Below are 44,395 nucleotides of genomic sequence, written 5' to 3'. Positions count from 1 at the left end.
GGCGACGTGTACCCCGAAAGGCCTTACCGCTCGACTTGCATGTGTTAAGCACGCCGCCAGCGTTCGTCCTGAGCCAGGATCAAACTCTCCGTAAAAGACTCTCGATCAACAGTCGAAACTGCAAATCAGTCATAAACATAAAGAGTCAAATCACTAGCAAATAAACTCAACTAGCATTTTCAAAACAACACCCGACAACAACCACCACAAGCGGATGGCTGATACATCGAATGCTTTCACCAAATAAAATTCGGCACTGACATTCATCGACACACTGTTGAGTTCTCAAAGAACACGCACACACTCGAACCCCACGAACACACGATCCGTAGGCCTCAAGGGCAACTGTTCCAGCCTATCCCAGCTTGGTCTCGGACACAAGGCCCGACTCTTGGGGGATAAAACCTGCCGAGCCACACGTCCAACCTCGTTCACCCAGTCCGTGAAGACCGGGTCGGTGTCCGTCGCTCTGACTCGACAAAAGTTACGCCACCAACCCCACACACGCAAATCGGCTGGTCAGGGCTCTGGAGACGCGTCGAGTCGGCCGAGACGGCACCGAACCCTCGGAATCGGCGGTCAACTGGACAAAGCGTCGCGTGCAAATCGACGGGACCAACTCGGTGAGTCCGACACGGCTTCCCGAAAGTAGAAGCTCGGGCCATGGGCACCGATGAGGTCGAGAAAGCTCATGGTCGTCTGAGCAGCGAACTTGGCGTCGAACACACCGGAATCCTCACTGGCCCAGCCTAATTCGGAGACCGTCTCGATCAGCATCTCGTTACGGTGGGCCGCTGAGGCCGATGCGGCCAGGGAGATCAGGAACAGCGTCGCGGCATCGGTCTCGTATGTCTCCCTCCCCAGCGGAAGCCGCGAGGCCGCATGCCGCCACATGCCGATCGGGTCGTCGGCCAGTGATTCGCCGAGCTTCGTGCGCAGCAGCCGCCCCTTCGCGATGCGGGTCAACCCGAGGTGTCGGACCGCCTCGCGCAAGTCGGTGACCTGATGGTGGTCGATCTCGCGGCTGCTCGACCCCACCCACCCCAGACCCCAATCGAGCTCGTCGCGGATCGCTGCCACGAAAGCGGGCTTGAGGTAGCCGGCATCGGTGAGGACAGCCCCGCCGTCGCCGACCTTTCGGAGGAACCAGGTGAGCTTGGCCATCGCGATCTCGGCAACCGGCAGGTCCACCGAACTTTCGACGGTGAGCTCGCACCGGGGCAGCAACGCCATCAGTGACGGCACGTGGGTGGGTCGTACTCGGTCGAACAGTCGCCCGATGGCCGGTGCGGCCGCGACAGCTTCGGCGAGCGTCGACCTACCGACATCTGCGGATTGCAGCACGCGGTTGACTGCATCGACCTCGAAACGGGCCGGGTCGAACGTCGGACCCCACTGCGAGAGAAGTTCGGAGTGTTCGGGGTCGGACGAGTCTGCCGCGATGTCCAGCGCCTGGGTATACCGCGACGGACCACCCGAGGACTCGGGAGGACACGCGCGGGCACCGTCGAGACAGATCGAACGAAGGTCGTCGATATCGGAGTCCTCGTGTTCCAGCTCGACTGTGTGGGTCCACCCGTCACCGAAATCGTATTCGTACGTCATGACGGATCCCGGGTGCGTCAACACCTCGTCGACGCGTACCCGCTCCTCGCTGGAGGCGTCGTCGTCCGGTTCGTCGTCGAGGGTCTCCTGCATCTCGAACCGTCGGGTCGCCCCCGCGGTTCTGACGCTGAATGCGTGCAGGTGTCGGTCTTCCCAGCCCACGGCGATCTGCAGTACCGAATGCAACTCGGACAACAACAGATCCGATCGCACGCGCACTCGTCGCCAGATCGACGGCCGCGTGTGATCGATACTCACCCTCAGCACCAGATTCGCCAGGCCACGCGCGGCACCCTCCGTTGCGCTGTGCTCGGTCGACTCGTCGGCTTCGGGGATATCCGGCACCACCGACAGGTGCCGAACGCGGCCGGTTCTGATCGACATGCGAACGACCCTAGCCGGATCGGTGCGGCATACCCAGGTGTCGCTGCCCGGCGCACTCGGACGCCGTCTGCGGCGATAGAGCGGACAGGCATCGCCTACTCTCGCGCGGAGCAGACTCCGTGCGCCCTGGACTGCTGCGGCTCGGTCGCCGGGGCGTCCGCCCGACTGCATCTTTCCCGGCCCGACAGCACGGGGTTGGCATAAAAAATCCGAGTGCCTCTACGCCGCGGGAAGCGTCAGTCCGTCGTTGATCGCGGACACGTCGAATGCGAGCGCTTCCAGCTGAGACTCGAGCGTCGTCACGGTCAATTGGACCAAGTACTGAGCTTCCTCGCCGACCACTGCGTAGCGCGTCGTCACCGCAGCCGCGAGCCCTTGGGCGACGTAGGTGCCCCGAATGAACCGTGACGGCCAACCGACCCACGACGCCGTACTCGCCTCCCGCTCGACCCACCCGGGCATCGCGCGCCCGTCACCGAAACCCAACGCCATCAACGCTTCCGGGTCGATGGAGTGAGAGAGCTTCCCGACCAGCAAGACAGCATTCGGCGCGAAACCGTTCTCCACCAGGTTCGGCTCGACCGTCACTTGGGTCGCACCGGGAAACTGTGCCGGATCGAGCGTCTGCCACCCCGCGGGAACCGGCACCGTGATGCCGAGATCGGCCGCCGCAGCGCCGTCCAGCGGCAACACCTGCAGTGCATGAGCGTCGAGATACTCGGCGATCGTGGTGGGTTCGGACGGTCGGGTCGTGGGAGAGTCGTTCACTGCAGGCCCTTCGTGGTGGTCGATTCGGCACGACCGAGGCTACCGGCGTCCGCCGAACCTACCTCGACGACTCCACACAGCAGGTCACTGTTGTTCGGAGACAAAGCGATCTGTTACGAGACAACGCCATCCGTGATGTCGGACCCAGATGGGTCGAAGGCCGGTCGACCGAGAACAGTATCGCGAACGACTACCGCTGCAACCGACGCTCGGTGAGTTCTTCGAGATAGCGGGCAACCGCATCGTCGTCGTGCGAATGCAGTACACGATCGGCCACAGCGCGCACCGGCTCCGCAGCATTCGATGGACACAGCGCGGTACCGGCCCACGCCAGCATGGGAAGGTCGTTGCGCGCATCTCCCACCGCTGCCACGTCGTCCTGAGCTACGCCCCACTGTTCGCACAACTCCGCCAGAGCAGTGGCCTTGGATACCCCGGCGGCGGACATCTCGATGTACGGTGCCCCGGAGTGCGTCAGCTCCACACCGACGAGACCTGCCTCGGCCACCAACGCGTACAACTCCTCGCTCGGCGTATCACTGTGTCGTGCAACAATTTTGACTGTCGGCTCGATGTCGGCCGACAGACCGTCCTCCGACAGCTCCATCTCGTGCGGGTGGCGGTGATGGTCGGCGAAGACACACAGCTCCGCGTATCGCGACTCGGCGACGAAACGAGTGGCACCCACAGTTGCGAACGCCACGCCGGGAACCAGAGATCGAACGGCGGAGGTGACAGCCGCGACCGTCTCCGTCGGCACCGACCTGGTCGCGACGATGACCGGGCTGCCATCGGCAAGGTCCAGCACCACCGCACCGTTCGCTCCCACTGCCGTACCGGTGAACCCACACGACGCCGCAAGCTCGGCGATGGAGTGCCGCGCCCGCGCCGTCGCCCACACCACCCGGATGCCGGCGGCTTCGGCCGCGGCCATCGCATCTGCCGTCCGCGCCGACACCGTTCGATCCGAACGAAGTAGCGTGCCGTCGAGATCGGTTGCGACTACCTGGATCTCTCCCGTGTGCCTCACCCGTCCGATACTGCCAGGTGCCGACGCGTCAGCCTGCCACCAACGTCAGGACCGAGATCTCACTCGGTGCGAACACCCGGAACGGCGGCCCCCAGAATCCCGACCCCCGACTGGTGTAGAGCTGCGTACGCGCTCCATGCCTGCTCAATCCGTGCACCACCGGCTGGTCCAGTCGAACCAATGCCGCGAACGGCCAGATCTGACCGCCGTGGGTGTGGCCGGAAACCTGCAGATCGACGCCCGCTCGGACGGCGTCGCCGATCTGTTTCGGCTGGTGGGCCAGCAGCAACACCGGGATCGACGGATCGGCCCCGGCCAGTGCCCCAGCCAGATCGGCACCGTGACCGGGGGCACCCGACCCTGCTGCCGTGGCGTCGTCCACACCGGCGATGACCAAGGCATCGTCACCTCGATGCAGCACGACATGACGATTGTGCAGCGCGTTCCACCCGATGCTCTGCATGTGGTCCAGCCACTCCTGCGCCTCACCGAAATACTCGTGATTACCGGTGACGTAGACGCGGGCGGCGGACGCGCGCATCGATTCCAGCGGCGCAGCCTGTTGCCTGCGCGTGGACACGGAACCGTCGGCAATGTCGCCGACGTGCGCGAGCACGTCCGGTTCGAGCGCGTTGACGGCGTCGGTCAGTCGCCTCGACCACACGGTTCGGTTCACCGGACCGAAGTGGGTGTCGGTGACCAGGACGACTCGCAGGCCGTCGAATCGGGCACCGAGCCGGGCGATGCTGATGCTCGTGTGCCGAACGCGCGGAGTGCGCATGGCCTCGTAATGGCCCCAGAGGGCAAGGCCGACGATTACTGTCACCGTCGCCGCCGCCGTGATTCGCGACCGCAATGGATCGTCGACACCGGCCGCCCACAGCCCGAGCCTGAGCAACAGTGAGAGCGCCGACCATACGAACGCGATCCAGGCGAGACCCAGCAGGACGTCGCCGAGACGCGCCCAGGCGTCCTTCCTGTCCCCCTCGCTGCCGGGCCGGTGACCGAGATACATCGCGGTGGGCAAGGCGAGCGCGGCAGCGATCACCAGTGCCGCGCCGAGCAGCCGAACCACCGGCGGCCACTGCGCACCCGCGAACAGCACGGTCCACATGGGCAGCCCGAACAGCACCGCACACAATGCAACGACCGTGGCCGGCAGCATGATTCGCCGACGAAGTGTTCGGTCGGGCCGTTCGGGCACCGCCCTGTCGGCGTGCAGCCCCTGCGTCTGTCGATCTGCCATCGGCGGAGACCCTCTTTGCTCGAACGTGCGCGAATACCGCGAACCAGACTACGACGGTAACGAGCTGCACGCTGACGGGCCGCGACTCCCGCGGACTACACCTACGGGCTGCGGCGCGTGGTGTATCCCCGCAGTCCGTTGAGAGGCAGTTGGTGCTCGGCGACCACCTCGTCGACCGAGCTCTCGGACTCCTCGACGCCACCACTCGATTCGACTCCGTCGACCGCGCCCCGTACTTCTTCGGAGCTGTCGACCGAATCGGATGCACCCGGTCCGTCCGAGTCCGCATCTGCGGCAGGCTCTTTCGGTGCTGTCGGGGGTGTGGACGCGCGCGGAGCTCCGGTCGCGTCGATCGTGCTCGAACCGTTCGCAGCACTAGTTCCGTTGGTCGACCCCGACCGTCTGGATGTGCCGGTTCCGTTCGTGGTGTCGGTGTCGGCGGTGTTGTCAGTAGGTATGTCGAGGCGGGGCATCGTCCACAGAGACAGCACCGAATCATGCCGAACGGGTGCGTTCGTTCGTGTCGCAGCCTCGAAAGCCCCGGAATCGTCGAACTGCGAGGACTCGAGCGGTACCGGTGTCCAGTTCTCCTCGGACGCCGTTCCGCCTTCCGCACCAACGGCACCGGGCTTGATTCCCAATCGCGCGAGGGTGAACCACAGACTGTCGAGAGCACCGTCACGATCGAGGTGGTATTCCGATTCCCGCACGCGCCAGAACGTCCACCCGCATCGCTTGAGTTCCTGCTCGCGTTGCAGATCCGCCGATCGTTGCGCGGGGGTGGTCGAGAACGAATCGACGTCGCATTCGACGGCGAGGCGAGAGGACTCCCCCGTGACGACGAGCGCGATACGCCGATTGTTCACTTCGACACCGGGATTGACGTGGAAGCCACGCTCGACGAGGTCGTTGAACAGCTGCTGTTCCAGCAGCGTCTCGAACGGGGCTTTCCTGATCTCGCGCGAGACGTTCTGGGGCATCGGATCGGCGGGAGCGGGTGAGACCGACGTGACGTAGCCGAGCAGAGAGTTACGCAGGTCTGCTCGTTTGAGGCGGTCGACGGTGACCGAATGGAACAGCCACAATTGATCCTGCGCCCGCGACGCGGCCACGTTGAACCGACGCTTGTACTGGTTCGAGGTCAGGGTGGCGAAGTTCTGATCCGGTGCCACCACCATCGACAGGAACACGACGTTGCGCTCGTCGCCCTGGAAGTCCGGTGGGGTGCCCACTCGCAAGCGGCGTTGTTCCCACTGTTCGATGCCGATACGTTTGATCAGCTCGTTGCGAATCTCGTCGACCTGCGACTGCCCCTGAAGCACAACGACTCCGAAGGTCGAGTCGTCGTACGCCGTATCGGCGAGGCACTCGGATATCTGCTCGGCGATGGCGATGGCCTCGGTACGGTTGACGAGCGAGGCGTTCTTTCCGGTGACCGTTGCCCCGCGAACGTACGTGTGCCGAAGCGGCGGCAGTCGATCGGAACCGAACTGCCGCACCGGCACCAGTGGCGAGTCTCCGTAGAACTGCTGACTCGACCAATTGATGATCTCCGGCATCGAACGGAAGTGCTCTCGTAGTCGCACCACCTGACCGAACCGGGTGCGCAGCATGGAGAACAGACTCGACCGCGGTGTCAGCGTCGCCCGCACGTGCTCCGGTAGATCCGGGAGATATACATCGAGGCGGTCGAACACGTCCTCGAGGGTGCCGGCCTGAGGGACATCGGCGGGCGCGCACTGCCGGTCGTCTCCCACCACGATCACCCGAGGCGCGAGGTACAGCAGGAACAGGCTCGTGATGTCGGCCTGGCTGGCCTCGTCGACGATGACGACGTCGAAGCTACCCGGCACCGGCGGAATCGACGCGAGCACCTGGGAGAGCGGCATGACCCAGGCGGGCACCGCGCTCTGTGCCTCTCGCATCGCCGATCGTGCTGCGCTGCGGTAGGTTTCGGCGTACTTGCCGGCACCCGAACCGATACTGGAAATGTGCTCGCGGTAAGTCTGCAGTGCGCGAACCTCGACGGCCGTCATCCGCTGCAGGCTGTTGAGCCAGGCACTCGCGGCAGCGAGACGAGTCGTGAGATAGGCGATGTCGACATCCGCGGCGGCCAACTCCGCTTCCAGCTGCTGCTCGAGACCCCCGTGGTGCTGCTCACCGACCCACTCGCGCGCGCGACGCCACGCCCACGCCTTGGACAGCTGCCAACTGAGCTCGTCCCATTCCGGGTCTGCCGCGGTGTCCTTGACCAACTCGAACAGGGCCGGCGCGACTGCCGACAGTGTGGCCGACATCGACTCGAGCAGCAGCTGATTCTCCTGCTCCGCGCAGGCCTGAGCGTAGGCGGAGACCGCGCCCGCCAATTCCGCAGGATCGGCAGCGCCGAGGGCCGTCACCAGATTCAGACCTTCGGGCGACGGTCCCGCGTCGATACGAGTGGCCACCGCGAACTGCAGAGCGTCCAGCTCGGCGCGGGCGATGTCGATGTCGACGCGCGCGGAGATGGCCGCCGCGGCTCCGGCTATCTCCTGAGCTTCGGCGAGGCTTCGAATCCACGGCGCAGCAGGCGACACCGTGTAGAGCCGATGTACCAGTGCGTCACGAGCGGCAACCACTGCCGCTACGGAACGGAGTCGATCGGCGATCTGCGCAACGGTGTTGACGCGAATCGATCGCGGGCCGTCGAGCGGGACGACGATCGCCAGGTCGGCCAGCAACACCGCCGCCGTCTGCACGGTGTCGAGAGCCCGAATATGTTCCGCGACAAGCCGAGCGGCCATCGCACTCGTCGCCGGTTGCCCGTCGACGGTGGCGACGATGCCGAGAGCTTCGACGGTCTTCTGCTCCTCGCTACGCCGAAATCGCGGCTTCCATTCGATTCCCGATTCCAGCGCAGCTGCGAGCGCATCCATAGCCTGCAGAGTCGCAGCAGACGTAGACGAGCACTGCACGTCGTGCGCGCCGATGTACCGGTCGGACGCTGCGGCAGTGGCAACGAGGTCGTCGATTCCGCTGACCCGCGACCACAGGTGAGACGCTTCTCCGGACAGCACCGAGTCGGTCACCCGCGCATACGTGGCATCGAGCTCCGCGACCACTCGCACGCGAGCCGCCAATTCCTCGCAAAGAGAACGGATGTCGGACGAGACGGCAGGTTCGACGCCGCCCAGCAACGTGATGAGGTCGGCAGCCAGCGGCGGGACGGCGTCTATCGGCGTATGCACACGCCGGCACAGCGCTGCGAGTTCGGCCGAATTCGGCAGCATCGTTTCGGGACGCGGCAGCACCTGGCGCGATCGTTGCTCGCGGGCACCGTCGGAGGTCGCAATCAGCGCTCGGAGTTGGTCGACCTGGGCACCGTCGAACGGTGGCCGGTCGGCGAGCAACGGCCCGGGCAGCCACTCGTGGGCGCCTTCGGCTGCTTTGACCTTACGTACGATCGACGCCACCGTGCCGTCGTACCCATCCGAAACATATTCGTGCACAACGGTTTCGGATTCGCGAAGGGCGCTGACACGGTTCAGCAGTTCCGTCCGACGAGCGAGCGCGGCCGCGCGGCGGGTGGTGAGCGCGTCGATCTTCTGCTGCTCACTGGCTTCGTCGAACGAGGTCTTACGCTCAGCGATCTTGGCGACGCTGCGATTCAACTCGTCCGAACCACCACGGGAGAGGTCGGTGATCGAGACGCAGAGCTCCTGCAACTCGGGTGGCAGCTTGTCGCGCAGGACTCGCAAAGCTTGTGACTTTTCACTAGTGACCAGAACCCGCTGACCTCGCGCCAGCAGCCCGGACATCAGGTTCGCGATGGTGTGGGTCTTCCCCGTCCCGGGCGGCCCTTCGACGACCACACCGCTGTCGCGTCCGAGTCGTTCGATGATCTGCGACTGCTCGGCGTTGGCCGGCAGCGGAAACAGAGGATCTTCGGCCAGCGCCGCCGACGCGCCGGCTCCGGTCCGTTCGAGCCATGCCATCCGATCGGCCGGCTCGATCGCGTCGACCAGTTGCGCGAGGCCCAGCGGAACCGGTGAGTCGGCGGCGTCGAGATCGGCGATCATCTGCTCGTAGTACTCGACCAGCGCGAACGAGTCGCGGGTTCGGAGCACGAGTGCGGGCGAGACCGTCAGCGTTCGATCGTCGTCGATGTATGCGAGAGCTCCCGGGGGCCCGAGGCGATCGAGCACCTCGATCTCGTGACGGGGAACTCGCGTCGCCCATTCACGCAAGAATTCTTCGACGCCCTCACCGAGCGGCGAGTCGACGTTGCCGTGCAGCTTCTCGGCGAGGGCCACCGAGCCGGAGGTATCGAAGTCCTTCGATCCGGTGAGCAGCTGGCCGTCCTCGAGACGCGGGGTACTACCGGCGACCAGTCGCACCAACAGGTCGCCGGTCCGCACATCACGTTCGATTCCGGCCGACTGGGTGAGGAGGTGAGTACGCACGCTGCGCTGGGGGTCGGGGTTGCTCGACGTCAGCAGACCCGATGCCACCACCAGTTCGATCGACTCGGGGCGCGAGGCGAGCTCTTGCATCATCAGTTGCAATGCTTGGTACAGCGCTGCCTTGGGCCGCCGGTCTCGATCTTCCTGAGCCCACTGCTTCCAGGACTCCGAGTACTGCTCGAAAGCCTTCTTGATCTCGTAGGCCTTGCGAATATCGAAATCGGCGTCGGACTCCTGCGCCTCGCCGCGACGACGTGATGCCGCCGTCGACGCGTCGGCGAGCTCGATCTCGCGGTAGCGACTGTCTCCGACGACCTGGGGATCGAGCCAACCCGTCAGAAGCGCCGGTGGCTCGGGCGGGTCGTCGACGGCAATGCGCGGCGCCCGAAGTACGACCCCGCCCTGGCCGGCCTTCGGGTCGAGACGAACCGGAATCTCACTGGAGTACAGCCACTCGACCTGGACATGATCGTCGAACCTCAGGACCGGATTCGACCGCGCCTCGACTATCTCGCGCAGGAAGCGCAACAGGCGCGCAACCCTGCTCTTGAGCTCGTCGTCGTATTCACGACCGGTAGCCGCTGCAGCCGTCACAGTTTCCCCACAAATGCTCGAATGGCCGTCCCGCCAGGGGACAGTGCTTACGCACCCGCGTCACAGTAGCCGTTGAAAAGCAGTTGTTCACCGGGGTCCGAGCACACAGAATGCGTTCTAGTGCTCGGTCACAAAGACCGACTCGGTTGCTTGGAACAACAACAGAAAACGCGGCCCGTCCGGACACGCACCGGCCGCCGATCGCAGGAGCGTCGCATGCGCAAGCTGGTCTACTACATCGCCGTCACACTCGACGGATTCATCGCCGCGCCCGACGGCACCTACGACTGCTTCGCGACCGAGGGTGATCACCTCGAGGCCATCGTGACCGAGCTGCCCGAGACGCTGCCGGTGCACGTCCGCACCGCACTCGGCGTCGATGCCCCGCCGGCGCGGTTCGACACCGTGGTGATGGGCCGGGCGACCCTGCAACCCGCGCTCGGCATCGGCATCACCAGCCCGTACCCCCATCTGCGGCAGTACGTGCTCTCCCATACGTTGCCTGCCGCGACGGACGCCACCGAGCCGATCGTCGGCCGGAACCCGATCGACCTGGTTCGAGAACTCAAAGCCGAGGACAGCGACGCCGACGTGTGGCTCTGCGGCGGCGGCCACCTCGCGGGGCAGCTCGTCGACGAGATCGACGAGCTGTTTCTCAAGGTCTATCCCGTCGTGCTCGGCCGAGGCATCGGGCTGTTCGCACCCGAGACCGGACCCGAGCCGCCGATCGCAGGAAGGTTCGAGCATCTGCACTCACGCCAGTTCGACAGCGGCGTGCGGTTCACCCGGCTGGTTCGCCCCGACGGCGGTGAGCGATGACGTATAAAGACTGAATGCCTGCCGCACCGGTGTCCGAAGGGGAGCAGCCGACTCGCCGGCCGACGACCCAGCGCGGACTACGGACCCGATCCGCACTGGTGGCAGCCGCCCGACGCGTGTTCGAGGACAGCGGCTACCTCGACTCCCGGCTGATCGACATCACCAGAGCCGCGCACTGCTCGGCTGGGACCTTCTACACGTATTTCACCAGCAAGGAAGAGATTCTGGCCGCGGTGCTCGAACAGGCCAGGGACGACATGCTGCACCCCGGCACGGAACGGGTGGACCCGCACGACGATCCCGCTGCCGTGATCGCAGCCAGCAATCGGGCGTACTTCGAGGCATATCGGCGCAACGCCAAGCTGATGGCACTGCTCGAGCAGGTCTCCAACATCGATCCCGACTTTCGCCGCCTGCGCCGCGAACGCGCCGACGCGTTCGTACGACGCAATGCACGCAGTATCGAGAGCCTGCAGAAACGCGGCGTGGCGGATACCGACCTCGATCCCCTGCTCGCCTCCCGCGCGTTGTCGTCGATGATCAGTCGTCTCGCGTTCAACCACTTCGTCGTCGACGCCGAGGACGACAATCCCGACGCCGACTACGAGGCGCTGCTCGCCACTGCGACAAGGCTGTGGGTCAACGCGTTGCGGATACCGGACAAGAGCGTCGGACACACCGGATGAACGCCTCCTCGGCAACCTGCTGCTCGTCCGAAACCGCCTTCGTCGACCTGTACCCGTCGGTAATGTACTCGCCGGTAGCCAGAGATGGTGAGGAATCACGAATTATGCTTCCCGACAACGCTACTCGTGAGTACGAATCTGTCGTGAGGCAGAGGAAAGAAAATGTCCAATACGGAATGCGTTGTCACAGAATTGAATTGGCTCGTTCGTGATCAATCACACTCACCCCGAACGCCGTTGGCACGGCACAGGGCCCGGTTGCCGCTAGAATAAGTCGACCGGAGTGCTGCATGGGCGCAGGACCGGAGCCTGCGGAACGACCCGACAACCATCAAACGGACATGCCCAGCCGGACCCACCTCCCATCGAGTGCACCGACGCGATGTGCGCCTACACCGAGCGAAGAGAGATACGTTGTTCAAGCGGATTGCAGTAGTCAACCGAGGCGAGGCAGCAGTACGGCTGATCCGAGCCGTCCGAGAGCTCAACGCCGAACACGATTACGGCATCCGCACCGTAGCGCTGCACACCGAGGCCGAGAAGCGGGCCATGTTCGTCCGCCTGGCCGACGAAGCGGTCACGCTGCGTAAGCCGGCGAGCGGTTCGGCCTACCTCGATTACGGCGTGCTGGAAGCGGCACTGGTGGAATCCGGGGCCGACGCCGTATGGGTCGGCTGGGGCTTCGTCGCCGAGGACCCGACGTTCGCCGATCTGGTCGCCCGCTTGAACATCACCTTCATCGGCCCGTCCGCGGACGCGATGCGCCTGCTGGGCGACAAGGTCGAGGCCAAGATTCTCGCCGAGAAAGTCGGCGTTCCCGTCGCACCGTGGTCCGGCGGCCCCGTCGAGACCCGCGCCGACGCCCGTCGGCACGCCGCGGCGATCGGCTACCCGTTGATCATCAAGGCCCGCTCGGGCGGCGGTGGCCGCGGTATCCGCAAGGTCTTCCACGAGGACGAACTCGAACTGTCCCTCGAACGCACCCAGGGTGAGGCCGAGCGCTCGTTCGGCGACCCCGTCGTGTTCCTCGAGCGTCTGGTCACCGATGCCCGGCACGTCGAGGTCCAGGTCATTGCCGACAGTCACGGCAACGTGTGGGCCCCCGGTGTGCGCGACTGCTCGATTCAGCGTCGCAACCAGAAAGTCATCGAGGAGTCCAGCTCCCCGCTGCTGACCAAGGAACAGTCCGATCAGCTGCGCACGGCCTCGGCCGAGCTGGTCAAGGCCGCCGGATATCAGGGCGCGGGCACCGTGGAGTACCTCTACCAGCCCGAGCAGAAGATCTTCACGTTCCTCGAGGTCAACACCCGCCTGCAGGTCGAGCACCCGATCACCGAATACACCACCGGCATCGATTTGGTGAAGCTGCAGATCCTCGTCGCCGACGGTCAGGCACTGCCCGGCGACTGCCCGCCCGAGTTCGGTCACGCCGTCGAGGCCCGCCTCAACGCCGAGGACGCCGACAACGGCTTCGCACCGGCCCCCGGCACCGTCGAGCTGCTCAAGTTCCCCCTCGGCACCGGCATCCGCGTCGACACCGGCATCGCCCAGGGCGACGTCATCCCACCCGACTACGACTCCATGGTCGCCAAGGTCATCGCCTGGGGCCGCGACCGCAGCGAAGCGCTGGCGAGACTGCGTAACGCACTGCGCGAGACCACGGTCGTCATCGACGGCGGCACCACCACCAAGTCGTTCCTGCTCAGCCTGCTCGACCGCGAGGAAGTCATCTCCGCCTCCGCCGACACCGGCTGGCTCGACCGCACCGAAGCCGGTTCCCAGGTGGGGCCGACCGCCGTCGCCGACATCGCCATCATCGCCGCAGCGATCGATGCCTACGACGCCGAGGAAGGCCGCGAGCGCACCTCGTTCCTCAACTCCGCTCGCGGCGGGCGCCCACGCGCGACACACGCCATCGGCCGCACCGTCGAGCTGAACTACCAGGGCCAGGCCTACAAGCTCGAGGTCGGCCAGACCGGTACTCACCGCTACAGCATCGAAAGCGACGGCATCGGCGAACTGCAGGTCGATGTCGAGCGCCTCGGCACCTACGAGAGCCGCCTCGTCATCGGTGACCGCCGCTACCAGGTGGTCACCGTCGCCGGAGCCGCCCACTTCCTCGTCGAGGTCGACGGCATCAGCCATCAGATCTCCCAGGACGAGGCCGGGTTGGTCCGCGCGCCTGCACCCGCTGTCGTCGTCGCCGTCCCGGTCGCCGTCGGCGACGAGGTCGAAGCAGGACAGACCCTCGTCGTCCTCGAATCGATGAAGATGGAAACTGCCGTCCGGTCCCCGTACGCGGGCACCGTGCGTGAGGTCCTGGCCTCGGTCAACGGACAGGTCGACGCGGGAGCTGCACTGCTGCGCGTCGATCAGGCCGGAGAACAGAAAGTCTCCGAGCAGGCACCTCGGGTGCAGTTCCGTGGCGTCGACGACGCCGCGCAGCGCTCGCCGCAGCGTCGCGCACTGGACCGGCTCGACGAACTCGCTGCCCTCATCACCGGCTTCGACGTCAGCGGTGCCCGGGCTCGAAACCTGTTGTCCACCTACGAGACTCTGCGTGCCGAGGTGCCACGCGACGATTCGGAGCTGGTCACCGCCGAACTGGCGTTGCTGAACACCTTCGCCGACATCTGCGAGCTCTCCCGCAACCGTCCGACGATGGACGAGGAGAACAACGACGAGCGAGTCCACTCCCCCCGCGAGCACTTCCACTCGTTCCTGCACTCGCTCGACGCGGACGTCCAGGGTCTGCCGGAATCGTTCCGCGCCAAGCTCACTCGCGCGCTTGCGCACTACGACGCTGCCATCGACGAGGGCCGAACCCCGGCTCTCGAAGAGGCCGTCTACCGCGTCTTCCTCGCCCTGCAGCGCATGGAGAACCAGGTTCCGGTGATCGCGGCCCTCCTTGGCCACTGGCTCAGCGACTCCTCCGCCCAGCCCGAGGCCACCCCGGCCATGGCCGAGGTACTCGAGCGCCTCATCGGTGCCACTCAGGCTCGCTACCCCGTCATCGGCGACGTCGCCCGCAACCTGCGCTTCCGGTTGTTCGACGAACCACAGATCCGGATCGCCCGCGAGAAGGTCTACGACGGCGTCCGTGGCAGCCTGCAGTACCTGGCCGAGAACCCCGACGCAGCCGACTACTCTGCTCGTGTAGCCGCTCTCGTGGCGACACCGGAACCACTGATCGAGCTTCTGGCACAACGGATCACCGATCCCGGTGCCCTGCTCGAGGTGATCACCCGTCAGTACTACGAAATTCGCACCCTCGAGGATGTCAAGGCCTTCGACCGCGACGGTAAGCACTTCGTCACCGGCAACTTCGAGCTCTCGGGCGAACGACTGCATCTGATCTCGACCGCGACGGACTTCGATTCACTCGCAACGACTCTCGACGCCGTCGAGGACATCGCCGGCCCGTCGCCCGAAAACTTGGCCGTCGATCTGTACCTGTCGTGGCCGGACGCCCCCGCCGACGGCGACGTGCTCTCGGCCCGACTGCAGGAAGTTCTGGCCGCCCACTCCGGGTCCGGCCGCTGGCGCCGGGTCACGGTCACCGTGTTCGGCGCGGTCACGCGAAAGATGACGTACCGCCGCACCACGGTCGAGGGATCCGAGCCCCTCGCCGAGGACACCATCATCCGGGACATGCACCCGCTCACCGGTCAACGACTCGACCTGTGGCGACTGAAGAACTTCGACGGCGTTCGCCTGCCCGCCAGCGCCGGAACCTACTTGTTCCACCTGACGTCCAAGGCCAACCCGTCCGACGAGCGACTCGTCGCCCTCGCCGAGATCCGCGGCATCACAACACAATTGGACGACGCCGGAAACATCGTCGCCGTGCCGGAGATCGAACGCACCGTCGCAGCCTGCCTCGACGGCATCCGCCGCGCCCAGGCCGGACGCGGCAAGAAGCGTCTCGACGCCAACCGCGTCGTGCTCTACGTCTGGCCGGTACTGAACGTGCCCGCCGACCGCATCGCCACCATCGCCCGGCACATCGCACCGCTGACCATCGGAGCCGGACTCGAAGAGATCACTCTGATCGCACGTCTGGCCGAAACACCGGGCGCGACGCCGCGCGAGGTGGCTCTGCGCCTGTCGTACCGGTCCGGTGCCGGCATCGTCGCCAAGGTGACCCCGCCGCCGACCGAGCCGATGCGCCCACTCGACGAGTACACCCAGAAGGTGCAGCGGTCCCAGGCCCGCGGCACCGTGTACCCGTACGAGCTGATTCCGTTGCTCAGCAGCAACGGTGGCACGTTCACCGAGTACGACTTCGACGCCGACGGCGTGCTCGCCCCGGTCGATCGTCCCTACGGCCGCAACTCCGCGGGCGTCATCGTCGGTGTGGCCACCACCCCGACCGCCAAGTACCCCGAGGGCATCACCCGCGTCGCACTCTTCGGTGACCCCACCAAGGCGCTCGGCACCGTCGCCGAGGCGGAATGCTCGCGGATCGTCGCGGCCATCGACCTCGCCGAACAACTCGGTGCCCCCGTCGAATGGTTCGCATTGTCCTCCGGCGCAACGATTTCCATGGAATCGGGCACCGAGAACATGGACTGGGTCTCGCGCGGTCTGCGTCGCATCATCACCTTCACCCAGGCCGGCGGAGAGATCAACATCGTCGTCGCGGGCATCAACGTCGGCGCGCAGCCGTACTGGAACGCCGAAGCCACGATGCTCACCCACACCAAGGGCATCCTGGTGATGACCCCCGACAGTGCGATGGTGCTCACCGGAAAGCAGTCCCTCGACTACTCCGGCGGCGTTTCGGCCGAGGACAACTTCGGTATCGGTGGCTACGACCGCGTCATGGGCCCCAACGGCCAGGCGCAGTACTGGGCACCGAACCTGCGGGCCGCATGCGACATCCTGTTCGCTCACTACGATCACGCGTATGCCGCACCGGGAGAACGCTTCCCACGCCGTGCAGCCACGGCCGACCCGACCGAGCGCGACGTGCGCACCTACCCGCACGTCCACCCGTCGAGCGACTTCACCACCGTCGGCGACATCTTCTCCTCGGTGACCAACCCGGACCGCAAGAAGCCGTTCGACATTCGCACCGTGATGCGCGCCGTGGTCGACCAGGACCACTCGGTGCTCGAGCGGTGGGCCGACATGGCCGACGCCGACACCTCGGTGGTGTTCGACGCCCACCTCGCCGGAATCCCGGTGAGTGTGATCGGTATCGAATCGCGAGCCATCCCCCGCAAGGGCTGGTTCCCGTCCGACGGCCCCGATCAGTGGACCTCGGGAACCCTGTTCCCGAACTCGTCGAAGAAGACGGCCCGCGCCATCAACGCCGCCAGCGGAAGCCGGCCGATCGTGGTGCTGGCCAACCTCTCCGGCTTCGACGGATCACCGGAATCGCTGCGCAACATCCAGCTCGAATACGGCGCCGAAATCGGCCGCGCCATCGTCAACTTCGACGGACCGGTCGTGTTCTGTGTCGTCTCGCGCTACCACGGCGGCGCGTTCGTGGTGTTCTCCGGAGCACTCAACGACAACATGGAGGTCCTCGCAGTGGAGGGCTCCTTCGCCTCCGTACTCGGCGGTGCCCCGGCAGCCGCAGTGGTGTTCACCCGCGACGTCAACGCCCGCACCGCAGCGGACGCCGACGTCAAGGAGCTCGAAGCACGACTGAACACAGCCGAGGACGACGCCACCCGCTCGGCACTGCGCGTCGAGCTGGCAACCGTGCGAGCGAACGCCCGCAACGCCAAACTGGGTGAGGTGGCCGCCGAATTCGAGGCCATCCACAACATCCAGCGCGCACAGAGCGTCGGATCGGTGCACCACATCGTCCCCGCCGCCGAACTACGCCCGCAGCTGGTTGCCGCCGTCGAACGCGGAATGGCTCGGTCGCTGGCCAAGTAGGGCTCAGACTCCACGCACACGCGCGCGCGTTTGCTGGATGCGAGCGGAATGGTCACCTGTTCCGCGAGCGTCCGGCGAACGCGCGCGCGTTTGTCGGTTGGGGGTTCAGTACAGAGCGTGCGCTACCAGTAGGTCACGTCTGTGGCGACGATTCCGGTGCACTGTCCGGTGAAGATGGTCACCGAGCAGGCCTCCCACAACCTGGACAGATCCGAGAACAAGCTCGACACTCCGTTCGCGCTACCGGTGCTCGCGCTTCCGGTATCGGCCACCGCGACCGCTGGCGACGCTATGGCGATGACGGCAGCTCCCAACACAACAGCAATACGACGCTTCACGCAGTTCTCCTCTGTGCTTCCATCGGACATGTCTGCTCGTCACGCTAACCTCGCGCCCGAATTGTCACCATCGTCCGAACGAACGATTCCTGGGCGTCAGAGCTGGAGTTCTCGGGCGCTGGCGAATCGCCGCTGTTCGCCGGTGAGCGGGTCGGTGAAGTCCAGTGCCCGGGCCAGGAGTTGCAACGGCCGAGTGAAGTCGTCGGCGGGAGTCGATGTGTACACCGGATAGTAGGGGTCGTTCACGATGGGAATCCCCAACGACGACAGATGGATTCGCAGCTGATGGGTCTTACCCGTCTTGGGAAAGAGCCGATAGCGGGCGAGGTCGCCGAGAGTGTCGATGAGCTCGATTCTGGTTTCACTGTTCGGCTCCCCCGGCTCCTCGTACGCCGTCATGACACCGTGTTCCTTGAGGATTCGGCTCTGCACGACGCGCGGAAACCGCAGTGCTGCATCGAATCCTGCGACGGCCTCGTATTCCTTGGTGACGTTGCGTGAGGAGAAGAGTTCCTGGTACGGCCGTCGGGCATGCTTGGTTTTGGTGAAGAGCAACACCCCGGCGGTGGCGCGATCGAGTCGGTGCGCGGGCGTGAGGTCGGGGCAGTCGAACTGCCTGCGTAGGCGCACGGTCGCGGTTTCGGTGACGTGCCGACCACGCGGGATGGTGGCGAGGAAATGTGGCTTGTCGACCACCAGCAGATTTTCGTCCTCGTGCAGGATGCCGATCTCGAACGGCACCGGAACCTCGTGCGCTGGAACACGATAGAAGTACACCAGACTGCCGGCGCGGTAGCGAGTGTCCAAAGTTATGGGCCGACTCTTCTCGTCCACCAGTTCGGCGTCGCCGATTGCCCGACGCCAATCGTCGTCGGGCATCTCACGTTCGAGATATTCGACGATGGTGGTGGCCGGATCACCATGCGGCAGAAGCAGTCTCAGAGGCGCAAGACCGTCTCGAAAGGGCAGCATCACTCAGGCGCAGTCGAGACAGATCAACCGCAAACCACGGCCGGCATCACCGTCGAAGTCCTGGTACCGGGACGTCGGGTTGCCGCAGGCACTGCAGCGACCGATGACGGCGGTGTGGTCGGAGAAGTTCTGTGCCATCCGTTTGTCGAACACGAACAGCGAGCCCTCCCAGAGCGCGTCGTCGCCGAAAGTTTCTGCGTACCGGACGATTCCGCCGTCGAGCTGATAGACCTCCTCGAAACCGCGAGCCACCATCAACGAAGACAGCACCTCACACCGCACTCCCCCGGTGCAGTACGTGACCACCGGCGACTTCTTCAGATGGTCGTAGGCACCGGAATCGAGCTGGGACACGAAGTCCTTCGTCGTCTCGACGTCGGGCACCACCGCGTTCTTGAACTTGCCGATCTGCGCCTCGAACGCGTTGCGGCCGTCGAAGAAAACCACGTCGTCACCGCGGGAATCGACGAGCTCGTGCACCTGCTGCGGGCTCAGATGAGCGCCACCGCCGACCACGCCATTGGCGTCGACCTTCAGTTCCCCTGGGGCTCCGAACGTGACGATCTCGTCGCGCACTCGCACGCTCAATCGCGGAAAGTCGTTGCCGAGGCCGTCGGACCACTTGATGTCGGCCGACTTGAAGGCCGGGTAGCTGCGCGTGCCGCGGACGTACCTCTTGACGTCGTCGACGTCGCCGCCCACCGTCGCGTTGATGCCGTGATCGGAGATGAGGATGCGTCCGGTCAGGTTGTTGGACGCGGCCAGCGTCTGCTGCCACAGCCGGATCGCCTCGGGATCTGGCAATGGAGTGAACACGTAGAACAGGACGATTTTCGGTACAGCCACGCTGTCCAGTATGGCGGGTCAGCCCAGTGGCGGTGCCGCCGCCCGAAGCCGCTGGGTGCCGGAGTCGACGGTGAAGCCCGCTCCCCAGTACACGCCGGTCCGCGGATCCTCCTTGGCGGTGAGGAACCAGTGGTCCATCCGAGCCGCCGTCTTGGTGACCTCGAAGACGCCGAAACCGTGACTGTCGAGGTCGACGAACTTCACGTGCTGGTTGAGCGCCTTGAACGCTTCCTCGGCGACCCGGCCCAGCGTGTGCGGCGGAGTGTGCGTCAGATCGTCGATGTTGGCCGAGCTCACCGAGGTGACGACGAGCTCGGTGGCAGCCGGTTTCGTCGTTGCGTAGTGCGCTGCGTCGAGGGGTACCTCGCAGGCCCAAGCGGAGTGGATGTCGCCGGTGATGAAGACGGTGTTGTCGACGCCTGCGTCCACGATGGCACCGAGCAGCTTGCGGCGGTCGGCCGTGTATCCGTCCCAAGGATCTGCGTTGTAGGGCAAGCCGCCCTCCGGGATTCCGAGGAGCGAGGTGACGGCCCTGGCTGCGTCTCGATCGAGCGGTGGGATCAGAGTGGGCGTGATCATCACCGGATTGCCGACGATCTTCCACTGCGTCGGCGACGAGACGATGCCGTCGGTGAGCCACTGCATCTGCTCGGCACCGGCGATGGTGCGGTTCGGTGAATCGACCTCGGGGCCGTTGAACGGCAACACCTGCTGCGAGCGGTAGGTGCGCAGGTCCAACATCGAGAGTTCGAGCAAGTTGCCGAACCGCAGCCTGCGGTACAGGTGACGGTTGGTGGCAGTGCCTGCTGCGCGGACCGGCATCCACTCGTAGTAGGCCTTCTCGGAGTTGGCCTTACGCGTGTACCAATCGCCCTCGGTGGCCGGCGTGTGGTTCTCGGCGCCGCCGTCGTACGCGTCGTTGGCCGACTCGTGGTCGTCCCACGTGCAGATCCACGGAACGTCGACGTGCGCTGCTTGCAGATCCGGGTCGGACTTGTACTGACCGTGCCGCTGGCGGTAGTCGGCGAGGGTGACGATCTCGTGGGTGGGCGAATGCTGCCGGACGACGCCGTCGCGCCCCGGAAATCCGCCCGTCTCGTACTCGTAGATGTAGTCGCCGAGGTGCACGATGGCGTCCAAGTCCGTCCTGGCCGCCAAATGTCGGTAGGCACCGAAGTAGCCCGATTCCCAGTTGGAGCACGAGACGACGCCGAAACGCATCGCATCGACGTCGGCATCGTTGGCCGGGGCGGTGTGCGTGGTCCCGACGGCCGACGCCGCGTCGTTCGTGCGGAAATCGTAGAAGTACGTGGTGTCTGCACTGAGGCCGTCGACGTCGACTTTCACGGTGTGATCGGTATCGGGGCCGGTGGAGACGGTTCCGGAGGCGACGACGCCACTCATGTCTACGTTCCGGGCGATGCGCCAGGCCACCGATACCTGCGGGCCGACGCCGGAGCCCGGGGTGGCGTCGGGCGTGGGGGTGATGCGGGTCCACAGAATGATCGCGTCGGGCAACGGATCTCCCGATGCCACCCCGTGCAGAAAGCCTCGGTCGCTGCCTTGGGCGTGGGCGACCGCGGGCAGTGTCGTGACGACTCCGGCCACGGCAACGGCCACCGACGACGAGCGAAGAAACGTTCTTCTGGACAGCGCAGAATCAGCGGGCATCGGGTCAGTCCATGCGATGGATCGTCGGTGGTCAAGTAAGGCGCGCCTGGGTCGGCCACAGTGTTCACCAGCCGGCCATGCTGCGGACGCTGGTTTGCCGTCGTCGTTGCGGGAGAACACTCCGAGAATGGACGCTCTGTGGTTGTTCGGTGATCAGCTCGGCCCGCATTTTCACTCCGTGGACGAGCATGCCGAGCGAGACGTGCTGATGATCGAGTCCCGGCGCGTGTTTCGACGCCGGCGATACCACCGACAGAAGCTCCATTTGGTGTTGTCCGGGATGCGTCATCTGGCCGACGAGCTGGGTGATCGCGTCACCTACCTGCAGACCGAGACGTATCGCGAAGCCCTGGCCGAGTACGGCAAGCCCGTGGTGGTGTTCGAGCCCACCTCGCATGCGGCGGAGAAGTTCGTCGCTGCCTTGCACGAGGAGGGTCTGGTCTCGGAAATTCTGCCGACGCCGATGTTCGCGCTCCCCCGGGCCGAGTTCGCCGACTGGGCGGCCGAGCGCGGAACCTTTCGCATGGAGACGTTCTACCGCGAGCAGCGCAAAAGATTCGATGTGCTGATGGACGGTGCCGACCCGGTCTCTGGCAAATGGAACCTCGACGCCGAGAATCAGTCGCCACCCCCGAAGGGTCGGCTGACCCTGGGCGTGGAAGAACCGTGGTGGCCGACCGAGGATGCCATCGACGACGAGGTGCGTGCCGATCTCGATTCGTGGGAGCTGGACACAGTCGGAGTCGACGGGCCACGAGTGTTCGCGGTGACTGCCTCCGAGGCCTCGGAAGCGTTGTCGCACTTCATCGATTACCGCTTGGACGACTTCGGCAAATACGAGGACGCAGTGATGGCCGACGACTGGACGATGTCGCACTCGCTGTTGTCGGTCCCGCTCAACCTCGGTCTGCTGCAACCGTTGGACGTGGCGCACGCCGCCGAGGACGCCCATCGCGACGGCACCCCGCTGGCGAGCGTGGAAGGTTTCGTTCGGCAGATCCTCGGCTGGCGCGAATACGTGTGGCACCTCTACTGGCATATGGGGCCGGAGTACCTCGAACGGAACAAACTCGAAGCCCATGAGCCGCTGCCGGATTGGCTTCTCGAATTGGACGGCGACGCGGTGGTAGCGAAGTGCCTCTCCAGTACCGTCGACGGCGTACGCGACCGCGGCTGGGTGCACCACATTCCGCGGCTGATGATCCTGGGAAACTTTGCGCTGCAACATGCCTGGGACCCACGAGCGTTGACCGAGTGGTTCGCCACCGCTTTCGTCGACGGATTTGCCTGGGTGATGCCGGTGAATGTTATCGGCATGAGCCAGCACGCGGACGGTGGAGTGATCGCCACCAAGCCCTACGCTTCGGGTGGGGCCTACCTGAACCGCATGACCGACTACTGCGGCACATGCGAATTCAATCCGAAAAAGAGGCTGGGTGACGACGCCTGCCCCTTCACCGCGGGCTACTGGGCCTTCGTCCACCGACACCGCGAGATGCTGGCACTGAACCACCGCACCGCGCGACAGGTGTCGTCGATGAACCGATTGAACGACCTCGAGCAGGTGCTGGAACAGGAACGTCAACGCGAGGTGTACTGACGCGCCCTCGACTATCGCGAGTATCGACTCGGGATGAGGCTCGGCGGCAGTGAGATCAGCCCTGCCTTGCGCGGCGTCGTGGGCACCGACTGCGCGACGCCCACCACGCCGGCTGAGACGCTGCCACGAGGACCGAGCGTGTTCCACCTGTCGCAGCCGACAGTGCATTCAGTCCGCCGCGCACAGAGGATCTCCGAACAACTGAGTAAAGCAGCAGAATTGGCAGATCGCTCGAGCGCAGGTTCGGGCGTCGCCGTCGGCGATACCGAGCGGACTCTTGGGGGCATTGCGCTCTGCACCGAATCGTCATCGCGAGATCACACCGCCGCAGAATTTGACGTCTCACCCCGGCTCGGTACTCGGGCAACGTTCGGGGTCGATGGGTCCGGTCCACATGCACCGATGCTCGGGTGTACTTCTCGTCGAAGTATCGCGGTCTTGTGCGGTCGCCGGAGAGATCGAGCCTTTACCATGCGCCACCGACAGGTTCGGATTATCGAATCCTTATGCACAGCAATAGTTTTCGATTGCACCATCATTGCGTATCGAACGCACGTTCGATACACTTCTTCCTATGACCACGGAGATCTGGCAACTGAGCGAAGCAGAACTGCTCGCCGACGCTGCCGCGGTCTCCCACGACATCCAATTGCTGGAAGCCCGGCGGATCGCATTGGTCGCCGAGATCGACACCCGCGTCTCGCGGGAGAAACTCGGCTTCCCCGGGCCCGCCGGTTGGCTCACCTCCACCACCCTCCTCACCCCGAGCAAAGCGAACAAGATCGTTGCCCTCGCCCGCGGACTGAAGAACTTCCCCGACATCGCCGACGCAGTGGACACCGGCGTCATGACCGTCGACCACGCCGCCCTGATCCTCACCTTCGCCGAAACACCACCGAAGAACCTCCCGCAAGAGGGTCGCGATATCGCCCGCACCGCGATGATCACCGCCGCCACCGGGCCCGGGGCACGCACCGACAAGATCCGTGAAGCGATCACCAAACTCGAAGACACCTACGGCAGCGACAAGCCGCCCCCTGAGGACACCGACCGCAACGAACTGTTCGCATCGAAGATGCTCAACCAACGCCTGTGCCTCAAGGCCGACTTCGATGCCGTCACCGCGGAAAAGCTCTTCACCGCACTCTCACCGCTGACCGAACCTCGGCCCGCAGCCGACGGCACCCCCGACGAACGCAGTCCTGCGAGGCGACGCGCCGACGCATTCGGGCAGATCCTCGACCACTACCTCGCCTCGAAGGATCGCCCCACCGAAGGCGGAGAGAGACCCCACATCAACCTCCACATCCGGTTGCAGGACCTCCAGAGCCTGAGCGGTCAGAACAGCGACGACATCACCGACGACGAAACCACCCGCGCTGCAGCAGAATCCGACAACGCCGATCCAGCCAACCCGGTGGACATCGACGCCGGCAACCCGATCCACTCCGACCCAATACGATCCGACCCGACCGAGTCGGACGCGGCGAATGAACTCCAGACCGGCAGCGCTGCCGGACCGAGCCAGGATCGCAGCGCGTATCGGGACCTGTTCGGCGATGGCACCACCGTCGGGTGGCTGCCCTGGATGGGACCACTCTCGCGCAACACCTCCCGCCAACTCGCCTGCGACTGTGTTCTCACCGCGATCGTCATGGACGAGAACGGCAACCCACTCAACCTCGCCCGCACCGCCCGCACCGTCACCGCGAAACAGAAACGCGCATTGACAGCCCGCGATCACGGTTGCGCGTTCCCCGGCTGCGGAAAACCCGCCGCCTGGACCGAAGGTCACCACATCTGGCACTGGGCCGACGGTGGACCCACCGACATGGACAACCTCGTCCTCCTCTGCGGATTCCACCACCGACTCATCCACCACAGTGACTGGGAAGTCTTCATCGGCACCGATCAGCACCCCTGGTTCGTACCCCCGGCAACCGTCGACCCCTACCGACAACCCAGACCATCCCACGCCCGAGCAGGCCCCCATATCGCCTGACCCCTCGAAACATACAGCCCACACAAACACTCCAGCCCCGCATCGAGAACACGGTGCGGGGCTGGAAGAGGTTGTCGAGCTGGGTGTTTCGATCAGACACTGCATGCTTCCTGCGCATGTACACGACCTGCGTGAAGCCGATCCTGCTCGTCTCCGCTCCGATCGACCGAACGGTGACCTACTTCGCGTCGAGCTTCGCGACAGCCTCGTCGATCATCGGCACGTATCGCTCGAGTGCCCACGGAACTGTCAGCGGGTTGATGATCGACGACCCAGTGACGAAGGACTGATCCGTCGGCGCAACGACCGACCCACGGGACACGGCCGGAATCTGCTTGTACGCAGGCTGATTCTCGGTGTCGGTGCGGTTCTGCGGATCGGAGTAGAAGGTGAAGATCAAGTCGGAATCGTTCAACAGATTCGCGTTCTCCAAGCCGATCACCGATGAGTCGGTGCCCTCGGTCTCGTCGAGCGTGTTCACCACCGGATCGACCTGCAGCCCGAGTCCGCGGACCATCGCGACGCGCTGCTCGTCGGCGAGGAACACTCCGAGTGTCCCGGGACCGGTGTTGTAGATGTAAGAGAAACTCACGTCCGAATACTCGGGGTGCTGGGCCGCGGCGTCGGCGAAGCGGTTTTCGATCTTGTCGATCTCCTCGGCCGCCTTTTGCTCCTCGCCCATGGCCTTGCCGATGACGGTGATCTGGTCCTGCCACGTCGTGGTCCACGGCTTCTCCTCGTAGGCGACCACCGGGGCGAAGGCACTGAGCTTGTCGAACTGATCCTGCGTGACGCCGGACCACGGTGCCAGAATCAGATCCGGTTCGAGAGCCGCGACGGCCTCGATGTTCAATTCGGTTCCGCCCGTGAACTGCTGAGGAAGCTCGGCACCCAATTCGGTGACCGCGTCGTGCACCCACGGGAGGTAGCCGGTGTCGTCGGCACCCCAGGAATACTCCTCGACGCCCACCGGGACGGTACCCAACGCGATCGCCGTTTCGGCCGAGCCCTGGCCGAGCGTCACGATGCGCTCCGGCTTCTCGGTGATGACGGCCTGACCCAGCGCCGAATCGATGGTGACGGCCGCGAAGTCGCTGCCCGCCTGTGGTTCCTCAGCGGTATCGGTACTCGAACACGCGCCGACCACAAGGGCCGACACCGTGAGCGCGGACAGCAGGGTTGCGCGGCGCGCAGTCCGTCGACCGGTCGGTGAAACAGAGAACATGGTTACCTTTCGACAAGCAAAGGGACGTTAAAGTAACCCTAGGCTAACCTCTCATCCGGATTCAAATGCGCTGCACAGCGGGCGTTCGCTACGGTGGGGGCATGAGCCTTCCTCGCCCCGCACCCGACCGGACTGCCGTCGTGACCGGAGCGTCTTCCGGAATCGGTGCCGCCATCGCTCGCGAACTCGCCTCCCGAGGTCACGGGGTCACCCTCGTCGCCCGCCGCGCCGACAAGCTCGACGAGCTTGCGGCCGAGCTCCGCTCGCGGGGAGTTCGCGCAGAGGTGCTCGCAGCAGACCTGTCCGATCGCAGCGCCCGCGCCGAATTGCTCGGGCGCATCACCGAACTCGGACTGACACCGGACATCCTGGTGAACAACGCCGGGTTGTCGACGCTCGGCCCGGTCGTCGAATCCGACCCCGAAGCTGAGATGAACATGATCGAGGTCGACGTGGTTGCCGTCGCCGATCTCTGCACTCGCTTCCTCCCCGGTATGACCGAGCGACGACGCGGAGCTCTGCTGAACGTTGCCTCCACCGCCGCGTTCCAGCCGCTACCCGGCCAAGCGGGCTACGGCGCATGCAAGGCGTTCGTTCTCTCCTACACCCAGTCTCTGACCGGAGAACTGCGCGGAACCGGCGTGACCGCCACCGCGCTGTGCCCCGGACCGGTGCAGACCGGTTTCGGCGAGGCCGCGGGCTTCGCGAAAGACGACGCCGAGAAGGCACTGCCATCGATCATGTGGGTGTCGGCAGAAACGGTGGCCAAGACCGCCGTCGACGACATGACCAAGGGACGGATGGTGTCGATCCCCGGGCCCGCCAACCGCATCGGATCGATCTTTGCCCAGATCACCCCGCGAACTTTGTTGGTGCCCATGCTCACTCGTATTCATCCAGGCCTGAAGAACGGCGCATCATCATGAGCCGCCAGTTCACGGTGTCCGACAGCGTCGTTGTCAACGCCGACGCCGACACCCTCTACGCTGCGATCAGCGACCCCACCAAGATGGGCCAGTGGAGTCCCGAGAATACCGGTGCCACCGTGCACGATCCTCGCGAGAGCGCCTACGTGGGAATGGTATTCGACGGAACCAACAAGCGCGGCAGGGCGAAGTGGATCACCCGCTGCACCGTGACCGCAGCCGACCCGGGCAAGACCTTCGAGTTCCGCGTCCACGCCATCGGCAAGAGCGCTCCGAAGATCAAGGGCGCGAACGCAACCTGGCGATACGACTTCGAGACGGTCGCGGGCGGCACAAAGGTCACCGAAACCTGGACCGACGACAGAACGAAATGGCCCGATGCCCTGGCGCTCGTGTTCGACAAGATCGTCACCAGCGGCAAGACGTTCCCGCAGTTCCAACGTCGCAACATCCGAAAGACGCTGGAGAACCTGCAGAAGCGTTACGCCTGACGGCTAGGCCTGCCGGGTGTACAGGCCGAGAACGTACGACGCCTGCCCGGCATGCTGAAGGTCGTCGGAGACCACGGACACCAGGCGCGCACCCAACGTGACCGGCGGATCCCAGTTCTCGTCGACGATTCGGTCCAGATCGTCGGTCGAGATACCGCTCAGGTACGCAACGGTTTTCGAGTGCACGGCGTCGTGGTATTCGCGCAACAACTCGGCGCTCGAGGTGACCCGAGCGACGTCGGAGGACGATTGGCCGTACCCGATGTCGGACTTGTCGAACGGCAATCCGAAACGCTCGAACCACGAGTCCGACGTCCAGACCTGTTCGCTCCCGGCCACACCCGCGATGTGGTCGTCTTGCACACGCGTCAGGTGCCACAGCAACCACGCGATGCTGTTGGCATCGGCGTCGGGCCGATAGGTCAACGCGGCAGCGGGGATGTCGTCCAACACCGAGTGAACGAGTTCCTTGATTCGACCGAATGCGTCGGTCAGCAGGTCGTTGTGGTTCATCGAGTACGCCTCTTTCGTCGAGCACTGATAGCCAGTCATGCATACCCCGATTGCTTCGAAGGGAACATCGGGGCCCTCCAGGCGCGTTGAACCCGGTATGACTTCTCCAGCAATTGTGTACACCCGCACCGGCGATTCGTCCGTCCTCGAACCGAAAGATCGCGAGGTGACCGAGCCGGCCGCAGGCGAAGTGCGCGTGCGCATCGTGGTCTCGGGCGTCAATCCGACGGACTGGAAGAACAGGACCGGTTCCGGACCGGGCGAGAAGCTGGCGTTCGACGAGGTGGTTCCGAACCAGGACGGTGCCGGAGTGATCGACGCCGTGGGCCCTGACGTCGAGGGGCTGGCCGTAGGAGATCGCGTCTGGGTGTACCTGGCCCAGCATCAGCGTCCGACCGGAACGGCGCAGAAGTTCACCAACCTTCCCGCATCACGTGTGGTTGCTCTGCCCGACGGCGTCAGCTTCGACGTCGGCGCGAGCCTCGGCGTACCCGCGATGACGGCACACCGCGCACTGACGGTGTCGGAGGACGGCCCGTCTCGCTTGCATCCCGGCGCGTTGGAAGGCAAGTCGGTACTCGTCGCCGGTGGCGCCGGTGCTGTCGGCCATGCCGCGATCCAATTGGCCCGCTGGGCAGGCGCGACCGTGGTGACGACCGTCAGCGGACCGGAGAAGGGCGCACTGGCCACCGCTGCCGGCGCGCACCACGTGGTGAACTACAAGACCGGAGACGCCGCCGCTGACATCCGCGAATTGGTGCCCGGCGGAATCGATCTGGTGGTCGAGGTCGCTCCCGCACAGAACGCCGCACTCAACGCGGCCGTGGGAGCGAACCGAGCCTCCGTAGCCGTCTACGCCAACAACGGCGGCGACACCATCACCCTCGACGTCCGGCCTAACATGGTGCTCAACACTCGCTACCAGTTCGTGCTGCTCTACACCGTGGGCGACGAGGCTCTGCGTAACGCCGAGGCGGACGTCAGCGCAGCGGCGGCAGCAGGCGTGCTGGAGGTGGGCGAAGCCACCGGCCTGCCACTGCACCGCTTCCCGCTGAGCGAGACCGCGGCCGCACACGACGCCGTGGAGAACGGAACCGTCGGCAAGGTGCTGATCGACGTCTCCAGCGAATAATTCAGGTGATGACCGGCAATGTGGACCACGGGAAATTGATCCACTTGTCGGTCTCTCGCCACGAGTAGTCCGGCTGCACAATGGTTCTGGGCTTGGTGTACATCACGGCCGACCGCACGTCGGCCGTGTGCGCCTTCAGTAGATCGATCACCAGCGCCAGGGTGCGGCCGGAATCGGCGACATCGTCGACGACGAGCAGCTTCTTGCCGACGATCGCGTCGGTATCCAGAAGTGGTTCGAGGACAACAGGATCGGGCAAAGTCTCTTCGATATCGGAGTAGAACTCGACATTGAGGGTGCCGGCAGCCTTGACGCCCATGGCGTAGGAAATGGCACCGGCAGGGATGAGTCCGCCGCGGGCGATTGCGATGACGATGTCCGGAACGAACCCGTCGCCCACGATCTTCTTCGTCAGATCGCGCGAGGCGTCTCCGAAGGTCTCCCACGTCAGTACTTCGCGTTCCGGTTCGGTCATGACGGATTACTTTACCCAAGGCCCATTTTTGCCGAATAAGCAAATTCGTTTGCGCTCGGGCACGACGGCGGGCAGTCTCGAACCATGGCCGACCACACACCTGCGCACACTCATCCAGCCGACCCGACCCACCCGGAACCGGATTTCGAGAACGGCACCTTCGACGAATCGTTCTGGGACAACCTCTACAACCAACGCACCGCCATCTGGAGCGGAAATCCCAACGCCGTGTTGGTACAGGAAGCGTCCGCGCTGACTCCGGGCCGCGCTCTGGACATCGGCTGCGGTGAAGGTGCCGACTCACTCTGGCTGGCCGGCGAAGGATGGACCGTGACCGGCGTCGACATCTCCGATGTGGCTCTCGGCCGCGCTCGCGCCGCACAGCAGGCACTCGGGTCACAGACGCTCGCGGTTGATTGGCGTCAGGAAGACGTACTGGACTGGACTCCCCCGGCCGCGGCGTTCGATCTGGTGTCGGTGCACTTCTTGCAGGTGCCGCCGGACGAATTGGAACTGACCACCCGCAGGTTCGCCGCGGCGGTCGCGCCGAAGGGCCGTCTACTGATCGTCGGGCACAGTCCCAGCGACAGCCACGCCTCGCAGCACCCGGCCAAGCACCGACTGTTTGCACCGGAGCCGGTCGTCGCTGCGGCGGGCGACGGGTTCGAGGTGATTCACGCCGAACACCGCACCCGGACGACGCCGGACGGCGACGAGCGAATCGACACAGTGGTGGTGCTGCAGCGCCGGTAAACTCTTCGCAGTGATCTCGCAGTCGACGTACCGAATTCCCCTGGCCGTCACGTTCGTCGTCGCGCTGATCGTTCTCTTCACCCCCGCGTCCGGGGTGCCGTCCGGCTTTCAGCACAGCGACAAGATCATTCATTGCATCCTGTTCGCTGCTCTCGCCTACACCTCCCGACTCGCCGGCATCGGCTGGGTGAAGACCGCACTGTGGGTGTCGGCGTTCGCAGTGGTATCGGAGTTCCTGCAGGCGATCCTGCCGCTCGGTCGCTCCGGATCGGCCGCCGACGCACTCGCCGACGTCGTCGGTATCGCACTGGGCCTGGTCGCAGCGAGCAGGGTTCTACCGCAGCGCGTCCGAAAGGCATCGCACCTGCACTAGACTGAGACGGCACCGGGGTTCCTCGGCCAGCGCGAACACTCCGGAAGGAACGTCATCACCTCGTCTTCTGCCCCGCACGATATCTACCTCGTTCCACCGGAGCACGAGACCAACGATGCCGTCACCCGAGAATCTGACGCCGCCGCAGCGCGCTTGAGCGAACGGTCCGACGTCGTCAGCCACGACGGCCGTTACGCACTGACCATCACCTCGACCACCCCGCACCAGGCGATGGTCGAAGATCTGCTGTTCGTGCGCGCCGTGCTCGACGCCGCGCGGATCAAGTACCTCCTGGTGCGCGGCAACGACGAGCGTCCCGTCATCGCCATAGAACTGGCCGCTCGCGAGGCACTGACCACGGCCCTGGTGCATGCCTGCCGCGCCGAGCCCTTCTACTCCAAGACCGTCGACGCCCGCGGAAAAGCGGTACTGGTAGCCGATGGCACCTTGTCGCCGTCGTCGAACGCGCGCATCGTGCGGCTCTACCGCCCACGTGTCGAGCCGTTCAGCGGGCTCTACTACGGCGCATCGACCGCGGTGCAGATCGAGCTGTGGTCGTTCTCACCGTCCGAGATCGTGCTGCCGATCGAGAACTCGCTCACTCGCCGCAACATCCGGCCCGACGAGGCCGTCCGCGGCACCGTCGAGCGCTTCGGCCGAACCTGGCCGACCATCGAGAACATGTTCGCCGACCACGCGTCGGACATCAATTTCGACATCGACATCGTGTTCTCGTGGGTCGACGGTTCGTCCGCGGAATTCCAGGCTCAACGCGCCCGCCGGATGGCGAACTACGTCGTCGGCGAAGGCGACGATTCGGCCGCCCGGTACCGGCAGATCGACGAACTGAAGTACGCACTGCGGTCGATTCACCTGTACGCACCGTGGATCAGGCGCATCTTCGTCGCCACCGACTCCCCGAGGCCGGCGTGGCTCGCCGACCATCCCAAGGTGACGTTCGTGCCGAGCGAGGCGTTCTTCGTCGATACCTCCGTACTGCCGACGCACAATTCGCAGGCCGTCGAATGCCAGCTGCACCACATCCCCGGGTTGTCCGAGCACTTCCTGTACTCGAACGACGACATGTTCTTCGGTCGCCCCGTCAGCCCGTCGATGTTCTTCTCTCCCGGCGGAATCAGCATGTTCATCGAGGCGACGACGCGAATCGGATTGGGGTACAGCGACGCCGATCGCAGCGGCTTCGAGAACGCGGCACGCGTGAACCGTCGGATCCTGCAGGACCGCTTCGGGATGACGACCACCCGGCACCTCGAGCATGCGGCAACGCCGTTGCGCCGCAGCGTGATGCAGGAAATGGAGAACGAGTTCCCCGATGAATTCGCCTCCACCGCTGCCAGTGCATTCCGCGCGAGTACGAACATCTCCGTGACGAACTCGCTGTACCACTACTACGCGCTGATGAGCGGACGCGCCGTGGTCCAGAAGGACGCGAAGGTCCGGTACATCGACACCACGTCCGTCGCGGGTCTCGAGTTGATGGAGAAGCTGCTGCCCAAGCGATCGGTCGACTTCTTCTGCCTCAACGACGGCAGCTTCCCGGAGGTCGACCTCGATCTGCGCACGCGCACCGTGACGCAGTTCCTGGACAAGTACTTCCCCATCGTCGCGCCGTGGGAACGCACCCCGAACTAGGCGTCGCTGAACAACTTTCGACGGGCGCTGTCGGCAATGGTCACTCCCGCCGCGTCGAGCCGACGCGCGGTCTCCTCTGCCGACACTGCCTCTCCCACAGTGTCGTACGAGCCCGTCGGCACCACCGAGTGGACGACGGTGTCGTCGTAGAGGTGAACCAAGTTGTAGCCCTGGGCTCCGTCACGACCACGTAACCCGCCGGCGGGGACATTGAGATCCTGGGTGTAGCACGTGGCCGACGCGACCGAGACGGGAATGCCCGCGAACGTCGCTGTCGTCGAATAGTGCAGATGCCCTGCGAGTATCGATCGCACGTCGCTGCCGCGCAGTACGTCCGCCAAGCGCGGCTGATCGATGAGCTCGACCAGAACTGCGAGATCGAGCACGGTCGGTACCGGCGGGTGGTGCATCGCCAGAATCGTGCCGAACTCGGCAGGGGTTGCGAGAGTGTCTGCGAGCCAAGCCAATTGCTCGTCGGCGAGCTCACCGTGATGCTTTCCGGGGACCGTCGTATCCAAGGTGACGATGCGAAGCCCGTCGACGTCGTGCACGCGGTCGATCGACTGCCCGCTCGGTTCGGCGTCGAGCAGGGTCCGACGGAACGTCGCGCGGTCGTCGTGATTACCCATCGCCCAGACGATTTGCGCGCCGAGCTCCTCGGCGACCGGCTCGACCAGAGCGCGAAGCTTCTCGTAGGCACCCGCCTCGCCCTTGTCGGTCAGATCACCGGTGAACACCAACGCATCGGGCCGCACCCCCGAGTTACGAACATCGGTCATCACCTGTTCGAGCCGCAGCTCACTGTCCACGCCGCCGTACAAGCGACCGCCGCCGTCGACGAGATGCGTGTCGCTGATGTGCAACAAGCAGTGATGGGGACGTGGGTACTCGGCCATCCGAGACTTCATCGAACTCTCGCTCACGATCGGACCTACCGTTTCACGATCACCCGGTCGGGCGAACGCCACTGCCACAAGCCAAGCATACGAGCGTTCACTGAGAAAAAGCTGGTCGAATCCGGACGGTGAACACCGTGGAAACTCCTGGCGTGTGGCAGGTTGAGAACATGACGTCTTCCAAGTGGACCTCCCTGCTCGCAGCCGCGGCACTGACCGTGGGCACGATGCTCGGGATCGGCGTGGCTCCGGCCGCCGCGCAGGGCCTGCCGACCGTTGTCCTCGTGCACGGTGCCTTCGCCGACAGCACCAGCTGGGACGGTGTCGCGGCCGACCTACGCGGCCGCGGCTACCCCGTCGTCACCGCCGAGAACTCACTGCGCGGCCCGGCGATCGATGCGGCCTCGGTGACCGACGTCGTCGAGAACATCGACGGGCCCGTGGTGTTGGTCGGCCATTCCTACGGCGGCACGGTGATCAGCAACGTGCACGCGGACAACGTGGAGGCTCTGGTCTACGTCGCGGCGTTCATGCCGGTCGAAGGCGAACCCGTCGCCCTCGAACTCGACCCGTTCCGATTCCCCGTGACGGCTCTGGTCCCACCTGTGATCGGGCTGTCGATCGTCGACGATTCGACCAATCTGATCGGCAAGAACGTCGACTCGTACATCACGCCCGCGCTGTTCCGTCCGTTCTTCGCCCCCGACGTCACCGAGGAGCAGGCCGCCCGCATGGCGGCACATCAGAAGACCATCGCCGCCGGTGCCTTGCTCGAACCGAGCGGTGCGCCGTCCTGGGCGCATACGCCGTCGTGGGCGCTGATCCCCCAGCAGGATCAGATCATCCCGACCTCTGCCGAACGGTTCATGGCGCACCGGGCCGGTGCCCGGGTGACCGAGGTTCCGGGCTCGCACGCGATTCTGGTTTCCAACCCCGCAGCTGTGGCCGACCTTGTGCTACAGGCGGATTCGGGTAGCTGACGCGTCCGAGAGACGAGAACGGGCCCGACCACCTGGACGAGGTGGCCGGGCCCGTATCCTTTTACCGGATCAGATTCCGATGAGGTCGTGATCGGCGACCTTGTCCGACAGGATGCGCAGGTGCTCGTCGGCCCCACCCAGAGTGTGCTCGATGGCCACGAGCCGACTGGTGTAGTGCCCGACGGGGTATTCGGCCGTGACGCCGATTCCGCCGTGCAGCTGAATTGCCTCCTGGCCGATCTTGCGACCGGAACGGGAGATCTGCAGCTTGGCGCGCGAGGCGATGGTCGTGTCGACATTGCCGTCCGCCAACGACATCGTGGCGTAGAGGCTCATGCTGCGGGCCAGTTCGAGCAGCACGTACATGTCCGCCGCACGGAAGGTGAGCGCCTGGAACTTGGCCAGCGGAACCCCGAACTGCTTGCGCTGCTTGAGGTAATCGGTGGTCAGCCGCAGCGCCTCCTCCATTGCTCCCACTGCCTCGGCGCACAGCGCGGCCTGGGCGCGCACCTCGGCACCGGTGATCGCCGCGGCTGCGTTCTCGGCCGAACCCAGCGGTTCTGCAGCAACGTCGGAGAATTCGATCTGCGCGGCGCGCTGACCGTCGTGGGTGGCGTACGACTTGCGTGTCAGCCCGGTCGCGTCGCCGTCGACGACGAACAATCCGGTTCCACCGCCGGGGAGCACGGCACTGACGACGATGACGTCAGCGCTGCCGCCGTGCGGAACCGGGTTCTTGACGCCGCTGATCGACCACGATCCACCGTCCTCGGTCGCCGTGGTGGCAACCTCGACGTTCGGCCAGCGGCTGCCGGATTCGTTGTGCGCGAACGCCAACATCGACGAGCCCTCGGCCACGGGTGGCAGAAGTCGCTTGCGCTGATCGGCTGAGCCGAGCTCGGAGATGAGCCCGCCGGGCACGAGAACGGCGTCGAGAATGGGCTCCGGCGCGAGCCGTCGTCCGACCTCGGTCATGACCGCCATGATCTCCACGGGACCGGCGTCCATACCGCCGTCGTCCTCGCTGAACGTCAGACCCAGCAGACCGACCTCGGCCAGCTGCTTCCAGACGTCGGTGCTCCACCCCAACTCACCGGCCACGATCTTGTTGCGCTTCTCGGTGTCGTAGGCGCGCGAGAGAACCTCACGGGTGGTGTCGCGCAGCAGTTTCTGCTCTTCGTTGAGTTCGAAATCCATGTCTTCAGATGCTCCCTTACAGTCCGAGAATCGCCGACGCGATGATGGTGCGCTGAACCTCGTTCGAGCCGCCGTAGATCGAGACCTTGCGATAGTTGAGGTAGTTCGGTACCGACCGCTGCGCCCAACCGTCGCTCTCGATGTCCTCGCCTGCCTCGTAGGGCAAGGAGTCCGGCCCGGCGATGTCCATCAGCAATTCGGTTGTGGTCTGCTGCAATTCGGAACCCCGCAGCTTCAGAATCGACGATGCCGGGTTCGGCTTGCCGTCGTCCGAGCTCGAGACCATCCGCAACTGGGTGAGCTCGAGGGCGAGCAGTTCGTTCTCCACCTCGGCCAGCTTGGCCGCGAACAGTGGATCCTCGAGCAGCGTCCCGGTGCCGACCTTCGTCTGCGCGGCGTGCTTCTTCGCCTGTCCCAGTCGAACTTTGGTGTGCCCGGCGCGGGCGACGCCGGTGCGCTCGTTGCCGAGCAGGAACTTCGCGTAGCTCCAGCCCTGGTTCTCCTCGCCCACGAGGTTCTCGGCCGGGACGCGGACGTTGTCGAAGAACACCTCGTTGACCTCGACGCTGCCGTCGACCAGCTTGATGGGACGCATCTCGATGCCGGGGGTGTTCAGATCGATGAGCAGGAACGAAATTCCGGCCTGCTTCTTCGGTGCATCGGGGTTGGTTCGTACCAACGCGAAGATCCAGTCGGCGTACTGGCCGAGAGTGGTCCACGTCTTCTGGCCGTTGACGATGTAGTCGTCACCGTCCCGAATGGCGGTGGTACGCAGCGAGGCGAGATCCGAACCGGCTTCGGGCTCGGAGAACCCCTGACACCACCAGATGTCGAGGTTCGCCGTCTTCGGCAGGAACTTCTCCTTGATCTCCTGCGACCCGAACGTCGCAATGACCGGGCCCACCATCGACGCGTTGAACGCCAGCGGCTCGGGTACCGAGGCCAGCTGCATTTCGTCGAGCCAGATGTGACGCTGGACCGCAGACCAGTCGCGGCCACCGAACTCCGCAGGCCAGTGCGGTACTGCCAGTCCGTTCTCGTTCAGGATTCGCATGGTCGTGACCACTTCGTCCTTGCTCAACTCCTGACCCGTCGCGTTCTTCTCGCGAATCTCGGCGGGGATCTTCGTGGTGAAGAACGTCCGCATCTCGTCGCGGAACGCGGCCTCTTCTTCTGTCAGGGCAAGATTCATCGACAATCCTCCGTGCTCGTTCGCTTATCTCGGTATCGACCGTACTCCCTGGTAACTCTGGGATATTCTCCGCTCACTATGACTTTTCTGGCGCTGGTTCGGCACGGTGAAACGAACTGGAATTTGCACGGCCGCCTGCAGGGCTCTTCGGACATCCCTCTCAACGACACCGGACGAGCTCAGGCCCGCGAGGCAGGCTACGAACTGGAGTTCCGTACGTGGGATCACCTGGTCAGTTCGCCACTGGTCAGAGCCGCAGAAACCGCCGACATCATCGGGACCCATCTCGGCCTGAACCGAACCGCCGAATTCCCGGATCTTGCCGAGCGTCACTTCGGTGACGCCGAGGGATTCACCGACTGGGACGCGTACTCGCATTGGCCGGACGGGCGATACCCGGGCCTCGAGCCACGATCGAATCTGATCGTCCGGGGCGTGCGAGCCGTCGACGAGATCGCCTCGCGCTACCCCGACTCCGCGGTGATCGCCGTGGCCCACGGCGGCGTCATTCGAGCCATCTTCGACGCCATCCGTCGACGACACTCACCCCGCATACTCAACGCCGGTGTGTCCACACTCGAACACGACGGCACCCGATGGACGGTTCGCACCATCAACGGCGTTGCGGTCTGACAGGATTTTCGTTCATGGAGATCGAACGTCGCATCGCCGAACTCGGCTTCGAGCTGCCCGGTGAACCGAGCGCACCACCGGGATTCGAGTTCTCCTTCGATTGGGTTCGCGTGCGCGGCAACCGCGTCTTCGTCTCGGGTCATTCGCCGCTCGCACCGGACGGAACCCTCGCCGGTCCGTTCGGTGCGGTGCCGTCCGAAGTCGACCTCGACGCCGCCACCGACGCCGCGCGTGACACCGCCCTCGCGGTATTGGGCAGCCTCGCCCGTGCCATCGGAGATCTCGATCGAATCAGCGCGTGGCTGACCGTCACCGGCTCGGTCAACGCCGATCACGGCTTCACTCAGACCACCACCGTCGTCAACGGGTTCTCCGATCTGGTGTTGGCGATCTTCGGACCCGAGGTCGGTGCGCATGCGCGGACTGCGCTGGGAGCGGCCGCATTGCCGATGAACAACACCGTCGTCGTGTCAGCGGAACTGGAGATCGACGGGTAGGTTTTTCTCCACTCGTCATTACAGCGAAAGCAGGCCTAGATGGTGCGCAGATCCACTCTGGTTCTGGTCGCGATTCTGATCGGCATACTCGGATTGTCCGGGTGTAGTTCGTCGTCGCAATCCCTCCTGGACCGAGTGCGCGACGACGGTGTACTCGTCGTCGGCACCGAGGGCACGTACAGCCCGTTCAGTTATCAGGGCGGGGACGGCCAACTCACCGGCTACGACATCGACGTCATCAACGCGGTCGGCGACGAACTGGGCGTCCGCGTCGACTTCGTGCAGACCCCCTTCGACTCGATCTTCGCCGGGCTGCAATCGCAACGCTTCGACCTGATCGCGAACCAGGTGTCGATCACTCCCGCCCGGCAGTCGACCTACGACCTGTCCAAGCCCTACACGGTGTCCGAAGGCCAGATTCTCGCCGCCGCGAACAACACCACGATCACCTCGACGGCCGATCTGGCCGGCAAGACCACCGCCCAATCGTCGACGAGCAACTGGGCCGAGGTCGCTGCCGACGCGGGCGCGAACGTCGAGGCGGTCGAGGGATTCGTCCAAGCGGTCGCGCTCGTCAAGGACGGCCGGGTGGACGCCACCGTCAACGACTCGCTCGCCATCGCGGAATACCTGCAGCAGACCGGCGACACGGGAGTGCGGGTCTCCGGAAACACGGGCGACACGACGCTGCAGTCCTTCGTGGCCCGCAAGAACAGCGGCCTGATGGACGAGGTCGACGCGGCCATCGACACCCTCCGTGACAACGGCACCATCGCCGAGATCTCGAAGAAGTACTTCGGGAGCGACGTCGCGGCACCGACCGCCGACACCGCGGCACCGGTGAGCGAGGACGCAGGAACCACTGCGCCGTCGAAGATGCAGTTGGTACTCGACAACCTGTGGCCGATGCTCAAGGCGACGGTCACCATGACGATCCCGCTGACCGCCGTCAGTTTCGTTGTGGGACTGGTCATCGCGCTGGCCGTGGCACTCGCCCGGATCTCGTCGATCAAGCCCCTCGCCGCAGTGGCCCGGTTCTATGTCTCGATCATTCGCGGCACTCCCCTACTGCTGCAGCTGTTCATCATCTTCTACGGCCTGCCGCAGTTCGGCATCGTGATCTCGCCGTTTCCGGCGGCGGTCGTGGCGTTCTCGCTCAATGTCGGCGGCTACGCGGCCGAAGTCATTCGCGCTGCGATATTGAGCGTGCCCAAGGGCCAGTGGGAGGCCGCGCAGACGATCGGCATGGGATACCGAACCACCTTGCAGCGCATCGTGCTTCCGCAGGCACTGCGCACCGCCGTGCCGCCGCTGTCGAACACGTTGATCTCGCTGGTCAAGGACACCTCGCTGGCATCGACCATCCTGGTAACCGAACTGCTGCGCGTCGCGCAGCTGGCGGCGGCTCCGACGTTCGACTTCTTCACGCTGTACTCCGTTGCCGCCCTGTACTACTGGGTGATCTGCATAGTTCTCTCGTTCTTCCAAGGCAAACTCGAAGTCCGACTCGACAGGTACGTGGCGAAATGACAGACCTGCTGGAAGTATCCGCACTGAAGAAATCGTTCGGACCGATCGAGGTACTGAAGGACGTCTCGTTCACCGTGCCGTCGGGCACCGTCACCGTCATCATCGGGCCGTCCGGCTCCGGCAAGACCACAGTGTTGCGAACGCTCAACGCTCTCGACCGAGCCGATGCCGGCCTGATCCGCATCGGCGACGTGTCGGTCGACTTCGCCGAGCCCGTGGACGCCGCGCGACTGCGCCACTTCCGCGCGCAGAGCGGCATGGTGTTCCAGAGCCACAACCTGTTTCCCCACAAGACCGTGCTGCAGAACATCATCGAGGGACCGGTGATCGTCCAGAAACGGGCCAAGGACGACGCCACTCGCGACGCACACGCGATCCTCGACCAGATCGGTCTCGACGCCAAGTCCGACCAGTACCCGTTCCAGCTTTCCGGCGGCCAACAGCAACGCGTCGGAATCGCCCGGGCCCTCGCCCTGCGCCCCAAACTGATGCTGTTCGACGAGCCGACATCCGCGCTCGATCCCGAACTGGTCGGCGAAGTACTGGGCGTCATCAAAGGCCTTGCCGCCGAAGGCTGGACGATGGTGATCGTCACCCACGAGATCCGCTTCGCCCAGCAGGTGGCCGATCAGGTGCTGTTCCTCGAGAACGGCGTCGTCGTCGAACGCGGGACACCCGAGCAGGTTCTCGCGAACCCGACCGAGCCCCGTACCCGACAGTTCCTGCAGCGAATCTTGGCGTAGAGGGGCTGCGCCCGATCGTGAGTGGAGCCTGCGGAACGAATCCATCGAGGCATGTGAGTGGAGCCTGCGAAACGAATCCATCGAGGCATGTGAGTGGAACTTCGTAGCAGGGGTCGAGTTTCCACTCACATGCGGCGAAGCCGCTCTAGAGGTGCGGTAGCACCTTGTCCAGGGTGATCGGGAGGTCGCGGACTCGGACGCCGGTGGCGTTGTAGACCGCATTGCCGATGGCTGCCGACGAGCCCACCGCACCGATCGCACCGATTCCCTTACCGCCCATCGGTGCGAGCTCGGTGTCGACCTCCTCGATCCACACGGCCTCGAGATCGGTGACGTCCGCACAGGCCGGGATGTGGTACTCGGCGAGGTCGTGGTTGGCGAAGCCGCCGAATTCGTGATCGACGACGCCGCTCTCCATCAACGCCATTCCGAGTCCGAACGTCATGCCGCCGATGAGCTGCGACCGGGCCAGTCGTGGATTCATCACCTTCCCGATGCCGAACACCCCCAGCATCCGGCGCACGCGTACTTCACCGGTGTCGACGTCGACTGCCACCTCGGCGAACTGGGCACCGAACGCCATGCGCGCCAACTCTTTCTGGGCTTCGACGTCGTCGGTTGTATCGGCCTCGGCGGAGTTACCCGGCTGCAACGGTCCCTGGTCCCGCAACGCGTTACAGACCTTGGTGACCGCCCAACCCCAGGAAGAGGTGCCCGAGGATCCACCGGCACCGGGGGCCTTGGGCAGAGCGCTGTCGCCCAATTGCAGCGTGACGGCATCCGCATCGACCTCGAGCGCATCGGCGGCAATCTGTCGCAGCACGGTCCGCGCACCGGTTCCGATGTCGGATGCAGCGACGGACACCGTGATCGTGCCGTCCTGCTCGACACGCGCCGCCGCGGTACTCGGCGAGATCAGCACCGGGTAGCTCGCTGTCGCGACGCCCATTCCGAGCAAGACATTGCCTTCTCGGCGTCGGCCCGGCGTGGAGTCTCGACGATCCCAGCCGAATTTCTCGGCACCCTCGCGCAGGCACTGCACCACACTGCGGGAGCTGAACGGATTCCCACTCGCGGGATCGACGTCGGGTTCGTTGCGGATCCGGAGCTCGATCGGATCGATTCCGGTGGCCGTTGCCAATTCGTCGATCGCCGTCTCGACGGCAAACATGCCGGGTGCCTCACCCGGGGCTCGCATCCAGCGCGGGGTGCCGACATCCAGCGACGCGAGCCGATGCGTTGTGGCGCGGTTGGGCGAGGCATAGATGTGCCGGGTCGATTCCGACGTCTGCTCACAGAACTCGAAGATCGTGCTCGTCTGTTGAAAGGAATCGTGAGCGATGGCCTGCAGCCTGCCACCCGAATCTGCACCGAGCCGAACGTGATTGAGGGTCGGGGTGCGGTATCCGACCACATCGAACAGGGCCTGCCTCGGCAGGACCAGCTTGACGGTCTTGCCGGTTGCTCGCGCCGCCATCGCAGCGAGAACCGCGTTGGGCCGTGTACTGCCTTTCGCTCCGAAACCTCCGCCGACGTTCTCTGCGATCACACGAACGTTCTCGGGTTCGAGCCCGAACGCGGTGGCGAGATCGCCCTGAACGCCCGACGGTGCCTGCGTCGAATCCCAGACCGTCAGCACACCATCGGACCATTGCGCCGTGGTGGCATGCGGTTCCATCGGACTGTTGTGCATCGGAGCCGTCGAGTACCAGTTGTCGACGACGTGCTCGGCCGTCGTCAATGCAGCGTCCGGATCACCGACCGTGACGTCGGTGGGGAACCCCGCGTTGACGGACTCGGGCGCGTACAGCGAGCTGTGATCGGCGCTCAGGGTGTTGTCGGGTGAGCGAACGTCGGCGTAACGCACCTGTACTCGGGCAGCAGCCGCGCGGGCAGCCTGGAGGGTGTCGGCCAGAACGACGGCCACGATCTGGCCGCGGTAAGCAACGGAATTCGATTGCAGCACATGCAGTTCCGCATCTTCCACGTCGCCCAGCTTCTCGGCGTTGCCGTGCCACAGCAGCGAGTGCACCGACGGGCCCCCGTCAGCGAGTTCGACGTTCTCGACCGTCCCGACGGGAACCGTCGCGGGCACGTACCAGGCGTACACCTGGCCGGCGATCGGCGGCTGCTCGGCGGCGTAGCGCGCTCGGCCGGTGACCTTGTCGACGGACTCGGTGCGCTGAATCGACCGGCCGATCGATGCCGTCATGACCGATCTCCCAACTCTTCGTGTGTGCCCAGCTCTGCCAACTCCGTCAGCGTGCGCGTCACCAGGTTCGTGACCAGCGGAATTTTGAACGCGTTGTCTCGCAACGGCTCTGCTGCGTGCAGTTCCTCGGTGATCGCAGCCCGGAACGACGCCTCGTCGGGAGCGGTTCCGAGCAAAGCATGTTCGGCGGTTCGGGCCCGCCACGGTCGGTGCGCGACGCCGCCCAGCGCGATCGCCACCCCACGTACGATTCCGTCCTCGACGTCGAGCACAGCGCCGATCGACGCGACCGCGAACGCGTACGACTGCCTGTCCCGTACCTTCCGATACGTCGAGACAGTGCCGTCGGCAGCCTTCGGAATTTCGATGGCGGTGACGATCTCGTCTCGGGCGACAGTGTTGTCTCGCGTCGGATCATCGCCGGGCAATCGGTAGAACTCGTCCATCTCGAGTTTCCGTTCACCGTCGACTCCGCGAACGACGATGCGCGCGTCGAGAGCCGACAGCGCGACGGCCATGTCGGACAGATGCGTCGCCACGCACGACGACGAGGCTCCGAGGATGGCGAGGTTTCGATGCTCGCCATTACGTGCCGGACAGCCCGAACCGGGTTCGCGCTTGTTGCACGGCTTGGATGCGTCCATGAAGTAGACGCATCGGGTGCGCTGGAACAGGTTTCCGCCGGTGGTGGCCATGTTGCGTAGCTGGCCCGAGGCCCCGGACAGCACTGCCCGCGAGAGCACCGGATACCGCTGGCGGACAACCGGATGCACCGCAAGATCGCTGTTGGACACCCCGGAGCCGATCCGCAACGCTCCGTCGTCGGCGACGTCGATGTCGTGCAACGGCAATCGCGTCACATCGATCAACGCCGATGGTGCGGCCACACCCAGCTTCATCAGATCGACCAGATTGGTGCCGCCACCGAGCAACATTGCGTTCTCGTCCCCCGCCAGGCGCTCGAGAGCGTCGTCGATCGCAGTGGCGGTTCGGTATTCGAAGGTTCTCATGACGCGTCCTGCACTGCGGGAACGATGTTCGCGTACGCACCGCAGCGGCACAGGTTGCCGCTCATGCGTTCGCGCACTTCGCCGGAGTCGAGTTCGACATCGGTGGCCTCGAGGTCTTCGGTGACCGCGCTGGGCCAGCCCTGTTTCGCCTCCTCGATCACCGCGACCGCCGAGCAGATCTGCCCGGACGTGCAGTACCCGCACTGGAACGCGTCACGATCGACGAAAGCCTGCTGCACGGGATGCAGAGTGTCGCCGTCGGACAGTCCCTCGACCGTGATGATCTCGCGCCCGACCTGCGCGACGGCGAACGTGAGGCAACTGTTGATTCGCCGGCCGTCGACCAGGACGGTGCAGGCACCACACTGACCGTGGTCGCACCCCTTCTTGGCCCCGACGAGATCCAGGTTCTCGCGAAGTGCGTCGAGCAGAGTGGATCGAGTGTCGCAGTCGATCTCACGATCGGTTCCATTGACACGCAGAGTGACGTTGGTCATGCACGTGTGGATACCCGGGGCCTGAGCCATCAAACGCTCGAGCCGGCGGGTCGTGCGCGGAACTTCGTAGCGGGCTACGAAGTTCCGCGCACGTGGTGCTAGCGCTTGCCCTTGAACTTTCCGCCGCCGCGCGGCCCGCCACTGCGTCCGGGAGGACCGGAGTCGGGCTGCAGCTGAATCAACACGCCGCTGATGCGGGTGCGGCGCAGCGCCTCGACCGTCTCGTCGGCGAGGTCGGCAGGCAACTCGACCAGCGAATGGTCGGGACGAATGCTGATGTGCCCGAAGTCGCTTCGACGCAGACCGCCTTCGTTGGCGATGGCACCGACGATGGCACCGGGAGCGACGTGATGACGCTTACCGACGCTGATGCGGTACGTCGCCATTTCCTGGCCGGTCTTGCGGTGGTGCGAGCTGGCCGCATCCTCGTCGAACGTCCGCGGTGGCCGCGGCTCCCGAGGCTCGCGGGGTGCCCGCGGCGGGGCAGGCGGCTCGGGCTTGAGCAGGAAGGCTTCGCCGTCGCGCGACTGGATGGCCAGAGCTGCTGCGATATCGACCAGCGGCACGTCGTG

The 44,395-nt window shown here is 65.0% G+C and carries 35 protein-coding genes and 1 rRNA gene (1 of these 36 running past the window's edge); 16 read left to right on the top strand and 20 right to left on the bottom strand.

Annotated elements, in window-relative coordinates; translation table 11 throughout:
- The 6 genes from CH262_RS27940 to CH262_RS02810 all read right to left on the bottom strand — a co-directional run.
- Positions 1-95, bottom strand: a 16S ribosomal RNA gene (locus CH262_RS27940); the annotation flags it as partial.
- A gap of 484 nt (positions 96-579) precedes the next feature.
- Positions 580-1,989 (bottom strand): plasmid pRiA4b ORF-3 family protein, encoded by a 1,410-nt coding sequence (locus CH262_RS02830; RefSeq protein ID WP_032385044.1) that lies wholly within the window; start codon positions 1,987-1,989, stop codon positions 580-582.
- A 219-nt stretch (positions 1,990-2,208) separates the two neighbouring features.
- Positions 2,209-2,757, bottom strand: coding sequence for an LpqN/LpqT family lipoprotein (locus tag CH262_RS02825; protein ID WP_052056513.1), 549 nt, complete (start codon positions 2,755-2,757; stop codon positions 2,209-2,211).
- A 190-nt stretch (positions 2,758-2,947) separates the two neighbouring features.
- Entirely contained in the window at positions 2,948-3,787 is an 840-nt protein-coding gene (locus CH262_RS02820) for an HAD family hydrolase (RefSeq protein WP_094716820.1), read from the bottom strand.
- 28 nt (positions 3,788-3,815) lie between these two features.
- Positions 3,816-5,033 (bottom strand): metallophosphoesterase, encoded by a 1,218-nt coding sequence (locus CH262_RS02815; RefSeq protein ID WP_094716819.1) that lies wholly within the window; start codon positions 5,031-5,033, stop codon positions 3,816-3,818.
- A 101-nt stretch (positions 5,034-5,134) separates the two neighbouring features.
- Entirely contained in the window at positions 5,135-10,069 is a 4,935-nt protein-coding gene (locus CH262_RS02810) for an AAA domain-containing protein (RefSeq protein WP_094716818.1), read from the bottom strand.
- 216 nt (positions 10,070-10,285) lie between these two features.
- Between CH262_RS02810 and CH262_RS02805 the strand changes: the two genes are divergently transcribed.
- From CH262_RS02805 to CH262_RS02795, 3 genes are all read left to right on the top strand, one after another.
- A complete protein-coding gene (locus tag CH262_RS02805; RefSeq protein WP_094716817.1) occupies positions 10,286-10,888 on the top strand; it encodes a dihydrofolate reductase family protein in 603 nt (200 codons plus the stop codon).
- 14 nt (positions 10,889-10,902) lie between these two features.
- A complete protein-coding gene (locus CH262_RS02800) occupies positions 10,903-11,574 on the top strand; it encodes a TetR/AcrR family transcriptional regulator (protein ID WP_048315815.1) in 672 nt (223 codons plus the stop codon).
- Between the two features lie 414 nt (positions 11,575-11,988).
- Positions 11,989-17,466 (top strand): ATP-binding protein, encoded by a 5,478-nt coding sequence (locus CH262_RS02795; protein ID WP_094716827.1) that lies wholly within the window; start codon positions 11,989-11,991, stop codon positions 17,464-17,466.
- 122 nt (positions 17,467-17,588) lie between these two features.
- On the opposite strand, the gene CH262_RS02790 is transcribed toward CH262_RS02795, so the two are convergent.
- The 4 genes from CH262_RS02790 to CH262_RS02775 form a co-directional block, all read right to left on the bottom strand.
- Entirely contained in the window at positions 17,589-17,804 is a 216-nt protein-coding gene (locus tag CH262_RS02790) for a hypothetical protein (RefSeq protein ID WP_032383864.1), read from the bottom strand.
- Between the two features lie 96 nt (positions 17,805-17,900).
- Entirely contained in the window at positions 17,901-18,776 is an 876-nt protein-coding gene (locus CH262_RS02785; RefSeq protein ID WP_094716826.1) for a pseudouridine synthase, read from the bottom strand.
- 3 nt (positions 18,777-18,779) lie between these two features.
- Positions 18,780-19,622 (bottom strand): oxygen-dependent tRNA uridine(34) hydroxylase TrhO, encoded by an 843-nt coding sequence (gene trhO / locus CH262_RS02780; RefSeq protein ID WP_094716816.1) that lies wholly within the window; start codon positions 19,620-19,622, stop codon positions 18,780-18,782.
- A gap of 18 nt (positions 19,623-19,640) precedes the next feature.
- Positions 19,641-21,293, bottom strand: coding sequence for an alkaline phosphatase D family protein (locus CH262_RS02775; protein ID WP_094716815.1), 1,653 nt, complete (start codon positions 21,291-21,293; stop codon positions 19,641-19,643).
- A 127-nt stretch (positions 21,294-21,420) separates the two neighbouring features.
- On the opposite strand from CH262_RS02775, the gene CH262_RS02770 reads away from it, so the two are divergent.
- Positions 21,421-22,893, top strand: coding sequence for a cryptochrome/photolyase family protein (locus CH262_RS02770; RefSeq protein ID WP_094716814.1), 1,473 nt, complete (start codon positions 21,421-21,423; stop codon positions 22,891-22,893).
- A gap of 574 nt (positions 22,894-23,467) precedes the next feature.
- On the top strand, positions 23,468-24,895 hold the full coding sequence (locus CH262_RS02765; RefSeq protein ID WP_094716813.1) for an HNH endonuclease signature motif containing protein: 1,428 nt from the start codon (positions 23,468-23,470) through the stop codon (positions 24,893-24,895).
- A gap of 178 nt (positions 24,896-25,073) precedes the next feature.
- Here CH262_RS02765 and CH262_RS02760 read toward each other — a convergent pair whose 3' ends face one another.
- Positions 25,074-26,120 carry an iron-siderophore ABC transporter substrate-binding protein gene (locus CH262_RS02760; RefSeq protein WP_032371648.1) on the bottom strand — a complete coding sequence of 349 codons (1,047 nt, stop codon included), beginning with the start codon at positions 26,118-26,120 and terminating at the stop codon, positions 25,074-25,076.
- A gap of 101 nt (positions 26,121-26,221) precedes the next feature.
- On the opposite strand from CH262_RS02760, the gene CH262_RS02755 reads away from it, so the two are divergent.
- Positions 26,222-27,046, top strand: a complete 825-nt coding sequence (locus tag CH262_RS02755; RefSeq protein ID WP_032386341.1) for an SDR family NAD(P)-dependent oxidoreductase — start codon at positions 26,222-26,224, stop codon at positions 27,044-27,046.
- Positions 27,043-27,537 carry an SRPBCC family protein gene (locus CH262_RS02750; protein WP_094716812.1) on the top strand — a complete coding sequence of 165 codons (495 nt, stop codon included), beginning with the start codon at positions 27,043-27,045 and terminating at the stop codon, positions 27,535-27,537. The genes CH262_RS02755 and CH262_RS02750 overlap by 4 nt, the downstream gene beginning before the upstream one ends.
- Positions 27,538-27,540: 3 nt before the next feature.
- Here CH262_RS02750 and CH262_RS02745 read toward each other — a convergent pair whose 3' ends face one another.
- Positions 27,541-28,050: a mycothiol transferase gene (locus CH262_RS02745; protein ID WP_032364903.1), complete on the bottom strand. Its 510-nt coding sequence runs from the start codon at positions 28,048-28,050 to the stop codon at positions 27,541-27,543.
- Between the two features lie 97 nt (positions 28,051-28,147).
- Here CH262_RS02745 and CH262_RS02740 point away from each other — a divergent pair, with 97 nt between their 5' ends.
- On the top strand, positions 28,148-29,182 hold the full coding sequence (locus tag CH262_RS02740; RefSeq protein WP_094716811.1) for an NADPH:quinone reductase: 1,035 nt from the start codon (positions 28,148-28,150) through the stop codon (positions 29,180-29,182).
- A 1-nt stretch (position 29,183) separates the two neighbouring features.
- Here the strand turns inward: CH262_RS02740 and CH262_RS02735 are convergent, their stop codons facing one another.
- Positions 29,184-29,657 (bottom strand): phosphoribosyltransferase, encoded by a 474-nt coding sequence (locus CH262_RS02735; protein ID WP_094716810.1) that lies wholly within the window; start codon positions 29,655-29,657, stop codon positions 29,184-29,186.
- A gap of 84 nt (positions 29,658-29,741) precedes the next feature.
- Here CH262_RS02735 and CH262_RS02730 point away from each other — a divergent pair, with 84 nt between their 5' ends.
- From CH262_RS02730 to CH262_RS02720, 3 genes are all read left to right on the top strand, one after another.
- Positions 29,742-30,410: a class I SAM-dependent methyltransferase gene (locus CH262_RS02730; RefSeq protein ID WP_080731908.1), complete on the top strand. Its 669-nt coding sequence runs from the start codon at positions 29,742-29,744 to the stop codon at positions 30,408-30,410.
- Between the two features lie 10 nt (positions 30,411-30,420).
- A complete protein-coding gene (locus tag CH262_RS02725) occupies positions 30,421-30,783 on the top strand; it encodes a VanZ family protein (RefSeq protein WP_094716809.1) in 363 nt (120 codons plus the stop codon).
- 153 nt (positions 30,784-30,936) lie between these two features.
- A complete protein-coding gene (locus CH262_RS02720; protein WP_176457011.1) occupies positions 30,937-32,436 on the top strand; it encodes a stealth family protein in 1,500 nt (499 codons plus the stop codon).
- On the opposite strand, the gene CH262_RS02715 is transcribed toward CH262_RS02720, so the two are convergent.
- Entirely contained in the window at positions 32,433-33,344 is a 912-nt protein-coding gene (locus CH262_RS02715; protein WP_027497988.1) for a phosphodiesterase, read from the bottom strand. The genes CH262_RS02720 and CH262_RS02715 overlap by 4 nt on opposite strands.
- A gap of 158 nt (positions 33,345-33,502) precedes the next feature.
- Here CH262_RS02715 and CH262_RS02710 point away from each other — a divergent pair, with 158 nt between their 5' ends.
- Positions 33,503-34,312: an alpha/beta hydrolase gene (locus tag CH262_RS02710; protein ID WP_094716825.1), complete on the top strand. Its 810-nt coding sequence runs from the start codon at positions 33,503-33,505 to the stop codon at positions 34,310-34,312.
- Positions 34,313-34,381: 69 nt separating this feature from the next.
- Here CH262_RS02710 and CH262_RS02705 read toward each other — a convergent pair whose 3' ends face one another.
- The gene (locus CH262_RS02705) at positions 34,382-35,509 is read right to left on the bottom strand and encodes an acyl-CoA dehydrogenase family protein (protein ID WP_032364891.1); all 1,128 of its coding nucleotides are present in this window, start codon (positions 35,507-35,509) and stop codon (positions 34,382-34,384) included.
- Between the two features lie 16 nt (positions 35,510-35,525).
- Positions 35,526-36,701 (bottom strand): acyl-CoA dehydrogenase family protein, encoded by a 1,176-nt coding sequence (locus tag CH262_RS02700; protein WP_027497991.1) that lies wholly within the window; start codon positions 36,699-36,701, stop codon positions 35,526-35,528.
- Positions 36,702-36,779: 78 nt separating this feature from the next.
- On the opposite strand from CH262_RS02700, the gene CH262_RS02695 reads away from it, so the two are divergent.
- Genes CH262_RS02695 through CH262_RS02680 form a run of 4 tightly spaced genes read left to right on the top strand, consistent with a single transcriptional unit; the run spans position 36,780 to position 40,104 of the window.
- A complete protein-coding gene (locus tag CH262_RS02695) occupies positions 36,780-37,334 on the top strand; it encodes a histidine phosphatase family protein (protein WP_027497992.1) in 555 nt (184 codons plus the stop codon).
- Between the two features lie 14 nt (positions 37,335-37,348).
- Positions 37,349-37,831, top strand: coding sequence for a RidA family protein (locus CH262_RS02690; protein WP_032371653.1), 483 nt, complete (start codon positions 37,349-37,351; stop codon positions 37,829-37,831).
- A gap of 39 nt (positions 37,832-37,870) precedes the next feature.
- Entirely contained in the window at positions 37,871-39,361 is a 1,491-nt protein-coding gene (locus CH262_RS02685; protein ID WP_094716808.1) for an ABC transporter substrate-binding protein/permease, read from the top strand.
- Positions 39,358-40,104, top strand: coding sequence for an amino acid ABC transporter ATP-binding protein (locus tag CH262_RS02680; protein ID WP_027497994.1), 747 nt, complete (start codon positions 39,358-39,360; stop codon positions 40,102-40,104). Before CH262_RS02685 ends, CH262_RS02680 begins: the two co-directional genes overlap by 4 nt.
- Positions 40,105-40,249: 145 nt before the next feature.
- Here CH262_RS02680 and CH262_RS02675 read toward each other — a convergent pair whose 3' ends face one another.
- The 4 genes from CH262_RS02675 to CH262_RS02660 all read right to left on the bottom strand — a co-directional run.
- Positions 40,250-42,316, bottom strand: coding sequence for a xanthine dehydrogenase family protein molybdopterin-binding subunit (locus CH262_RS02675; RefSeq protein WP_094716807.1), 2,067 nt, complete (start codon positions 42,314-42,316; stop codon positions 40,250-40,252).
- On the bottom strand, positions 42,313-43,326 hold the full coding sequence (locus CH262_RS02670; protein ID WP_094716806.1) for an FAD binding domain-containing protein: 1,014 nt from the start codon (positions 43,324-43,326) through the stop codon (positions 42,313-42,315). Before CH262_RS02670 ends, CH262_RS02675 begins: the two co-directional genes overlap by 4 nt.
- The gene (locus tag CH262_RS02665; protein ID WP_032386333.1) at positions 43,323-43,823 is read right to left on the bottom strand and encodes a 2Fe-2S iron-sulfur cluster-binding protein; all 501 of its coding nucleotides are present in this window, start codon (positions 43,821-43,823) and stop codon (positions 43,323-43,325) included. The genes CH262_RS02670 and CH262_RS02665 overlap by 4 nt, the downstream gene beginning before the upstream one ends.
- Positions 43,824-43,921: 98 nt before the next feature.
- Positions 43,922-44,395: the 3' portion of a DEAD/DEAH box helicase gene (locus tag CH262_RS02660; RefSeq protein ID WP_032364895.1), read on the bottom strand. It continues 1,329 nt past the right edge of the window; the window shows 474 of its 1,803 coding nt (coding positions 1,330-1,803); its start codon lies off the right edge, out of view; the stop codon is at positions 43,922-43,924.

Origin of the sequence: Rhodococcus sp. 05-2255-1e (assembly GCF_002259025.1) — a bacterium.
GTDB lineage: Bacteria > Actinomycetota > Actinomycetes > Mycobacteriales > Mycobacteriaceae > Rhodococcoides > Rhodococcoides fascians.
This window is presented reverse-complemented; position numbering and strand designations above follow the sequence as displayed.

Bases quoted from the DNA above. Each gene is read 5' to 3' on its own strand.
- CH262_RS02830 (WP_032385044.1), bottom strand. From the start codon at position 1,989: ATGTCGATCAGAACCGGCCGCGTTCGGCACCTGTCGGTGGTGCCGGAT.
- CH262_RS02815 (WP_094716819.1), bottom strand. From the start codon at position 5,033: ATGGCAGATCGACAGACGCAGGGGCTGCACGCCGACAGGGCGGTGCCC.
- CH262_RS02805 (WP_094716817.1), top strand. From the start codon at position 10,286: ATGCGCAAGCTGGTCTACTACATCGCCGTCACACTCGACGGATTCATC.
- CH262_RS02800 (WP_048315815.1), top strand. From the start codon at position 10,903: ATGCCTGCCGCACCGGTGTCCGAAGGGGAGCAGCCGACTCGCCGGCCG.
- CH262_RS02785 (WP_094716826.1), bottom strand. From the start codon at position 18,776: ATGCTGCCCTTTCGAGACGGTCTTGCGCCTCTGAGACTGCTTCTGCCG.
- CH262_RS02775 (WP_094716815.1), bottom strand. From the start codon at position 21,293: ATGCCCGCTGATTCTGCGCTGTCCAGAAGAACGTTTCTTCGCTCGTCG.
- CH262_RS02770 (WP_094716814.1), top strand. From the start codon at position 21,421: ATGGACGCTCTGTGGTTGTTCGGTGATCAGCTCGGCCCGCATTTTCAC.
- CH262_RS02765 (WP_094716813.1), top strand. From the start codon at position 23,468: ATGACCACGGAGATCTGGCAACTGAGCGAAGCAGAACTGCTCGCCGAC.
- CH262_RS02760 (WP_032371648.1), bottom strand. From the start codon at position 26,120: ATGTTCTCTGTTTCACCGACCGGTCGACGGACTGCGCGCCGCGCAACC.
- CH262_RS02755 (WP_032386341.1), top strand. From the start codon at position 26,222: ATGAGCCTTCCTCGCCCCGCACCCGACCGGACTGCCGTCGTGACCGGA.
- CH262_RS02750 (WP_094716812.1), top strand. From the start codon at position 27,043: ATGAGCCGCCAGTTCACGGTGTCCGACAGCGTCGTTGTCAACGCCGAC.
- CH262_RS02745 (WP_032364903.1), bottom strand. From the start codon at position 28,050: ATGAACCACAACGACCTGCTGACCGACGCATTCGGTCGAATCAAGGAA.
- CH262_RS02740 (WP_094716811.1), top strand. From the start codon at position 28,148: ATGACTTCTCCAGCAATTGTGTACACCCGCACCGGCGATTCGTCCGTC.
- CH262_RS02735 (WP_094716810.1), bottom strand. From the start codon at position 29,657: ATGACCGAACCGGAACGCGAAGTACTGACGTGGGAGACCTTCGGAGAC.
- CH262_RS02730 (WP_080731908.1), top strand. From the start codon at position 29,742: ATGGCCGACCACACACCTGCGCACACTCATCCAGCCGACCCGACCCAC.
- CH262_RS02715 (WP_027497988.1), bottom strand. From the start codon at position 33,344: ATGAAGTCTCGGATGGCCGAGTACCCACGTCCCCATCACTGCTTGTTG.
- CH262_RS02710 (WP_094716825.1), top strand. From the start codon at position 33,503: ATGACGTCTTCCAAGTGGACCTCCCTGCTCGCAGCCGCGGCACTGACC.
- CH262_RS02705 (WP_032364891.1), bottom strand. From the start codon at position 35,509: ATGGATTTCGAACTCAACGAAGAGCAGAAACTGCTGCGCGACACCACC.
- CH262_RS02700 (WP_027497991.1), bottom strand. From the start codon at position 36,701: ATGAATCTTGCCCTGACAGAAGAAGAGGCCGCGTTCCGCGACGAGATG.
- CH262_RS02695 (WP_027497992.1), top strand. From the start codon at position 36,780: ATGACTTTTCTGGCGCTGGTTCGGCACGGTGAAACGAACTGGAATTTG.
- CH262_RS02690 (WP_032371653.1), top strand. From the start codon at position 37,349: ATGGAGATCGAACGTCGCATCGCCGAACTCGGCTTCGAGCTGCCCGGT.
- CH262_RS02685 (WP_094716808.1), top strand. From the start codon at position 37,871: ATGGTGCGCAGATCCACTCTGGTTCTGGTCGCGATTCTGATCGGCATA.
- CH262_RS02680 (WP_027497994.1), top strand. From the start codon at position 39,358: ATGACAGACCTGCTGGAAGTATCCGCACTGAAGAAATCGTTCGGACCG.
- CH262_RS02675 (WP_094716807.1), bottom strand. From the start codon at position 42,316: ATGACGGCATCGATCGGCCGGTCGATTCAGCGCACCGAGTCCGTCGAC.
- CH262_RS02670 (WP_094716806.1), bottom strand. From the start codon at position 43,326: ATGAGAACCTTCGAATACCGAACCGCCACTGCGATCGACGACGCTCTC.
- CH262_RS02665 (WP_032386333.1), bottom strand. From the start codon at position 43,823: ATGACCAACGTCACTCTGCGTGTCAATGGAACCGATCGTGAGATCGAC.